Raw genomic sequence first — 48,151 nt, 5'->3', positions numbered from 1 at the left:
TATTTCTACTGTTGAATTTTCAATTTTTATACCAGTTTCGAAGCCTGAAATTGCATTGCAGTCAAGCCTTACGTTGCCGCTGTTTTTGATGAATATCCCTGCAGAACCTGATTTGTTTTCCTTCTTGCTCAATGGAGCATTCCTTCTCGCCTGAGGCACTGGACTAAAACCTTATTGTTCAAGATTTGAAAACTAAGTTCTGGCTGGCAACTCGTTCTTTTCGAGTGCACATTTAATCGAAGATACTTAGGCTTGAATTAAATGGTTCTAGGTTGATAACGAATTCTAGTTTATCGCAATTAGCAGCGCGACACAACGCGCAGGAAAGTTCTGAATTCAAAAACCTCATACCCCAGCCCACATTCACCCGTTAGAATTCCAAATTTGGTGTGTCAAAGGTAGCGTCAATCTGTGTCAAACGTAGCGGCGCGCCACAGCATTACCCATATATATCAGAAAGTTTTATGGTGCCCGGGGGCGGATTTGAACCACCGACACGAGGATTTTCAGTCCACTGCTCTACCCCTGAGCTACCCGGGCACGGGTGAACGCAAATTCACGTTCGGGTCGCGGTGTTCTAGACGCGGGTCGCGCGGGTGTCCAGAGGGATTTCATGAAAAAGATCAGTGTGGCCCATGTGGTAACTTTTCCAGCGCAGTCTCGGCCTCGTCTATGTCCTCGGCTGTGTCAGCGGGAACCGCGTAGGAGCCGTTAAACCAGCGGCCCAAATCCACATCTGCGCAGTGTTTGGAGCAAAACGGGCGATACGCCGTCACGGTTTGTTTTTTACAGATCGGGCAGGTCATTTTGGCAACCCATCGCGCACAGGTAGGCGTTCGCGTTTGCGTTGCAATTCATAATGCCCCAGCGGGGTCCAGCCAACCAGTGAAGTGTCAATCGTATCGGCACGAAAGGCGTTGCGCAGGGCGTTTTCAAACTGCTTGCGGTCTTTCTTGGCCATCGGGGCCAGATCCAGCGTGATCTGCCCGCCCAAGCCCCGCAGGCGCAACTGGCGGGGCAGTTCACGCGCACAGGCCAGATTGGCCTTTAGCCCTGCGGCGGGCGATGTATCGCCGCCCGTGTTCACATCCACCGCCACCAACGCGCGGGTCGGCTCGACATAGATCGACGCCCCACCGCTCAAGGTCACATGGGTGGTTTCCAGCTCCACCAGCGCGTCCAGCACGCCGTGGTCCTCGAATGACCCCTCATTGCTGGCCACAACATCCGGCGCATCCCAGTCCCGCCAACCCAGATGATGCGCATCAGGGCCGTCCATCAACAGTTCGGGCGCGTTGCCCTCGGCCCCTGCCATCACCTCAGTGGCAGCGCCCCGCATATCGGCGATGTCTTCTTCAATATCATCAGCATCTGCGCCGTCACAGGACGACCGCAAGATCATCCCGTAATCCGAACCATCCATACCGATATTAGCGATTTCCAACAAACGGTCGCGTTCATCCTCGTCACGGATGGCGCGCGAGATATTCAAGCCGGGTGCATCCGGCGTCACAATGGCATAGCGGCTTTTGAACAGCACTTTGTGGGTGACCGGCACCGCCTTTCCGCCCTCGGCATAACCCGTAACCTGCACCAACAATGCTTGCCCCGGACGCAAGCCCTTGCCTTGACGCAAAAACGCCGTTGCACCATCGGGCAGGCGCAGCATCATGCCGCCCTGTCCCTTTAGCGGGCGATCCGCAATCGCGCGGTATATCGCACCGGGGGTCGGGGCCGATCCATCAGGTGCAGACAACAGCAAATCTTGCAACCGCCCCTCGACCATCAAAGCCGCCGCCGCGCGCCCGTTGATATGATCCAGTGCAACCAATGTGCCCTTCATGACCAGCCTTTCAGCAGCGGATAACCCGCCGCGCGTAACAATTGTGCGGTTTCCACCGCGGGCAAACCGCGCACCGCGCTAAATGACCCGCTGATCCACGGAATAAACGCGCCCGCTGGCCCCTGAATGTCATAACCACCCGCCTTGCCGCACCAATCATCGCTGGCCAGAAACGCGTTCAGTTCATCGTCTGACAGACGTTTCATCTGAACTGTGGTCACCACATCGCGTTCCCACACCTTGTCACCACGTTTTACCGCAATCGCGGTAATCACCTTGTGACGTCGCCCCGCCAGCGCCAGTAGAAATTCCGCCGCCTGCCCCGCATCATCGGGTTTGCCCAATATGCGGCGGCCCAGCGCCACAGTGGTATCGGCGCATAGCACGATTTCGTCAGCCGTGGCGGTCACCGCCAACAGCTTCTCTCGCGCCATCCGGACACAATAGGGACGTGGGAGTTCGCCCGAAATGGGGGTTTCATCAATATCGGGCGGGCGAACGTCATCCGCCACCACCCCGATTTTTGCCAGCAGTTCCACCCGTCGCGGACTACCAGAGCCCAGAACAAGCCGAACAGTCATAGCTTACTTAAAGCGGTAATTGATGCGGCCCTTGGTCAGGTCATAAGGCGTCATTTCGACTTGCACCTTATCCCCCGCCAGAACGCGGATCCGGTTCTTGCGCATTTTACCTGCCGTATGCGCGATGATCTCATGGCCGTTTTCCAACTCGACCCGAAATGTCGCATTTGGCAGGAGTTCCTTTACGACGCCGGGAAATTCGAGCAGTTCTTCCTTAGCCATGGTCTATCCTTGTGTTATCCGCCCACCATAGTGTGAGCGAGGCTTAGATGCGCCTAAATCGCTAGGTTTTCAAGAGGCATTCGCCCCCATCGCCATAATAGTGACCGTAGCGACACGGGCAGATTGTTCCTTCCAATGGGCAACATTGCGCACACGCCCCTCTTTGCGGACAATGCGGACTGCCCCAAGTGACACATTGCCGTAAATCCAACCGGGCACATTCATCGCACCCTCGGCAATGACTCCGGCATCGGGAAACCCTGTATCAGGTGGGCCATAAATTGCCGCAGCACCCGTATTCATTGGCACAACCGGATTCCACGGCGCCTCCCCCGTGGTTGGTGAATGAACCACCACGCACTGGCTCTCCAGCGCCCGTGCCATCGCCCCGATCCGCACCCGCCAGATCCTGACACCTGTTCAGTATTTGACGGCACCAGCAAGATTTCAACGCCTGCCTGAACCAGCGCGCGCGCCAGATCAGGGAATTCGCAATCATAGCAGATGATCACTCCGATTTTGCCCAGCGCCGTGTCAAAAACGGTCAGTGGGCCACCCGTGCGCACATCCATCGGGTCTCGCTCGCCGCAGGTCATGATTTGTTTGTCCTGATGCCCCAAAATGCCTGTTGGCGCATAGAACGTCGCCCGATTACTTGGTCTGCTATCACCTTCATAACACGGGCCACTGGCCCCGAGGATATGGACATTGTGTTTGGCCGCAAGGCGTACATGCAGCCGGTCAACCTGATCGGAATACCCGTCAACCGCACGCATGCTGGCTTCCATATCGCCTGCAACTTGCACACCGGCAATCGAGGCAAGCTCCATCGCTCCGTATTCGGGAAACACCAGCAATTCGGCACCTTCTACTGCTGCCTCGGCCACCCATTCGGTTATTTTTGCCTCGTAAGACTCCCAGTTGTCGTGCCAGTCGATTGGATAGGTTGCCGTTGCGATTTTCATTCCTTGCTCTCCTCACCGTCCTCAACCGGCGGACCAAACCGCGCCAACAGCTTGGTTTTGATCTGATCGCGAGTCTGGCGGTACGACATCAATTTGGCCTCGCGCCCCTCGCCCAATCCGGTCGGGTCCAGAACGGGCCAGTATTCCACCTCCAGATGATAATACCGCGTCAAATCAAGCGCGCGGCGCTGGCTGGCGGGCGACAGGCACACCACCAGATCAAAACCAGACAAATCATCGCCCCACTCTTGCATCTGATCAAAGGATCGCGCCCTATGGCGGGATAATTCCACCCCTAACTCCTGACACACGGCTATCGCAAACCCGTCGATTTCCAGATCACTTTTCACCCCCGCCGATTGCACGTAAATCGACTGGCCATACAATTGTTTCATCATCCCTTCGGCCATTGGTGAGCGCACTGAGTTATGGTCACAACAAAACAACACTGAGGTGATGGGGGGGGGGGGAGTGCTGTTGCTCATCCGCTACCCACCAAAATGCAGAACGCAAATCAGGGTGAACAGGCGGCGCGCGGTGGCGATGTCAACAACCGCTTTGCCCTCCAGCCGTTCTTGCAACACCCGCCCGCCCTCATCGTGGATACCGCGCCGTGCCATATCGATGGTCTCGATCTGGCTGGGGGGCAGTTTTTTCACCGCATCAAAGTAGCTTTCACAGATCAGGAAATAATCTTTCACCACTTGGCGAAACGGGCCCAGTGACAGATGGAATTCACCGGCCTGATCCGCAGCCTCGGTTGCCACCTCGATCACCAGACGCCGCTCGCGGATTGCCAGTGTCAACCGATACGGGCCTTGGGGCGGCACCAGATCGCCACGGGTGGGCAGCGCAAAGCTGTTCTCTTCCAGCAGATCGAACACCGCAACCTTGCGCTCTTGCTCAATCTCGGGCGTAGGCGCCGGTAGGCCGCTGTCGTCAATCTCGATATGGCTGATGCGGTCAGTCATTGTTCAGCCGATCCAGGCGCGCCCGAACAGACAAGCCGTGCGCCTCTAAACTCTCGGAAATTGCCAGCCGTTCGGCCGCAGGGCCGATGGCGGCAAGCGCTTCGGGTGTCATTTTAGACAGCGTGGTGCGTTTCAGGAAATCCATCACCGACAGGCCGGATGAGAACCGTGCGGACCGCGCCGTGGGCAGCACATGGTTCGGCCCGCCAACGTAATCGCCAATCGCTTCGGGCGTCCATGCGCCGATGAATATCGCACCGGCGTGTTTCACCTTGGCGGCCATCGCGTCCGCATCCGCGACACACAGCTCCAGATGCTCGGGCGCAATCCGGTCGGACAAAACCACCGCCTCGTCCATATCCTGCACCGTAATCACCGCGCCAAAGTCACGCCAGCTGGGTCCGGCAATTTCGCGCCGCTCGAGCGTTTCCAGCCGCGCCTCAACGGCAGCCGCCACCTGCTGGCCAAACCCCGCATCATCCGTGATCAGGATCGATTGCGCGCTTTCATCGTGCTCGGCCTGTGACAGTAGATCAACCGCGATCCAGTCCGGCTCGTTATTGCGATCCGCAATCACCAGAATTTCGCTGGGCCCCGCGATCATATCAATGCCGACCTTGCCAAACACCCGCCGTTTCGCTGCGGCGACAAAGGCATTGCCCGGCCCTGTAATCTTATCGACCGCCGCGATGGTTTCGGTGCCATACGCCAGCGCCGCTATCGCTTGCGCGCCGCCAATCCGGTAGATGGTATCAACACCCGCAATACGCGCTGCCAGCAACACCAGCGGGTTGCAAATGCCGTCCGGCGAGGGCACGGTAATCGCCAGCCGCTCCACCCCTGCCACCTTGGCCGGAATGGCGTTCATCAAGACTGACGATGGATATGACGCCAACCCACCGGGCACATACAGCCCCGCCGCCGATACCGGCCCCCAGCGCCAACCCAGTGTGGCACCAACCTCGTCGGTCCAGCTGGCATCTTCCGGCATCTGGCGGATGTGATAGGCGCGAATACGCTCCGCTGCCAGTTCCAGCGCCGCACGATCCTCGTCGGAGACCTTGGCGCATTCCGCCTTGATTTCCTCAGGCGTGAACGCCAAAGTTTCGGGCGTCAGTTCAAACCGGTCAAACTTGGTGGTCAACTCGATCACCGCCGCATCACCGCGCGTCCGCACATCGGCAATGATGTCCGCAACCACGGCGTCCACATCAGGCGAATCCTCGCGTTTGGTGGTCAGAAAGGCGGCAAAACCAGCCTCGAAATCGGCGTCGGTGGTGTTCAGAAATAGTGGCATAGCCTACTCCGGATGGTGTGGTGCGTGTTTTGATGGGGCAACATAGGGGCGCGTTACATCTTTTAGTGCCACATCCAGACATTCCACATCCAGCGCGATCACGCCATCGCCCGCAAGGGTCATAGTGATACGGCCTGTGCCGTCTTTGCCCGCCTCGAATGTGATCGACAGCAGCGACATCACCGTATCAGCATCGCCGCGCTCGACCCCTTGGGACTGAACCTTGACCACATCGTTGATCACCAGCACTGATTGCACCCGTTCAAAGGCACGTTTGCGCGCATCAGCTTTGGCGCGGTCCTCCCAACGAAACCGGTTCAACAGGATGGCAAACCGGCGCTGCCCAGCCTGCCACGTCATTTCGTTGGCCGGAAACACCGCGTCCTGCACCAGTGCGGCCAGAACCTCCAGATCACCTGTATCTTCGGCCCGCAGACGCAGCGGCTCTTCCCTACCATCCTCGAATTTAGCATCTTCAGCCATTTGACTTGATCCGTTCAATCTGTGCGCCAACCCCGCGCAATTTCGCCACCACATGTTCGTATCCGCGGTCCAGATGGTAAACGCGACTGACCACGGTTTCCCCTTCTGCCGCCAGCCCTGCCAAAATCAACGAAACCGAAGCCCGTAGGTCGGTCGCCATCACCGGCGCCCCTTTTAGCTTTTGCACACCGGTCACCGTAGCGTGACCACCGTGGACCTCGATATTAGCCCCCATGCGGACCAATTCAGGCGCGTGCATGAAACGGTTCTCGAAAATCTTTTCTTCCAACACGCTGGTGCCCTCGGCGGTGCAAAGCAACGCCATCATCTGCGCCTGCAAATCGGTTGGAAAACCGGGGAAAGGCTCGGTCACAATATCAACCGCCTTTAGGATGTCGCTGCGCCGCTTCACTTTCAGGCCGCGTTTGGTCTCGGTCACATCCACACCGATCTGGTCCAGTTTTTCAACAAAGGCGCTTAGCAGATTGATACGCCCGCCCAGCAGTTCAACCTCGCCACCCGCAAAGGCAGGCGCCAGCATATAGGTGCCCAGTTCGATCCGGTCGGAGACCACGGGGTGGGTCGCGCCGTGCAAGCGGTCCACACCCTGAATGGTGATACTGGATGTGCCATCGCCCTCGATCTGCGCCCCCATGCGGCGCAGACAATCGGCAAGGTCAACAATCTCGGGCTCGCGTGCCGCATTATTGATCACGGTGGTGCCTTTGGCCAAAGTCGCGGCCATCATCACGTTTTCAGTCGCGCCAACAGATGCAAAATGGAAATCAATCTCGGCGCCCTTTAGGCCGCCTTTAGCTTCGGCATGAAGATAGCCGTCTTTCAATTCAATCACCGCTCCCATCGCCTCAAGCGCTGTGACGTGGATATCCATCGGACGTGCACCAATGGCGCACCCGCCGGGCAGCGAAACAATCGCCTTGCCGTGGCGCGCCAACAATGGGCCCAGCACAAGGTTCGAGGCCCGCATCTTGCGCACAATATCATAATGGGCCAGCGGGTTGTCGGCCCCGTGGCTCGACAGCACCAGAACGCGGCCCTCGTCCAGGCTGGACACTTCGGCCCCCAGCGATTGCAACAATTCGGTCATGGTTTTGATGTCCGACAGGCGCGGCGCGTTGGTCAGCGTCAGCGGTTCTTCTGACAGCAATGTGGCCGGCATCAGCGCCAGACAGGCGTTTTTCGCCCCCGCAATCGGAATTTCCCCATTCAGCGGCCCGCCACCTGTTACAACTATTGAATCCATATTTTACCCTACTCTGCCTTACCTTGCGCCGCGGCGGATGCTTTTCGCCCCCGCGTTTGCGCCTTACGCCTCGCCATATTCGCCTTCAACGCTGCTTTCAATCGCTCATCACGACGGCTGCGCGCTGTGGCCTTGCTTTCTTTGGTAGATTTTCTTTCCATAGGACACTCTCTATAGAAGGCATCGCGGTGGGTCCAGATTGCGCTTGCGTCAAATGCAGATTACGCCTATTGACCCGCCAAACAGCACGCTGCTGTAGCTCAGTGGTAGAGCGCGTCATTGGTAATGACGAGGTCGGGAGTTCAATTCTCCCCAGCAGCACCATTTCCCGCAAACAATGTTCGATTTTGATAATTTCACGATTCAGTCCGTGGCCAATCATCAAAAACAACACTCTATATAGAGTTGAATTCCCGTTTTGCCCCCAGAACTAGCGCAGTGTTGCGACTTATCCACATAAAAAGCACCGACCAAGCGTTTGATTCTTGCAATAAAAACCGGATTCCGGCATGATCACCGGTAATTGGGCGAATATAGACCCGCAATCGAGCTAGTGATCAGAGAGGCAGATCACAATGAAAATGAACAAATTTATCAAGGCAGCCCTATTGGGTTTCGCCGTAAGTGTAACCGCTGTTCCAACAACTGTTGAAGCTGAAACCTTGCGCGTTATGCGCGGGGCGGCATCAAGTGCGCTAAAGGTTCCGATGAACCGCGCAGTTGTGGTCGAAAGCGACGTTCCTTTTGCGGAACTCTCTATCGCCAATCCCGGGATCGCGGATATTTCCACCCTTTCAGACCGCACTATATATGTGTTGGGCAAATTGCCCGGGCGCACAACACTGACCCTTTTGGGCGGTGACGGTCGGCTGATCACCAATGTCGAGGTGCAAGTCACCCCCGATATAACCGAATTCAAGGAACGCCTGCGTCAAATCTTGCCAGGCGAGCAAATCGAAGTGCGCACAGCAAATGACGGCATCGTTCTTTCGGGAACAGTTTCCAGCATTGCCCGTCTGGATCGCGCGCTTGATCTGGCTGAACGCTATGCGCCCGAACGTGTTTCCAACCTGATGAGCGTCGGCGGCACCCAGCAAGTAATGCTAAAGGTGCGGTTTGCTGAAATGCAACGCACAGTCAGCAAACAGCTATCAGCTGGTTTAATGGTTAACGGTATTGGCTCCACCCTGTCCGGCTCTATCGGGGCTGGCGCTGGTGCGCTTATTCCCAATACGGCCATTGGTTCAGCGGCATCGACGCAGTTGAACCTGAACAGCGCAGCAGTTGGTCAAGCGGCCATCGGCTTTAGCGTTGGGTCTACCCAATTCGGCGTGTTGCTGGAAGCCCTTGAGAGCAAAGGTGTTGTCCGCACATTGGCGGAACCGAACCTGATTGCCCTATCCGGCCAAGAGGCTACATTCTTGGCAGGTGGCGAATATCCGGTGCCTGTTTCACAGGATAACGGCACCATCTCGGTTGAATATAAACCCTTCGGTGTCGCGCTTAACTTTACTCCGCGCGTGGTTGATGGTGATAAGATCAACCTGTCGCTCACGGCTTCGGTCAGCTCGATCGACCCGACCAATAGCTTCACTTCGGGCAGTTTCAAGATTGACGCCTTTCGCAAGCGCGAAACCTCGACCACAGTTGAAATGCGTGACGGCGAAAGTTTTGCCATCGCAGGCCTGCTTCAGGATGATTTCCGTGATCTAAACAGTCAGGTGCCGTGGTTAGGTGACCTTCCCATCCTGGGTGCCCTGTTTCGCAGCACGGAATACAAGCGTGAACAGTCCGAGTTGGTGATTATCATTACGGCGCATCTGGTGACCCCCACACGGGGCGAGGCACTTGCACTACCAACGGATCGTATCCGCGTGCCAACTGAATCCGAACTGTTCCTATTTGGCAAAGTTGCCGGCAAAACACCAAAAGGTGCTGCCGGAGAAGTTGCACGGCAGGATTTCAGCGGTTCCTACGGCTATGTGATGGAGTAAGACAATGAGCACTTATCTAAAACAAGTCCTGATCGTCGCAGCAATGACCTCTTTGGCAGCTTGCGCATCAAATACCGACTCTATGCGGGCATTTAACTCCGGAGCGGGGAGCCAGCTTGATGAAGGTGGGTTTGGCAACCCGACGATGAACAATATGCTGATCCAGACCGGCCAGAGATCATATGCTATCAATCTGGCGAACAAGTTTGCATCCCAAGTGCCCGCGACAGTGAACTTCCCCTTCAACAGCTCGCGGCTTGATGCCTCGGCACAGGCCTCGCTTCGCAAACAGGCCAACTGGATCAAACAATTCCCCGAAGTTCGCTTCCGCGTTTACGGCCATACCGATCTTGTTGGTGGCAACGCTTTTAACAAACGCCTGGGTTTGCGCCGCGCCCGTGCTGTTGTCAGCTACCTGACATCTCAGGGAATTAGCCGCAGCCGGCTTGAGGCGGTTGCCTCATTCGGTGAAACACAGCCCTTGGTCGTAACTTCCGGCAGGGAGAGACGCAACAGGCGCACCGTTACCGAGGTTTCCGGTTTTGTTCAGAACCACCCGATGGTTTTGAACGGGAAATACGCCCAAGTTATCTACCGTGAATATGTTGAAAGTGCCACTGAGCCAACAACAGTGCCTGAAATCATTGGCGCGGAAGTTGCTACCAACAACTAACGCGCTCCTGTTATAAATGGCTATGAAACTGGCCCGCCCGCCCCTCGACCAGGGGAAACAGGGCGGGCCTTTTCATTTCAGCCGTCCCCACACTTAGTGCGTGTCGCATTTATCCGGATTCAGACATTCATCCGGTAGGTCGAGGCAGCCCTTGCAAGGCAAAACGCGTTCGCCCTGCCGGTGAATACGTTTTAATGCGACATGCTATTAACCAACATGTGTAGAAACCCGACTACGCGCATTGTAGCTTAATCAGAGACAATTCATCATTTGTTAATAACAATGAATCCGCAGAATTTCGGGAAAACCCCCTGCCCGATACCGATCAGAGCCATATTTTACAGGCATATCCTAATCAAACCTTAATAAAGTGACTACCAAACGAATTATTCTATTTGCCGAACAATTACGGCTTTTTAGCCCTAATGTTGCCAAGATTGTAAGTCACTTTCCATTCAAAGGAAAAAAACCGTGCGCGAATGAGTCGTGGGCATGGGCGATAGTGGAAGAGACCAGGTGAGCAGTAACCAACTGGTTTTATTGTAAAAACCACCGTCGCTTAGTATAAGAAGGAAAGAGGCAAATGGAGAACAGCGCTATGCTACAGCCAGAATCGGCACCAATAGTAGCCTGCACGGTTTCGCGTGACGTATCTAATTTTGATCTGTTGATCGAGGATATGGAAGCAGAACTGGGCGAAAGCTGGGGGGATCTAACATTCGAGGATGCAAAAGCATTTTTGAAGCAGCCCGATGCGGATTCACTGGAATTTATTGCAATCGCAGTTGATGATCAGGACGAAGAAGACCTGACATTGATTGGAAGCCTGATTACAACGGCCAGTGACAAAGGCATCAAGGTTATTCTGATCGCCGAAGAAGTCAGCCCGATTGCCCTGCACCAGTTATTGCGCCTTGGGGCCAATGATTTCATCCCCTACCCGCTTCCGGATGGTGAATTGCACGAAGCAATCGAACGGATGCAGGCCCCCGAAGTTGTCGCCGAAGCCCCCGTGCCCGACGAAATGAAAACAACAATCAAAGCAACAGGCGACCGTAACGGGGTTGTTTTGCCGGTTCACGGTTTGGCAGGCGGCACTGGTGCCTCCACTCTGGCCGTTAATCTGGCTTGGGAATTGGCCACTATCGATAAAGATAACGCCCCGCGCGTGTGTTTGCTGGATTTTGATCTGCAATTTGGCTCGGTCTCGACATTTCTAGACCTGCCGCGCCGTGAGATCATTTATGAACTGCTGTCGGACACCGAAGCGATGGACAGCGAAAGCTTCATGCAGGCTTTGCTGACTTATAACGAAAAATTGCACGTTCTGACGGCTCCCTCCGATATGTTGCCGCTGGATTTGGTTAGCTCAGAGGACATCAACCGCATCATCGACATGGCGCGGGCGAACTTTGATTATGTCGTCATCGACATGCCATCCACGCTGGTTGCCTGGACCGAAGCGGTGCTTAATCAGGCTCACGTCTATTTTGCAACGCTGGAACTGGACATGCGCAGCGCCCAAAACGCATTGCGTCTGATCAGGGCGCTCAAGGCTGAAGAACTCCCTTATAAAAAACTGCGTTTCGTGCTGAACCGCGCGCCAAAGTTCACCGATCTGAACGGTAAATCCCGTGTCAAACGTCTGGCCGAAAGCCTGGACATTGATATCGAATTGCAAATGCCCGATGGCGGCAAGCAGACTGTCCAGGCCGGCGATCATGGCCTGCCAATGGCCGAAAGCGCCGCAAAAAACCCGCTTCGCAAGGAATTCACAAAGCTTGCAAAATCGGTTCACGACCTAAACCAATCTGCCGACACCGGTAAGTAATATAGAAAAGGGAAGCCAGTATGTTCTCGCGATATAAGAAATCTGAAGGCAACGCCTCCTCGGCCAAGCCCGTTGCGGCGGCCAAAGCTGCGACTATGCCCGCGACCCAGCCAGTCGAGAAGATAAAAAGCCTGCGCAAGGCCCCTATGGCTCAAACATCAATTGCGCCTGCGGACAAAGAGGTAAAGCGCAAAGAGCGTCTGGCCGAAGTCCGGCTGGAACTACACAAGGAACTGCTGGACAACCTGAACCTGTCGGCGCTGGAAAACGCATCCGAGAAGGATCTGCGCGCCGAAATCAACGCCATCGCATCAGAAGCGCTGGAAGAAATGAGCGTGGTTCTAACCCGCGACGAGCGTGCCCACCTTTATCAGGAACTGTTTGACGAAGTAACGGGCCTTGGCCCGATCGAGCCGCTTTTGAAAGACGAAACTGTCAATGATATTCTGATCAACGGCCCGCAACAGATTTTCGTCGAGCGTGAGGGCAAGCTGGAACTGAGCACCATCACCTTCAAGGATGAAAAGCACTTGATGCGGATCATCGACAAGATTGTATCGGCCGTTGGCCGTCGCGTGGATGAATCCAACCCCTATGTGGATGCCCGTCTGGCCGATGGATCGCGTTTCAACGCGATGGTGCCGCCGATTGCTGTGGATGGATCACTGGTTTCCATTCGTAAGTTTAAGAAAGATAAGCTGGGCATTGATGATCTGGTATCCTTTGGCGCCTTTTCCGAGGAAATGGCCGCATACCTGCAGGCCGCAGTTGCGTGCCGCTTGAATATCATCGTATCGGGCGGGACGGGTTCTGGTAAAACGACCACCCTGAACGCGCTGTCCTCATTTATTGACAACGCCGAACGCATCCTGACGATCGAGGATACGGCCGAGCTTCAACTCCAACAAACCCACGTTGGCCGGATGGAGAGCCGCCCGCCAAACGTTGAAGGCAAAGGCGAGGTTTCGCCGCGGGATTGTATGAAAAACGCCCTGCGGATGCGTCCTGACCGGATTATCGTGGGGGAGACGCGTGGCGAAGAAGTTATCGACATGCTGCAAGCCATGAACACCGGCCACGACGGGTCAATGACCACAATCCACGCCAACTCGGCACGCGATGGTGTGTCGCGGATGGAAAACATGATTGCGATGGCGGGCATCGAAATGCCGCTCAAGGCCGTTCGCAGCCAGATTTCATCGGCTGTGAACCTGATCGTTCAGGCCAGTCGTTTGCAGGATGGTTCGCGCCGGATGACATCCATCACCGAAATCACCGGCATGGAGGGCGACGTTATTTCCATGCAGGAAGTTTTCAAATTCCAGCGCGTCGGCCTGACACCGGAAAACAAAATCCTTGGGCATTTCACCGCCACAGGCGTTCGTTCGCATTATTCCGAACGGTTCCGCATGTGGGGCTATGATTTGCCTGCATCCCTATTTGAACCCTTTGCGGCGGAGTAAACACAATGTCCATTAACGCAGAATTCATCATCTACGGCCTGATCTTTATTGCCGTGCTGTTGCTCGTCGAGGGAATATACCTGACAGTCTTTGGCAAATCTATCAGCCTGAACAGCAAAGTGAACCGCCGGTTGGAAATGCTGGAAAAGGGCGGGCAACGAGAGCAGGTTCTGGACAAGCTGCGCAAAGAGATGGGCCAGCACCTAAAGGCCAACTCGATCCCGTTATATTCGATCCTGGCCCGAAAGGCACAAAGGGCCAACATCGCTTTCTCGCCAATGCAGCTGATTATGCTGATGGTCGGGCTTGGGGTGCTTGCCTTTATTGGCATGGCCGTCGGCACCAGCACCTCACCACCGGTCCGCGCGGCCCTTTCGGTTGCGATGGGTATTGGTTCGGTCTTTGTCTGGGTCAACAACAAGGCCAAAAAACGTATTGCCATGCTGGAAGAACAACTGCCTGATGCAATTGAACTGATGGTGCGCTCATTGCGTGTTGGTCATCCGTTCACCGCGACCTTGGCCATTGTCGCCAAAGAAATCCCCGATCCATTGGGCACCGAAATGGGCGTGATCGCCGACGAAAGCACCTATGGCCGTGATGTGGGCGAGGCCCTGAAAGACATGGCTGAACGGATCGAAATACAGGATATACGCTTCCTTGCGGTGGCGGTGACGATCCAGCAACAATCGGGCGGTAATCTGGCCGAAATCCTGCACGGGTTGTCCAAGGTGATCCGCTCGCGCTTCAAACTGTTCCGCCAAGTGAAAGCGATTACAGCCGAGGCAAAATGGTCAGGCTCGTTCCTGTCCGGATTCCCGTTGCTGGCACTGATCGGCATCAATCTAGCGAAACCGGACTATTATGACGAAGTTATGGAAACACCCTATTTTGTTCCTGCTGCTCTGGTGGTGGCCGCGTTTTTGATCGTCAATATTTTCGTTATGAAAATGCTTGTGAATATTAAAGTATAAGGGGAAACGATCATGGGTTTTCTAGAATCAATCAACACTACTCTCACCGATAACTTCGGCGAATTCGGACCACTGTTGGCTGTCGGCATATTGGGCATGTTCCTGATGCTGCTGACGCTTCCTATTCTAATGAACAAGAAAGAGGATCCGCTGGACAGGATGCGTAAAACAAACGCCGCCCGTAATGCCCAGATGGGTGCCGAAACCAAATTGCGCCAAGCGCAGGGCACAGACAAGCTCGATAAATACGCCAACTTTCTTGAGCCACAGGACGAGGAAGAGTATTCCGCGATCCGCCTGAAACTGTTGCAGGCTGGATATCCGTCAAAAACGGCTGTTCGCACCTACCACTTTATGCAATTTATCCTTGGCTTGGGTTTGTTGGCTGCAGGTACTGTTTATGCTTTGACGCTGGGCGCGACTGATGACCAAACAACAAAATCGATGGCTCTCAGCATCCTAATTCCGGGTGTAGTCGGGTATATGGCCCCGAAATTCTGGGTAAACAAGCGCAAACAAAAACGCGAAGAGGAAATCATCAACGGCTTCCCAGACGCGCTGGATATGATGCTGGTATGTGTCGAGGCTGGCCAATCGCTGGACCAGTCAATCATTCGCGTTGCCGAAGAAATCCGCGCCGGGTTTCCAGCATTGGCCGATGAATTTTCAATCGTGTCGCAGGAAATGAAGGCCGGTAAGGACCGGATCAGTGTTTTGCGCGATATGTCCGAACGCGTTGGTGTGCCTGATGTGGCCTCGTTCGTGACCGTGTTGATCCAGTCCGCCAGCTTCGGGACGTCGGTTGCCGATGCTTTGCGTGTCTTTTCTGCCGAAATGCGCGATAAACGCGTGATGCGGGCCGAAGAAAAGGCAAACAAGTTGCCAACCAAAATGACACTCGCCACAATGATGCTGACATTGCCACCGTTGCTGATCATTCTGATTGGCCCCTCGGTTTATGGCATGTCTACCATGTTGGCAGGTGCGAGTTTTTAATGGATGAAACAAAAATGGGTGGGTCTCATACTGGCGCTTAGCCTTACAGCCGCCTGCGATTCCGCGGGCGGTTTTGGCCGTTCAGATGGCAACCCTTACGCCCCCACAGGACACCCGACCCGCAAAGCATCCGTTGACGGGCTGATTGTCGGGCATCGCCTGATGGCGGCTGGCGAATACGAGCTGGCGCTCAAGGCTTACTACCGCGCGGCCGGAAAGCTGGGCCTGAATGCCGATATCTACAGCGCCCTTGGGTCGGCCAACCTGAAACTCGGGCGTCTTGGTCAAGCCGAGAAACTGTTACGCCAAGCCGTGGACGAGGACGCGAAATTTGCCCCTGCATGGAACAATCTGGGCGTTGTTATGATGGAACGTGGCAAAACTGGCGAAGCAATGCGTGTCTTTCAGACCGCATATGCACTGGATAGTGGCGAAAGTGACTCCATTCGTGACAATTTACGCTTGGCTATCGCAAAAACCAATCAAACCGAGTATGTTAACGATGATGATAATAATAATTTCTCGTTGGTGCGGCGAGGAAACGGGGAATACCTGCTTCTTTCCACACCATAAGAAGGTTCGAGCAGCAAAAAGGACGCACAAATGCGCCACCCTATTCTTGTTTCCCTGTGCCTGACAGGTGCGCTAGCACTGTCGGCATGTGAAAAACCAGGCAACGCCAATGTAAACCGCACCCTCAAGGACCTGAACGTCATTGATGAAAGCAATCTAAGCAATATCATGCTGACCGTTGCCGATCCAAACGAGGCCGTGACCTATTTTCGTAAAGCCAGCGCTGACAATCCCGACCGGATTGACCTGCAACGCGGGCTGGCCAAATCCCTGATCCGCGCCAAACACCCTACTCAGGCTGTGGCCGCGTGGACCAAGGTTGTCGCGCACAAAGACAACACAAACGAGGACCGCGTTGAACTGGCCGATGCCCTGATCCGTTCTGGGGAATGGAAAAAAGCCAAGGCTGAACTGGATCGCGTGCCGCCAACCCACGAAACATTTAAGCGCTACCGGCTCGAGGCGATGGTTGCCGACAGCAATCAGGACTGGAAAAAAGCCGACAGTTTTTATGAAACCGCTATTGGCCTGACCACTAATCCGGGCAGTGTGCTAAACAACTGGGGCTATTCCAAATTGACCCGTGGTGATTACAAGGACGCAGAACGTCTGTTTGGCGAGGCGCTGTCCTATGACAAAGACCTATTCACCGCCAAAAACAATCTGGTTCTGGCGCGGGGGGCGCAACGTAATTACACCCTGCCCGTCATCCCAATGTCCCAGGTTGAGCGGGCGCAATTGCTGCACTCGCTGGCCTTGACTGCTATCAAACAAGGTGACGTCACCACCGGCAAAGCCCTATTGAAAGACGCAATCGACACCCACCCGCAACATTTCGAGGCAGCTGTTCGTTCGCTAAGTGCGTTAGAGAACAACGTAACCAACTAATGGAAATGGCAATTACAGCATCGTCCGCCCTGTGGTTTTTGCCCTTTGCAATTCCCATTGCGATCTGGGTCGCCTGGAGCGACATGAAGTTCATGAAAATTCCCAACATGGCCGTTCTGGCCCTGTTTGCGGTGTTTATCGGTGTTGGCCTGATTGCCCTGCCCTTTGAGGTCTACACATGGCGACTGCTGCATCTGGTGGTGATACTGGCCATCGGGTTTGTGTTTAGCGCCATTGGGTCTTTGGGGGCTGGTGACGCCAAATTTGCCGCCGCAATGGCCCCTTTTGTGGCATGGGGCGATGCTGCACGAATGGCCTATCTGTTGTCGGCTGTTATCATTGCCGCACTGATCACCCACCGTTTATTCCAGCGCAGCAAGGCGATGCGCAAGCTTACGCCAAACTGGGAAAGCTGGGACAATAAGGACTTTCCAATGGGTCTTGCCCTAGGTGGCACACTGATTGCTTATCTGACGCTCGGCGTGGTTTACGGCTCGTAACCTTATTATTGGCGCTCAATATCCAGCAATACATATAATGGCGTGCGGCGAATTTCCTTCAGGGTCACATCCGTCCGTGCGGCAATCGCCTCTATCACCGTTTTGCGGATGCCTTGTTCGGCCGGACACAGCGGCACCAGCACGTAATCGGCACTACGGAACCCCGGCAGCCCGCCGTAATACCAAGGGGCACCATTGATCAGCGGTTCCAGATCGCCAAACAGCCAATGGCTCGAAAACATATCTGCTACAAACAGACGCTTGCCCTGCGCCAGACCCGCCTGCTCCAGATCTTGCACAATGCTGCCAATCCAGCCAGGCAAACCCAGTTTCAACTCGCAATCCGGCAATGGTTCCCCCAGCAGCATAACCGCATCTTCGCGCCCCGCCGCGTCAGTCAGATGTTCCAGCCCTGATCCGTCCCCGTCCAGCGCCACACGCCCGTCCAGCCGCCAGACCCGCAGCGATATCGCCTGCAAATCCCGATGCCGGTCGTCGCGCAACATGATCGATTCATAATCCGCCGTGTTCAGGCCGAAATGGCGCAACGGGCTGTAGGCCAGATTGATAAATGTCGGGGCAGACAGGGCAAAGGCCCCAACGGCTACCATCGTTAACGCACCGCGCATATCCCAGCCCGCGCTATTATCTCCAGCACTGTCTGGGCGCAGCGTTATCAGCAAAATTGCCAGCATCGGCAACCATTGCGGATCATTGCCGAAATTCTGAAAGGTGACGTAAAAGAATCCCGGCACCAGCAACAACAGCGCCACACCGCCAATGGCTTCGCCCGACCGGCGCAGTAACATAATGCCGGCAAAGGCAAGCACCGATCCGGCCAGATACGCAGGTGACGCAACAATCACACCCAGCGGCAACCCAGGTTGCGGGCGTACGTCTGAACGCGCAACCAGCATCAAATCCGCCATATAGGCCTGCCAAAACGCAAATCCGGTAAACAGGGTAACAATACCGGCAATCACCAGCCCGGTAACAACGGCAACACCCAGCGTCCGGTATGATTTTCGCATCGCCAAAGCTACAATGATCGCAGGGGTGAACGCGGCGAAATAGGTGACTTTGATCAACATCAGTGCCGCCATGCAAATGCCTAGGATCATACCGTCAACACCTTGGCGTTTCGGCCCCAGTGCTGGCAATAACGCAATCGCGATTGCTACAAATGAAATCGCCCAGGCCCAACGATTATAATGCATCGAAATCGAGATCGAACTTTCCGACAGCCCAAAGGCCAGCGCCGTGGCCAGAACAATAACCAGCATACCAAACAGATAGGGCATAGCGCCGCGCATCCGGCTAACACCAACCCACCAAGCCGCGGGCAGCAGCACCGCCCCCATAGCAATCTGCGCATAGATTACCGCATGGCCAACGCCCATGCCCTGCCCAACCAAAAAGGCAATCGGCGCATAGGCCAGCGCCCCGATCGGCGTCATAAAATCAAGGTGCGGCCACTGACCCGCGTCCATCCGGAACACGATTTGCAGCAAATGCAGCGTGTCGGCCTCGTGTTTGGCAATGTATAGACCACCCTTTAGCGCGGCCAATCCACCCATCACCCCCAGCACAATCGCTAAAAACCCGAATAATTTTGCAGGATTTGGTCTGCTCATCCCCGCCCCCGTTACCGTTTGTTAATTTTTTAGCAACATTAGCGGGCAAACGTAGCATATGTAAAAGCCAAAGGCGGTTTTTGTTGTCCAATCGCACGATCAGCGATAGAATCGCCACAAAATATAAGAAACAGCCCTTAGCAGAACAGGTATAACCATGAATATGGAAACATCAGGCGTTACCGCCCCCCCCGCCCCGCGTCGTATGAACGAGATGAACCTCTCGATGGTGATGATGCGCGACATCTTATTGAAAACCATGTTTCGCCAGAATCTGGAAATGGTCTCGGATGTTGCGGGGGCCATCTGCCTGCCCATTCCAGTGACGCAGGAATTGCTCGATCTGGCCCGTGGACAGAAATTGCTAGAGGCCACCGGCACATTGCATGCCGGTACAGGCGGTGAAATGGGTTATCAGTTGACTGAAGCTGGCAAATCCCGCACCCTGGATGCCCTGTCGCAATCCGAATATTACGGTGCGATGCCGGTGCCACTCGACGTTTACAAAGAACAGGTTGAACGCCAATCAATCAGAAACATCCAGATCACCCGCGACCAGCTGCTTGGCGCGATGGGGCATCTGATCTTGCCTGATGATCTGCTGGACCAGCTTGGCCCTGCGGTAAGTTCGGGGCGATCCGTCTTGATGTATGGACCGCCAGGCAACGGTAAATCCGCCATCTCGAACGGTATCCGCGATGCGCTGGGGGATAAAATATTCGTGCCCCGCGCGCTGGAATACGCAGGGCAAGTGATCACCGTTTATGACCCGATTGTGCACAGCGCCGCCGAGGAACAGGTGGATGACCCCAACTCCTTGCGCCGTACCGGCAACCGCTATGACACGCGTTACGTCCGTTGTGAACGGCCCACGGTTATTACCGGCGGTGAGTTGACGCTCGAGATGCTCGATCTGGTCTATAACCCGACCGCACGCACCTATCAGGCGCCTTTACAGTTAAAATCAACTGGCGGCGTATTCATCGTGGATGACCTTGGACGACAGGCCGAGCCACCACAGGCGCTGATCAACAGATGGATTGTTCCACTGGAAGAAGGCAAAGACATCCTTGCGCTGCAATCGGGTGAAAAATTCGAGGTGCCGTTTGACACATTGGTGATCTTCTCGACCAACTTCCACCCGAACAAGATTTTCGATAAAGCGGCCTTGCGCCGGATTTTCTTCAAAATCAAAATTGATGGGCCGATCCAGGAGGATTACCTGAAAATCTTTGCCATGGTCGCGCGCAAGAAAAAGATCGCGCTGGACGAGGCCACATTGGTGCATCTGCTGAAAAAGAAATATCCAACCATTGATAATGTCTATGCCAATTATCAGCCGATATTCCTGATCGACCAGATGATCGCAGTTTGCGACTTTGAAGGCATTCCGCACCAGATGCGCCCTGATCTGCTGGATCGGGCATGGGCCAATATGTTCGTGGAAGAGTCTGAAATCATTCACTAATGGGAAACCGCGCCTCCATAGAAGTGGCGGGTGGCATTGCCAACGTCACGCTGACTCGCGCCGAAAAACGCAACGCGCTCGATCTGGATATGATCACCGCGATTGTTGACGCGGGTGAAGGCCTGATGGGACGGCGCGATGTCAGGGCCGTGGTGCTGGCGGGTGATGGTCCTGCGTTTTCCGCTGGGCTGGACACAGGCACCTTTCAATTGCTGATGGCCGAGGTCGCCAAGGCGGGCGGCATCATGACCCGCACGCATGGCCAATCCAACCTGTTTCAACGCGCCGCAATGGTCTGGGCCGACCTGCCGATGCCGGTGATCGCTGCGGTGCATGGCTATGCCTATGGTGGCGCGTTCCAGATCATGCTGGGCGCTGACATCCGCGTCGCAGCCCCCGACACGCAGTTTTCCATTATGGAGGGCAAATGGGGGCTGATACCCGATATGGGCGGCATGGTTTTGATGCGCCGACTGGCCCGTGGCGATGTGATCCGCCGCCTGACCTATACCGCTGAAGTGTTTGGTGCGGCGGATGCCCTGAACTGGGGCTTTGTCACCGAACTTGCCGATGATCCGCTGAAACGTGCCCATTCACTGGCCACCGAGATCGCCAATCGCAGCCCAGACGCGGTACGCGAGGCCAAAGCAATGATCCGCGCCACAGAACTGATCCTCGAGGATGAAGTTTTACTACTGGAATCCGCCGCCCAAGGGCGTCTGATTGGCAGCCCCAACCAGATCGAGGCGCTAATGGCGGGGTTTGAAAAACGCATCCCGAATTTCAAAGACTAAACGGTCAACCCTTCAGGCTCTTCCAACCCGTTGGCGCGGCTACAGGCCGTGACCGTGTTGGCCAGCAAACAGGCAATCGTCATTGGCCCAACCCCACCTGGAACCGGCGTGATCGCGCCCGCAACCTGTGATGCGGATGCAAAATCCACATCCCCCACCAGCCGCGTTTTACCTTCGCCTTTTTCCGGTGCATCAATCCGGTTGATGCCCACATCAATCACGGTCGCGCCCTTTTTGATCCAGTCACCGGGCACCATTTCGGCCCGCCCCACAGCGGCCACCACAATATCGGCGCGGCGCACCACATCTGGCAAATCCTTGGTGCGCGAATGGGCAATCGTCACCGTGCAACTATCGCCCAATAACAGCGCCGCCATCGGTTTGCCAACAATATTGCTGCGCCCGATCACCACCGCATCCAGACCGGAAAGTGATCCGTGATGCTCGCGCAACATCATCAAACACCCAAGCGGCGTGCAAGGCACCATGCTTTTTTGTCCCGTGGCCAGTTTCCCAACATTGGCAATGCAAAACCCGTCAACATCCTTAGCCGGATCAATCGAATTGATCACCAAATCCTCGTTCAGATGCTTTGGCAGCGGCAATTGCACCAAAATCCCGTGCACAGCCGAGTCATTGTTCAACTGCTCGATCAGCGCCAGCAACTCTGCCTCGCCTGTATCGACATCCAGCTTATGCTCATAGGAATTCATCCCGACCTCGACGGTCATTTTCCCCTTGGAGCGCACGTAAACCTGCGACGCAGGGTCCTCCCCAACCAGCACCACCGCCAACCCTGGCTGAATGTTGTGATCCGCTTTCAGACGCGCAACATGCACCGCTACCTTTTCCCGAACCTTGGCGGCGAATGCCTTGCCGTCGATAATCTCTGCTGTCATTTCATTCTCCATCTAAGGTTACCCTGCGGGTATGGCGTAGGTCTCTCGGTAATGATCCATCTGCATCTTTGTTGCAAGAACCGCGTTTTTCATTAATGTGGCAACGGTCACCGGCCCAACCCCGCTAGGCACAGGCGTGATCCAGCCCGCCACTTCGGCGCAGCTGTCAAAATCTGCGTCGCCAACAGTGCGCAGCCCATCCGGCGTTTCAATCCGGTTGATGCCGATGTCGATCAGCGCAGCCCCCGGTTTCAGCATATCGCCGGTCACCAGACCCGGCTTGCCCACAGCCACAAAAACCGCGTCCGCCCCGCGACTGTGCATCGCCACAGAACGGGTCATGTGGTGGCACACCGTCACCGTCGCCCCCAGCCCCATCAGCAGGAACGCAATCGGTTTACCAACGATTTCGGAATGGCCAATGACAGTCACATCCAGCCCCTCCATTTTCAGCGGCAGGGATTTCAAAATCTCAACCGAAGCCACTGCGGTGCACGGCCCCAGCGCCAGATCGTTGTAAACGATATTGCCGATCGAGGCGGGGTGCATTCCCTCGACATCCTTCAACGGATGCACCGCCTTTTGTAGCGTTTTTTACCGGAATATGTGCCGGTAACGGGCGCTGGATGATGATGCCGTTCACGTTGGGATCAGCATTCAGCCCCTGAATGACGCCAACCAATTGCTCCAGCGAAATTTCCGCGGGGTAGTTGCACGATTCAAAGGAAACTCCAGCAGATTCCGCCTGTTTCCTTTGGTTGCGCACATAGATTTCGGCGGCAGCAGCATCACCAACCGAAATCGACATCAGGCTGGGCTTCCAGCCTGCTGCCACCAGTTCTTTGGCCTCGGCCGCCACTTCTGCACGCAGTTTCGCAGCGATGCCCTTGCCGTCAATGACGGCCGCGCGTGGAGCGTTCATTGACCTAGAACAGCCCCTCGATTTCGCCTGCATCATTCAGATGAATGCCCTCGGCGGCAGGTCGGCTGGGCAGCCCCGGCATGGTCATGATGTCGCCGCAAACCACCACCACAAATCCGGCACCCGCCGACAGGCGCACTTCACGGATCGGGATGGTGTGGCCCGTCGGTGCCCCGCGCAAGGTCGGGTCGGTGCTGAACGAATACTGGGTTTTTGCCATGCAAACCGGCAAGTGGCCATATCCGGCCTCTTCCCAGGCGCGCAGCTGGTCGCGGATTTTCTTGTCGGCGATCACCTCGTCAGCGCGGTAAATGCTTTTGGCAATGCGCTCTATTTTCTCAAACAGGGGCAATTCATCGCGGTAAAGCGGCGCGAATTGCGACACACCGCTGTCGGCAATCTCGGCGACACGCTCGGCCAAATGCTCGGCCCCTTCACTGCCCAACTCCCAGTGCCGCGACAGGATCGCCTCGGCCCCTTGCGACGCCACATAGTCCTGCACCGCCTGCACTTCGGCATCCGTATCGGTGACGAAATGGTTGATCGCCACCACCACAGGCACCCCGAATGATTTCATGTTGCCGATGTGGCGGCCAAGGTTCGGACAACCCGCCTCAACGGCTTCCACATTTTCCGGACCCAGATCCTTGCGGGCCACACCGCCGTTCATTTTCATCGCACGAACCGTGGCTACCAAAACGATGCAATCAGGCGATAGCCCTGCTTTGCGGCATTTGATGTTCATAAATTTCTCGGCGCCCAGATCAGCGCCAAAGCCAGCCTCGGTCACCACATAATCCGCCAGACGCAGGGCGGTGTTGGTGGCAATGACCGAGTTACAGCCGTGCGCGATATTGGCAAACGGGCCGCCATGCACAAAGGCCGGATTATTTTCCAGCGTTTGCACCAGATTGGGCTGCATCGCATCCTTCAGCAGCACGGTCATCGCCCCATCCGCCTGAATATCACGGCAATAGATCGGCTCGCGCTTGCGGGTGTAGGCCACAATGATATCGCCCAGACGCTTTTGCAAATCTTTCAGATTATTGGACAGACACAGAATGGCCATCACCTCCGAGGCCACCGTAATGTCAAACCCGGTCTGGCGCGGGAACCCGTTGGCAACACCACCCAAGCTGGTCACCGTGTCACGCAGGGCGCGGTCATTCATATCCAGAACCCGTTTCCAAACCACACGGCGTTCATCAATTGCCAGATCGTTGCCCCAGTAAATGTGGTTATCGATCATCGCACTCAATAGGTTATGCGCAGACGTGATCGCATGGAAATCTCCGGTGAAATGCAGGTTCATTTCCTCCATCGGCACCACTTGGGCATAGCCACCACCAGCGGCCCCGCCTTTCATGCCGAAACACGGCCCCAATGACGCCTCGCGAATACAAACGGCGGCCTTTTTACCGATCCGGTTCAACCCGTCAGCCAGACCCACAGTCGTTGTCGTCTTGCCCTCGCCCGCAGGCGTCGGGTTGATCGCGGTCACAAGGATCAGCTTGCCTTTGCGGTTGCCTTTGACGCTCTCGATGAATTCCTGACTGACTTTGGCTTTGTCATGGCCATAGGGCAGCAGATGTTCGTTGGGGATGCCCAGTTTCTCGCCAATTTCCTGAATCGGTTTTTTATCGGCTTCGCGGGCAATTTCAATATCGGACTTAAAGCTCATATCTGCGTATCCTTTGAGAGATCATGGCGTCTGTAATTCGACAACCTTACAAGATGCGCATTTGACCGACAGGGTGAATCCGACATTTTCAGCAATAGAATCGTCGCTTTAGTATACCATTATATACCGCGCGCCTGATCCAGATGCGGCCACACAGGTTGGTCCGGAATATGTAGTCTGATTTCGTCGCCCACACGCAACAATCCTTCGCGCTCAACCCAGCCAGTCACGCCTCGCAACCCCTTGGCTGCCTGCTTAAAGGCCCGTCCCTTGTCCGGCATATCCTCGTTAATCACAGGGGCCGGCAGGTTACAGGGGCGGTTTTCCATGTCCACGGTGATCGCGGTGCCGTTATGAGTGATCAGGCGCGAGGCGGGCGGGATCAATGTGAAATCAGGGATGCCCTCAATCACGATCGAAGAGCTGAGCCACGCCGGATCAATCGCATCAATTCCCATGTTCGCGGCAATTACAGCCAGTTCTTCGACCGATACAATGCATATCTGGCGGGTGTTGCGGATTTCAGTGCCGCGCGGATATTGCCCGACCACACGCGAGCATGACGGGCGCGTCAGCCCTGCACGGCTCTCGCCCGCAAAACCCGCGAACGTCAGGGTCATTTCATCCACAGAAATATTGCGCAGCGTATCTTTGCGATCCCTGTTCACCCCGAGCCATGTAATACGACCGGTGAATGCGGTGGGGAGAAGTGCGGGCATCTGCATTGTCCTGTGATTTGAAGTTCAGATCACCAGCGTAAAGAACACCCGCTTGAAAGGAAACAGGACTGATCCATCATTTTCGGGCGGGTAATGGCCCGCTAACGCCGCTTCATACGCCGCGATGAAACATTCCTGCTCCGCCTCGTCCAGTTTTTCTACAATCGGGCGCATCGCGGTGGACTGGGTGAAGTGGCGCACGGGGTGACCCACATCTACAGGGGCAAGGCGCTGGGTATAGTCAGTTTCCCACACATTGACCTCTCCCAAGGGGGCAAGCATCTGTGCATAGACCTGAGGCAGCGCGACAGGGGCCTGCCAGCCGGTGAAATCAAACCTGTCAGGGAACAGGGACCCGGCCACATCACGCAGCGCCAGATGCGATCGCGCCGCAAACTGGCGCGGCATTTGAACCGCCAAAACCCCGTCTTTGGTTAGCATACCGGCAAGACGGACAAACAGCGCGGCGTGATCGGGCAACCAATGGCACAGCGCATTGGAAAAGATCAGCGCAGGTGGCGTATCGGGCAGCCATGTTTCGGCATCCGCTTCAATCAAGGCGCTATAGGCCTCGGTCTCTTGTGCCTTAGCCAGCATCGCGGGCGAGTTATCAACCCCGATCACCCGCCGTCCCTTAAGCCGCAGCGCCAGCGCCGCACCCACGGGCCCGTTACCGCAGCCCAGATCAACCACATCGCCCGCAGGCAGCTCCGGCACCTGCGCCAGTAAATCCATCGCGGGCCGCAAGCGAAAACCCCGAAACTTGGTGTAAGCTTCGGGGTTCCAGTCTTGTTTGTTATCTGCCGCTAGGATGGTTCCGGTTCCATGCCATCATCCTTTGGCTTGCGCTTGACCTTCGGTTTTGGCTTGGTCTTGGGAATGGCCGTGATGCTGGGCGCGTTGCCCTTGTCGGATTCATCATCCTCGTCATCGTCCAGCTGAGGCGGCTCACCCCGCATCACCCGCTTGATTTCTTCGCCCGTCAGGGTTTCATATTCCAGCAACCCCTGCGCAAGGCGCTCAAATTCAACCTTGTTCTTTTTGAGAATCGCCAGCGCATTATCATAGCCGTCATCAATAAACCGCTTCACCTCTTGCTCGATGGTCTCCTTGGTGGTCGCCGACACCGAAAACCCCATAGTGTTACCGGTATAGCCATCGTGGGCTTCAGAATAGTCAATGTTGCCGACCTTGTCGGACATACCCCAACGCATAACCATCGCGCGTGCCAGACTGCTGGCCTGCTGGATATCGCCCGCCGGACCACTGGAAACGCTTTCGGCACCATATTTGAAAATCTCGGCAGCTTTGCCAGCCATTGTCATGGTGATTTTCTCGAGCGCCTCATCGCGGAACATCGAAACCTTGTCCATCTCAGGCAAAGACACAACCATGCCCAAAGCCCCGCCACGCGGAATGATTGTGGCCTTATAGACCGGATCGGTTTTGGTCAGTTTCAGACCGACAATAGCATGCCCCGCCTCGTGATAGGCCGTTTTTTCCTTCTGCTCGTCCGTCAGCACCATAGAGCGGCGCTCGGCCCCCATCATCACCTTGTCTTTGGCGGCCTCGAAATCTTCCATCGTTAAGAACCGGCGACCAAGGCGCGCGGCCATCAGTGCAGCCTCGTTGACCAGATTGGCAAGGTCCGCACCGGAAAACCCGGGGGTGCCGCGGGCAATGATGCGCAAATCTACGTCAGGGCCCAGCGGGGTTTTACGGGCATGCACCTGCAAAATCTTGTCGCGGCCCTTGATATCAGGATTTGGCACCTGAACCTGACGGTCAAAACGGCCTGGACGCAACAAGGCCGGGTCCAGAACATCAGCACGGTTGGTGGCGGCTAGAATGATCACACCCTCGTTGGCGTCAAAGCCGTCCATTTCAACCAGCAACTGGTTCAGCGTCTGTTCACGCTCGTCATTGCCACCGCCATAACCGGCACCGCGCGAGCGGCCCACAGCGTCAATCTCGTCAATAAACACAATGCAAGGCGCATTTTTCTTGGCCTGCTCGAACATATCGCGCACACGGCTGGCACCAACACCAACAAACATTTCCACGAAATCGGACCCCGAGATGGTGAAAAACGGAACGCCAGCCTCGCCAGCAACGGACCGCGCCAGCAGCGTCTTACCTGTGCCGGGAGGACCGATCAGCAACGCCCCCTTGGGGATTTTACCGCCAAGGCGCGAATATTTCTGCGGGTTGCGCAAAAATTCGACGATCTCTTCCAGCTCTTCTTTGGCTTCATCAATGCCCGCAACATCATCAAAGGTGACGCGGCCCTGCTTTTCGGTCAGCATCTTGGCTTTGGATTTACCAAAACCCATTGCCCCGCCTTTGCCGCCACCCTGCATCCGGTTCATCATAAAGAACCAGAACCCGATCAACAGCAGCACTGGCAACAACATCCCGATCAGCGATACAAAGCCGGATTGCTCTTGGCGCTCGGCCTGAACCTCCACACCATTTGCAATCAGCATGTCGGTGACTTTCGCATCCGCTGGCCGGATGGTGGCGTAATCTTTGCCATCGGTGCCGTGGAACAGAACCTTTTCGCCATCCAGCGTCACAGATTCCACATTGCCATCATTCACAGACTGCACAAATTCCGAATAGCTCAGGGCACGGGATTGCAATGCACCCTCGCCGCTGCTGAACAGGTTGAACAAAGCGAGGATCAATATAAACAGCACGACCCAGAAAGCCAGATTTCTAGCGTTGCCCACAGGCATTCTCCTTAAACCGATTTGGCGCGCGAGAATCTTTCTCGCAGCCACCTGTCTAAAATAGGGATTAGGCCAGTTAGTTCAATGCGATAAAATGGTAGAAATGAAATGATCTGCCCCAAATAGCGCAGATGTGGCCCATCCGTTGGACAATCCGGCCAATGGTGCGGCGATTAGCGCCTGATTTTGCCACACCGCCGGACTTGCAAGCAATGAGGCGCGCGGGATACCCGTTTCGCGCCAATCCGGACATTGCGCCAATCCCGCCTCGCCCAACGCCCGCAGCTCTAACCCTTTGGCATGTGGGCCGCAAATCTGCCAGCGGTTGTCCCAGATGACATCCGTCGGGCAAATCACATCCTTCACCGCCTGATGTTCGCGCATGATGCGGATTTCGGATTTATTCGGGGCAATCAGGCAGCCGTGCAAGGTCGAAACTTTGTTTGAATGAATGGCACGCCCGACATCCACTAACGCCATTCGGCGCGGGCGGTATTCAGCGCATGACACCCAGCACAAGGCATGTGACAGCAATCTGGCGCCAATCTCCTGTGGCAATAAATGGAATTTCTTGCGGTCAAGAACAACATCCCCACAATCTATGCTGGCAATCTCAAGGGCCGCATTTTGGGTTTGGAGTTCCAGTGCCTGCCTTGCCGATTGCAAATCTTGCGCTGTGCCTGCTAACCGCGCGGCATCGATCCCCAACGGAGCCAGCGCCTTCATGACTTTGCGCGCCTTTACCCGTTCAAACCGCTCATCTTCATTTGAGGGGTCATCAATCCACTTGATGTCTTGACCCTGTAAATGATCCCGCAACTCCTGACGCAGTTGCAACAATAACGGGCGCACCCATGTCACACCGTCGGCATTGCGCATTTTCTGCATCCCCGACAACCCATCCACCCCCGACCCGCGCGCAAGGCGCATCAGGAATGTTTCCGCCTGATCATCCGCCGTATGACCCAGCGCAATCGTTTCAATGCCCCGTTCCTTGGCCCACGCTGCCATCAACCGATACCGCGCCCGTCGCGCCTGATCTTGCAAATTGCCTTTGCCGTCCCAATCCGTCCAGTTCAGTGTGGTGTGAGCAATACCGAGCCCCGCACAAAATTCTGCCACGTCTTTGGCCTCATCCGCTGCCGCCTTGCGCAAGCCGTGATCTACCGTCACCGCGTGCAAGGTAATATTCTGATCAGCCGCCCACATATGCATAAGGTGCAACAAAGCCGTTGAATCGCTGCCGCCGGATACGGCGACGCCAATCACATCAGGCGGGCAGTGACCAAAGGCTGTGGCGATATAGTGGAGTAGATATTCGTCCAGAATACTCAACTGCAACCTAGATTGCGCATGCTTGATTGCGCCTCGAGCACCATTTCCGAGCTTGGGAACCGGCTGCCAACCTCGCCCAACGTCACGCAAGCCTCGCTTTGTTGGCCAAGTGCGCCCAGCGACGTGCCCAGTTTATACAAGGCCTCAGGCGCCTTGGGCCCGTCCGGTGCGCCGGAAAAACTGTCCAGATAAGCGCGAGCCGCGCTGGTCATTTCACCCATGTTTTCAAACGCTTGCCCGCGCATGAAATGTGCGTCAGCACTCATTGGCCCACCGGGGTAGGTCTGGGTAAAGGTCGCAAACTGCTCAGCGGCGCTGCGAAAGTCACCGGATGCGAGCGCCTCCTGCGCCCGCTCAAAGTCGCTCCGTTCACCGACAGCTAACTCGGTTGTGTCAATCGTGCTGGGGGGCGGGGTTGCTGGGCCGCTGGGGGCGTCGCCACCACCCAAAGTGCTGGTTTCACCCAGATTGCTAACGTCGCCGCCTTCCAGTTCAACCAAACGGAATTCCAGATCACCGATCCGGTTGGTGCCATCCGTGACCACACGATTGATCCGGTTCTCCAACTGTTCGGATTTCGCCGTCAGCTTTTGCAACGCAGCTTCGATCGCATCAATGCGTTCCAGCGGCGTGTTGCCACCCACGTTGGTGCCGGGCGCACCCGTGGTGGACAACTCGCGCTTTAGCCGCTGCACTTCGACAAACAGCACCGACAGTTCCTGGCGAATATCAGCCAACGTCTGATCATCGGCCTGGGCCATCACAGGGGCAACCCCACAGATCGACAATCCAATAAGTAGCGCGAGTATCCGTGTCATTTAGTCGTCCTTCAGTTACGCGCCCGCACCTGCCGAAATAACGGTGACTGCGCGACGGTTCTTGGCATAACATGCCTCGGCCGAGCAAACCTCGATCGGGCGTTCCTTGCCATATGTTAACGTGCGCAAGCGGCTGCCTGCAATCCCTTGTGAAATCAGGAACTCGGAAACCGCATTGGCGCGGCGAGCGCCCAGTGCAAGGTTATATTCACGCGTGCCCTGTTCATCCGCGTGGCCCTCGATGATGGCGGCATATTCGGGGTTGGCTTGCAACCATCCGGCCTGTGCCGTCAATGTTGCGCGTCCAGCGGGTGTCAGGGTGCTGGTGTCTACCGCAAACAGCACCCGATCCCCGATGGTTTGGTTGAAATAGGCGGGTGAACGCGGGTCCGACGCCGGATCGACCGGTGTCACTTGGCCTGTGCCAGTTCCTGTGCCTGAACCGTTTCCGGCCAGATTTCCCGGATTGGTGCAGGCCCCAAGGCCCAGTGCCGCAACGATGAGGATCGCTTTGTAAAGATGTGTCATGGGTTATCCCTTGCTCTGTTTTTGTTGGCTCGATTGCCGATTACATATCATCAAGCGCTCCGTTTGGGAACGCTGCTTCATTTCCCACATTCTGAAGGGTGCAAAACATATCTACTAAACTAGTTTAGTAGTTCTATTTTCCGCCCCCCACCCGCGTTTATTTCAACAATGGCGACCATGCCGGATCCGACGCGCCGCCGTCTGTTTTCACCCGACGCAAATTACGCCCGCTGATGTCGACTGAATATAGCCCAACCGCCCCGCCCTCGCCTGCGGTTTCGCGCATGAACATAATCACCCGACCATTCGGCGACCAGCTTGGCCCTTCATCCAGAAAGGATGCCGTCAGCAGGCGTTCTTCCGATCCATCCACCCGCATCACCCCGATGTGAAACCGGCCCTTGTTCTGCTTGGTGAAGGCCACCAGATCGCCACGCGGCGACCAAACCGGCGTGCCATAGCGCCCCGACCCAAAACTGATCCGGCGGGCATCCCCACCGTTTGCGGGCATGATGTATAGCTGTTGATTGCCCGACCGGTCACTTTCAAACACGATCTGTTTGCCATCGGGCGAAAAACTGGGCGCGGTTTCAATTGACGGCTCAGACGTCAGGCGCACAGGGGTGCCGCCACCGATGTTCATGCGGTAAATATCGGTATTGCCGCCCGAAGACAGTGAATAAACCACCGTTTGGCCGTTCGGCGAGAACCGTGGCGCAAAGGTCATGGTTCCCTCCTGATCCGCCAATGCACGGCGGCCAACGGACGCTACATCCAGCACGTAAATTTTGGGGAACCCCGTTTCATAGGACGTATACAGCACGCGGTCTCCCGTGGGTGAAAACCGCGGCGCCAGAACCAGCGATCGGCTGTCGGTCAAAAACTGCACATTCGCCCCGTCATAATCCATGATTGCCAAACGCTTCTTGCGGTCGTTCTTGGGGCCGGTTTCCGAAACGAACACCACGCGGCTGTCAAAATAGGCCCCCTCGCCAGTGATCCGGCTATAGGCTGCATCGGCCACCTTATGCGCCATGCGCCGCCAGCTGGTGGTGGTGCCGCCAAATTGCAGCCCCTCGCCCAATGGTGCGCCGGAAAACACGTCAAACAGACGGAACTTTACCGTCACCTTGTTGCCTGACACACTCACCGCCCCGACAATCAACGCCTGCGCATTGATCGCCTTCCAGTCGGCGTATTGCACGGGGCTGTCAAAATTGGTGACAGTGGAAATAAACGCATCCTTGGGGATTTCGCGGAACAAACCCGTGCCTGTCAAATCCGCCGCAACCACGCGGGCAATCTGGTTGGCAAATTCACTGCCTGCCGCATTTTCCGCGACAAAATCCGGCACCGCAAAGGGCAATGGCTCGATCACCCCGTCGGTGATTTCGATGCGTAAAGGTTCGGCTTGCGATTGTGTGGCCGCAACAAACGGCAACACGAAAAGCGCCGCCACTAGGGCCAATGCAGTCGTCATACGGTGTTTCATGTTCATTTGATCCTCATTTTTTCTGGATTAAACGTCATTTCGATCTCGCGCCAATGGGAATATTTTTCAATCGGCAACTTATAGCCACCTTTGGTGCAGCGGATTATTGCCCGTCGTGCTGCCTCAAACGCCTGTTTTGCGGCAGCGGATGATCCGCCCGATGACGAAAGCATACGGATTGATCCATTATCGGGTTTACCGTCTTTGCCCATAGTCATGGTCACAACGACAGTTGTTTGCAGCGCGTCGGTAGATAGCGATCCGACATTCCAGCAACTGGAAACAGCGACCCGCAATGCGTCCTTATCGCCCCCCGTCAGCGGCGGGCCGGTCGGGGCTGAGCTTTCCGCCTGTAGCGCCCGCAATGTATCGTCAATTGCTATATCCGCTGGCGCATCCTCCCTGCTACTGGTGGCGGGTTCTGCGGTTTCAACCGGCGGCGTTGGCCGTTTGGGGCGGGCCGAGGGGCGGGACGAACTGGTCGGAGCCGAGCTTGGCGGCTCGTCCGCTTCGGTCACGATCCGGTCGTTGGCCTCTTCGGGCGCGGTTGCTTCTGCGGGCTCAGTCTGGGGTTGGGCATCGCTGCTATCGATGGTTTGCTCGCGGGTCTCGTCCGCCACCTCGGTATCGGGCGGCGGTGCCTCGACAGGGGTCGGTGCCACACGCGGGGCCGGACGGGGCGATGCGGTTGTTGCGGGCGGGGCCAGCACGACGGGATTATCCTGCGCCGGAGGAGACACCACATCAGGCGGCGTTTCAACCACATCGGGCAAAGGCGATGGGGCTTCGACCACATCGGGGGCGACATCAGCGGGGGGCGGTGTTTCCTCGACCGGCGGCTTTGGCACCTCGGGCGGGCTTTCGACAACGGGTTGTTCGGGCGGTGTATCTGTGACTTCCGGCGCGGGCGGTGTCGGGATGGTCTGCGTAGCCTCGGGCGCCGGTTGCGGCGCACTTAGGGCGGCGAATTCTTCGGTGGAAATAATCGACACAGCAGATACCTCAATCGGATCATCTGGCGCACGCACAAACAGCCCGCCAATCATGGCCCAAGCCAACAAGGCCGCATGCCCGATACCAGATATATAGTGGCCCGTTGCCATCAGATTAGCCGCCACTGCCGTCTAATGTGGGCCCACCGGAATCCGTGACCAGACCGATATTGCTAAACCCACCCGCATTCAGCGCGCCCATAACCTTGGCAAAACTGTCATAGGGCAAAGCCCCGTCCGCCCGCAGATAGATCATCTTGCTGTCACGCTCCGCCGAAATCGCCCGCAGTTTCGGGATCAACTGATCCATACCGATTTCGGTTTCCTGCACCATGATCAACCCGTCCGCCGTTAGCGTAATGGTCAGCGGCTCTTCCTGTTCTGTGGGCAAGGCACTGGCCGCGGTTTCAGGCAATTCCACCGGAACCCCCACCGTCACCAACGGGGCCGCTACCATAAAGATGATCAACAACACCAGCATCACATCCACAAACGGCGTGATGTTGATCTCGCTCATCGCAGCCGCATTGCCACCGCGACGACGCCGACGTCGCCGCCCGCTCTGGTTTTTCTGGATGACGTTCGCCATATCAGCTGTCCAACTGACGGCTAAGGATCGTGGCAAACTCGTCGGCAAAGGCCTCGTAGCCCGAAATGATCCGGTCACTGTCTGACGACAGCTTGTTATAGAAAACCACCGCAGGGATCGCGGCCAACAGACCCAGCCCCGTGGCCAGCAACGCCTCGGCAATACCGGGCGCGACCACGGCCAGATTGGTGCTTTGTTGTTGGGCGATTTCGATAAAGGCATTCATGATGCCCCACACCGTGCCAAACAGCCCGACAAACGGTGCGGTGGAACCTACGGTGGCGATAAACGACATGCCGGTGTTCAACTTTTCCGCCTCTTTGGCGATCGCCACATCCATAGACCGGTCGATGCGCGACTGCGCGCCAGCAATCAGCCCGCCATCTTCGCGGTGCGATCTGCGCCACTCCATCATCCCAGCCGCAAATACCTTTTCGGCAGGGCCATCGGGGGAGGCACCGATTTTGTCAAACAATTCGTCCAGCGGCTCGCCGGACCAGAACGCCTGATCAAACACATCCGCCTCGGCCCGTGATTTACGGTAAGCGATCGTTTTGGTGATGATGATCGACCATGACCAGAACGAGGCCACCATCAACAAAAGCATCACTAATTTTACAGTAAGGGTTGCGCGCAAAAAAAGCGCCAAAAAGGAGAAATCAATCTCCTGCGCCATCGCAAGGGTCTCAGTTTCCATATGCCTGCTCTTTTTTGGTTGGCCACTCTAACGGCAGCTCTGATTAAAAGCAGATATAGGGGGTATTTCTTTGGAATGCTATCAAATGCACGTCATAACCCCGCGCTTGCAGGCGGGTTTGGGCGATTAATGCAACAATTGGCGGATATTTGCCGGCATTCTGGCCACTTGGCCGCCCTCCGACACCACAACAACCGTCACAACCGCATGAAAAATCGTTTGCGCGCCGCGTTTCACCACCTGATCCATGATCAGCCGCGCCCCCGTGACCTGTGTGACCTCGGTTTCCACCACCAGTTCATCGTCCAGATGCGCCGAGGCCAGATAATCCGCCTCTATGCGCCGCACGACGAAAACCTGCCCCTCGGCCTTCATCGCCCGCTGATCAATCCCCAAGCCCCGCACCCAGTCGGAACGTGCGCGTTCGATATACTTCAGGTAATTGGCGTAATAGACGATACCGGCCATGTCCGTATCCTCGTAATAGACGCGTATATCTAACCTATGTGTCATTCACTCGCCCCCATCCTCGCAAACAATCGCAACGCGTGGGATTTATCGCGTGCGGCCACCGGCATCACCGGATCATAGGCCGCAGTGATCAAGGCCGCAATCTCGGGGCGCAATATAACCGCGCCCCCATCTGGCAGCACCGCCAAAGGCGACTTTGTGGCAAACGCCGCCTCGCCCCACATCAAAATCGCCTGCACCGCTTGGCCCAGCGCCAATATGTCGGCCTGCATTTCCGCCATCACACCCGCCATCCGGATAAACACGAAACACGCCTGAATGCCGCCGTCATCCTCGAACCGGAAGGCGCGGTATTGGTTCGCATCCGCTGCCTTCAAACGCGCCACAACCCCATCCAGATCAGGGATCATCTCGCCCAGTTTGGGCACCTCCAGCAACTCGTCCCAATCCCGAAAAAAGAACATCATCAGGTTCGCACCCAATTCCATATCGGTCTCGGCCATCTTATGCGCGGCCAATGTCACCACCGCCTCGACCGCGCCCTTGACCACCGACAGGGTTTCCTCGTCCACACCAAACACCACCGGCACGATCGGGCGCCCCCAACGGGCAAAGGCATACTCCCCATCCGCACGCATAAAGTGCCGCTCAATTTCTTCCGGAATCATCTCATTTTCGTTCCACAAATATCCGCGCCGCAGGCATAGAATTTCTATCGCCCAACCTCAACCAAACAAATCCGTATTTGATTTCGGCGCTGCCATCCCCAAATGCGTCCACGCCTTGGCCGCCAGCATCCGCCCGCGCGGGGTGCGCTGGATCAGGCCTTGCTGCAACAGATAAGGCTCGATCACCTCTTCCAGCGCATCGCGGCTTTCCGACAGCGCCGCACACATGGTTTCAATCCCCACAGGCCCGCCTGCGTAATTTTCAGCAATCAACGTCAAATAGCGCCGGTCCGCCCCGTCCAGCCCCAAATGATCGACCCCCAACCGTGTTAACGCATTATCGGCCAAACCTTGCGACACCTTGCCACCAGCCTCGACCACCGCAAAATCCACCACGCGACGTAACAACCGCCCCGCAATCCGTGGCGTGCCACGGGCCCGTTTGGCGATCTCGCGGGCGCCCGCATCCTCGCATTGAACCCCCAGCAGACGCGCCCCGCGCACCACGATCTCGTGCAACTCGTCCTCGGTATAAAATTGCAACCGCACCGGAATACCAAACCGGTCCCGCAGTGGCGTGGTCAACAGACCCAGCCGCGTCGTCGCCCCGACCAACGTAAAGGGCTGCAATTCTATCCGAACCGTGCGCGCTGCTGGCCCCTCGCCGATCACCAGATCCAGCTCGAAATCCTCAAGTGCGGGATACAAAACTTCCTCGACCACAGGGTTCAACCGATGAATTTCATCAATGAACAACACATCATTGGCCTCAAGATTGGTCAATATCGCCGCCAAATCCCCCGCCTTGGCCAGCACCGGCCCAGAGGTCATACGAAAATTCACCCCCAGCTCGCGGGCCATGATCTGTGCCAACGTGGTTTTGCCCAAACCGGGCGGGCCATGAAACAACACATGATCCATCGCTTCCTTGCGCATCCGCGCGCTCTCGATAAACACTCGCAAATTGGCCCGCGCGTCGGCCTGTCCAATAAAATCGTCCAACACCTGCGGACGCAAGGCGCGGTCACGGTCCTCGGGTTGCGGATCGGGGCGCAATGTGGGGTCTGGTTCAGTCATGCGTTCAATCCATGTTCGCGTGTATGAAGGCGGTCCATCCAACTGTGTTCCCATTGTATCACCTCTTCAGGTTCGGCATCAGGGGTCAGCAGTTGCAATATGGAAAACCGAAAATGGATTGGGTCGCGCTCGGCAAGCCCGAGCGTAACACCCTGATCCCTTGCCACATGCTCCTGCCAGCGCCCCAACAGGTTGTCCACCCCGTAAGCAGAGCCGACATACCGCGCGCCATCGCTTTCATCAACAATCAGATAAATCCCCCGCCACTCGCGCAATCGCGCAGCCCAACTTGCAGGTAGCGATCTGATCATTGGGCCGGAGACGATGAAATCGTCCCAGTCAGCCGCAGGGGGGATCAGCAGGCTTTCCTCACTCAGCGCAATAATCTCAGCATCCAGGTTTTCTGCAATCCGCACATAGGCGCGCCCTGCTGGAACAGCAATCTGAATGCGCCCTTTGAAGCGCTGCAATGCATCCATCGGTGTCATTGTAAATTTGGTCTGGGTGCCGCCTCTTGGAATGTGGCGTCGTGGCGAAGTGTCCGTCGCCCCAAATGCATATTCTAATTCATCAAACCGCGGGTCCGCGTAAATTTCCTCGACAGGGCGTTCCTCACTACTCAGCTCACGTAGGCCAACAAACAACAGCTTACGGTCTCCTGTATGAACGAAAGTCGCGGCTAGAGGGCGCTTTATCAATGTTGCCGTCGCTTGCGGGCTATGGACGCTATTATATGCCTCAAACAGATCGGGGCGTTCACCCGCCAAATAGGGCAACATACGGCGAAGTTTTTGAATACTGGTCGTGTGTAAAATCATCGACACATCTTTGGGCGAAATCCCCTCCGCCTCCAGTAACGCATTGAACCCAAACGCCGTCATCACATCACCCCTTCGGTGCCAACAGTTTCAACGCCGCACGGATCAGCCCAGCCGTGTCCGCCTCTGGCATCTCACCCGCCGCCTGCGCCACCGCCCCTGCCGCGTCGCCTGGCCCATAGCCAAGGTTGGCCAGCGCCGATAACGCATCGGATTGAGCCGCCGCCGATGTAGGTTCCATCACTGGCGTAACCGCCTCAATCACCTCGACGTCTGCCGCCACGTCGCCCTGCGCCGCCACCAATGTGCCGCCTAACGCCATCGCCGCTGGCGCTTTGTCCTTCAACTCCAACACCACCCGTTGTGCGGTTTTCGGCCCCACGCCCTTGGCCACCTTGATCGCATTCACATCGCCCAGCGCCACCGCACGGCTGACCCCTTCGGCCCCCAATGCGCCCAAAATCGCCATCGACGCCTTGGCCCCGATGCCCTGAACCGACATCAGCAAGCGATGCCATTCCTTTTCCAACAATGTGGTAAACCCGAACAGTTGCAGATTATCCTCGCGCACCAGCAGCTCGGTGAACAGCCCCACCGCCTCGCCCACACTGGGCAGTGCCGCCATGGTGCGGTCCGACAGGTAAACGATATACCCGACCCCGCGCACATCAATCAGCACATGGTCGCTTGCGCGGTATTCCAACCGCCCTGAAATCTTGCCAATCATGCATTTGCCTTTCGTAACGCGGCCTCATATTGCCCCGCCGTCTGCACATGATGCGCATGACAAATCGCAATTGCCAACGCATCCGCCGCATCCGATCCGGCCAGATCAACCCCGGGCAGTTGCAAACGCACCATATGCGCCACCTGCCCTTTGTCGGCATGGCCCACACCCACAACCGTTTTCTTGACCTTGTTGGGCGCATATTCCCCGACGCTCAACCCCGCCTGCGCCGGCACCAGCATCGCAATGCCCCGCGCCTGACCCAGTTTCAGGGTGCCCGCCCCGTCCTTGTTCACAAATGTCTGCTCGACCGCCGCTGTTTCAGGGGCGAACCGCGCCATAACCTCGCTTAACTGCACATGCAGGGATAATAGGCGTGTCGCCAGATCATCGCCAGTTGAATGGCAAACCCCGTTGCCCACATGCGTCAGCCGCGATCCCGCCACGTCAATCACACCCCAACCAAGGTTTCTTAGCCCCGGATCAATCCCGATAACACGCATACTGCTCCTCACCACTTTCGGCTTTTGTTGCCTTTGCGCCACGATTAGCACGAAACGCGAACATTTGCCAAACAGAAACCAATAGGGGCCAAAATTAGGTGCGGATGTCGCTAAAGCCACTTTTGGGCGGAATTCGACATTAAGAACGTCAAAACCGACAGCCATATGTCGCAATTTTGACAAAGATTACAAAGTATTAACCGTGAGTTCGAGCTATGCGTAAAATGCATATTAGATATGCAATATCTTTATCTTGCTAGACGTTTCGCCACCCCCTAAGTGGCCTTTTAGAAACAACAGCATATCGCTGCATCAACAAAAGGATGACTATCATGGCTACTTATGAAAACACCCGTCTGCTGGTCGACGGTGCACGCGGTTCCGACCTCGGCATTTCGCGCGGCGTCTATCGCGTCACAACCTTTGTGACTGATCTGGCCCAAACATTCACCAAATGGAACAGTGCCCGCAAAACCCGCAAGGTACTGTCCAAATTGTCGGATTATGTGCTGGAAGACATCGGCCTGACCCGTGGCGACATCAGCTCGTTTTCGGCTGGACACACATTCCACTAACCGAAAGCAAACTGCATTTAACCTGAATCGGAATTCACCCTAAAAGTGGGCGGATTCCGATACTTTTTTTGCCTCGCATTAAATGCAAAGCGCTATAAACGAACAGACACAAACGAAAAACCGCGCCCAAACAGGCGCGGTTTTTTACGTTTGAAAAGAGCGCGTTTTCTTAACGTAGAACTGAATTGATTTGTGAGGCGACCCACTGCGTTACCGGATCGGCAGACATCCCGTAGGCGCCGACTTTTTCGATCGCGGTGCCCGCCTGCAGGCTTGCCACACGATTGTTGTATGTTGCCTCGCCCAGCTGGGCCAGCAGAAACCCTTTGAAAGCAAAGAACGCAACAAAGCAAAGAGCAATGCCTTTCCAGGGAAAGCGCGGCCCACTACGGCGCACTTTTGCGATGATCAAACCGTCATGGTTTACTGAGGTAACGTACCCACTGGCCAATTTACGGTGGCGCTTGTTGATGCGCTTCACACGTTTGCCAAAATCTTTCATATTCAAATCAATAGCCATGATATTCTCTTGCAGCTAGGCCCCCGCCATGTAGACAATATCGTGTCCAAATGTGGCGGAACTAAGGCGATTATGACAACATTGAGGTATTTCAGGCTGGTTACGTTGGGTCTTTTTGCAGCATTAGCGTCGTCCACTCAACAATCGCATCCCGTTGCACCAGATTAAATCCATTCCGTGCATAAACCTCGATTACCTCATCTGCTTGCTCGTTCAGAATGCCCGATAGAATCGCATAGCCCGCAGGCGCTATAGAATCGGCCATATCAGGGGCCAATCCAATCAACGGGCCTTTCAGGATGTTGGCGAATACCAGATCAAACGGCGCGGCGGCTTGCAACACAGGCGCGTCAAACCCCGCAGCCTCGACGCAAATCACCCGCCCCTCCAGATCATTGCACGCCACATTGGCCCGCGCCACATCCACGGCTTGGGCGTCAATATCGCTGGCCAGAACCGGATTTGGCCATATCCGCGCCGCCGCCATCGCCAAAACGGCGGTGCCACAACCAATGTCGGCCACGTTTTTACCAATAAATCCGCCGCGGGCCAAACTGTCCAAGGCCCGCAAACAGCCCAACGTGGTGCCATGATGCCCAGTGCCGAACGCCATCGCCGCCTCGATCAGCAACGCCACCGCCCCATCTGGCACGCGGTCCGCGTCGTGGCTGCCATAAACAAAGAACCGCCCCGCCTGCACCGGAGACAGCTCGCGCTTCACATGCGCCACCCAGTCCACTTCGGGCAGTTCCGACACCACAAAGGGTTTCGCGTCATACATTACCGCAAACAGCGCCAACCCCGCCTCGTCCGGTGGCTCGACAAAATACGCGCCAACCTCCCAAAGACCGGATCCATCCTCGACCTCGAACACCCCGACACCTGTGGGTTCCGGCATCAACCGCTCCAGCGCCTCGCCCAGCGCTTCGGCCGGTTTTTGTCCGGTTAGGGTGGTCAGGGCTGTGAATGTGGGCATGTCGTTCTCCGATATAACATTACTGGCGGCTTAGGCACGCAGATCAAGAGGGTCAAGCCTTACCCATTTTTGTTCCCTGGGATTCGCCGGTTCTCGCCTGAAACGATCTCCCAGATCGTTTCCAAGACGGCTGCAACTCCGCGCCGGAGGCATCAGGTCTTTAGCCTAGTCGGCTCCAATCACACAACTCACCCCCGTGCCGCCAATCCCGCAATAGCCTTGCGGATTTTTAGCCAGATACTGCTGATGATAGCCTTCTGCGTAATAAAACGTGGGCGCGGCCTCTATCTCGGTCGATATAGCCCCATACCCCGCCGCCGCCAAAATAGGCGTGAATTTGTCACGGCTCGCCTTGGCCAACGCCGCCTGTTCATCCGAATAGGTATATATCCCCGACCGGTATTGCGTGCCACGATCATTGCCTTGGCGCATGCCTTGGGTCGGGTCATGCCCCTCCCAGAACACCCGCAGCAAATCCTCATAGGACACGACTGCGGGATCATAAATCACCCGCACCACCTCGTTATGCCCAGTCTGCCCGCCGCAGACCTCTTGATAGGTCGCGTTCGGGGTAAACCCGCCCGCGTAGCCAACCATCGTCAGCCAAACCCCGTCAATCTGCCAGAAAATCCGCTCCACACCCCAAAAACAGCCCATGCCGAACATCGCCTGCTCCATGCCATCGGGCACAGGGGCTTTTAGCGAGCGCGCCGTTAGAAAATGCGCCTCTGCCGTCGGGATTGCATCTGTGCGCCCTTGCAGGGCGTTTTCGGCTGTAACAGTCTTGGCCTTAAACATTCTGAATTCCTTTTATTCCGCCGCGACATATCCGCGTGAAAACCGTGTCTCGTTGCCCTTTTCGGGATGACGCGGGATCATCAGCGCCAACATCAGCGACACCAGCGCCATCCCCGCCGCCAGCCCAAACACAGCCCCCGGTGATGTAACCCACAAATACCCCAATAGCGCCGGTAAAAATACCGCCGAAATGTGGTTGATAGTAAACGCCACGGCGGCAGTGGGCGCAATATCCTGCGGGTCGGCGATTTTCTGAAAATAGGTCTTTAACGCGAACGCCAGTGCGAAAAACATATGGTCAATCACATAAAGCGTCGCCGCCAGCACCACCCCCCAGCCAAAATAGAATATCCCGCCATATAATGAAAACACCACCACCAGCCCGACATATTCAAATATCAGCGTGTTACGCTCGCCAAATCGCCCAACCGCACGGCCCATCATTGGCGCGAACACCATGTTGGCGATCAGATTAATCAGGTATAACGCCGTGATCTCATGCACCTTGAAGCCGAACTTCTCGACCATCATGAAACCAGCGAACACCACGAAAATCTGGCGGCGTGCCCCGGCCATGAATTGCAGCGCATAGTATAGCCAATAGCGCTTGCGCAGGATCATCTTTTTGACTTGCGGATGCGGCGCCTCGAACTGCGGGTAAGCCACCAGCGCGAATATTGCCACAAGGGCGGTAAACCCGCCCGACACCATGTAAACAAAGTTATAACCCAGATCGAACCGCTGCCAAGTCAACACGATCAGCACATAGGCGATCAGTGTCGCGGCTGATCCCGCCGCCACGATCCAGCCCAGCGTTTGCGGGGCTGTTGCCTTGTCGATCCATTGCAATTGCAGCGACTGGTTCACGGTTTCATAATAGTGGAACCCGATGGACGACAGCATAGTGATGGTCAAAATCCCGCCCAATGACGGGAATTGCGCGGTCATCGCTGTGGCCACCCCCAACAGCACCAGCATCACCAAGCCCAACACCTGTTCGCGGATAAATACGATCAACGCAATCACCCCGATTGCCAAAAACCCCGGGATTTCACGGATCGAATGCAGCCAGCCGATTTCGACACCGGTAAATCCAGCCTCTTCAATGACAAAGTTGTTCAAAAGCGCCGACCATGTTGAAAACGCCACCGGCATCGCCGCCGACATTAAAAACAACAGGAAAATCGGGCGTCGCCAAAACGGCAATGCGTCGGCCTGCGCCAGTGTTACTCGGGTGGGGTGCGTTTCCATGTCCCACCCTTAGGCGGATTATTTACATTTCACCAGTATTGCTTTTGTGATCTATATCAAGGAACATAATCACAAATCAGAATATGTCGCGTGCAACAGTAAACACCCCGAGGCCCAAATGGATATTCTGCCCCTTGTAGAACGAATTGGTGAAAATCCGACAGGCGCGCTGTTCGGGCTGATCACGGGCGTGATCTTCGGCGTCGCGGCGCAACGCTCGCGGTTCTGTCTGCGCGCCGCCACCATCGAATTTGCCCGTGGCCGGATGGGGCCGTCGATGACGGTGTGGTTGCTGACCTTTTCAACGGCGCTGGTCTGGGTGCAGGGCGCTAATCTTTTGGGCATGATGCGGGTCGAAGAAGCCCGCATCATGGCGATCACCGGCTCTTGGTCCGGTGCAATCATTGGCGGGTTGGTGTTTGGCGTCGGCATGGTGCTGGCGCGGGGCTGTTCGGGCCGCTTGCTGGTGCTGGCCGCCACGGGAAACCTGCGCGCCGTTGTGTCGGGGCTGGTGTTCGCCGTTGTGGCACAGATGAGCCTGCACGGCTGGATCACCCCGTTTCGCAACTGGCTGGCCTCATTGTGGATCACCGCCGATGGCCACAACATGAACCTTTTGACCGAATTGCGCCTGCCCGACTGGGGCGGCTTTGCCTTGGGCGTCGCGTTAGCGGGCGTCGCCCTTTATGAGGCGCGGCGCAACCAGATGAGCATCATGCGTCTGGTCTTTGCCTCGGGCGTCGGCTTTGCGGTCGCGGTTGGCTACCTGCTGACCTTTGCGCTGTCCGAAGTCAGCTTTGAGCCGGTCACAGTTGCCAGCGCCACTTTCACCGGACCATCGGCCAGAACACTTATGTTCCTGCTTGATAATACCGCGGTCCTTGAATTCGATGTCGGCCTTGTGCCCGGTGTGTTCTTGGGGTCGTTCATCGCCTCGATGTTGGCCCGCGAATTCCGCTTTCAGGGGTTCGAGAACGAGGCCAACATGCGCCGCTCGATGACGGGGGCCGTTATGATGGGCTTTGGCGGCATGCTGGCGGGCGGCTGTGCGATTGGCAACGGCGTCACGGGGGCATCCATTCTGGCAGGCACCGCATGGCTGGCGCTATTTTGCATGTGGATCGGCGCGATGGTGACCGATTATCTGGTCGACCAGCGGCGGGTGGGCCTGCCTGCCTAGACGTTGGCCTGTTATTTCAACTTTCGAAGGAAGACAAAGAAAAGTGCCGGCAACAAAATACCACCAACGAGTCCGCCGTAAATATGCGCGTCAAATTGAGTGGACGCACCCGGGATAAACAAAGATATTCCAAAAATAATCGAAATGACCGAGCCCAAAAACCCCCATGCAGCCACAAGGAAGCAGGCTGCTGACAACACTTGTGTTATGGCTAATATCCATACCCTTTTCTTGGAATTGCCGGATTTATCCAGTGGTCTGTCGTTCAAAATTTTACCTCTACAATTGGAACACTTAAGCTACAAAAAACTCTGCGGATCAATGTCTATCGCCACCCGCACGCTATTAGGCACCCTGAACTGCGCCACCCATGCCTTGATCGCCGCTTGCAACGCCACCCCCTTGTCGGCCTTGATCAACAGGCGCACCCGATGACGCCCCCTGATCCGCGCAATCGGCGCTGGCGCTGGCCCGAACACTTGCGCTGACACGGCCCGCAACGGTCCATCGCGGCGCGCCATATCTGCCGCCAGATCAAACACCACGGCGGCATCCTCGCATGATAAAATGATCCCCGCCATCCGCCCATAGGGCGGCACGCCAGCCGCCTCGCGTTCCCGCGCCTCGGCCTGCCAGAACGACTCCTCGTCACCTGACAAAATAGCGCGGATCACGGGGTGGTCAGGCTGCGTGGTCTGCAACAGCGCCAGCCCCTTTTTCTCGACGCGCCCCGCCCGCCCTGAAACCTGCCGCATCAGCTGGAACGTGCGCTCGGCCGCCCGCATGTCGGACCCTTGCAGGCCCAGATCAGCATCCACCACCCCGACCAAGGTCAACAACGGGAAGTTATGCCCCTTGGCCACCATCTGGGTGCCAATAATAATATCACAGCCCCCCGCCGCTATTCTTTCAATCTGCTCTTTCAGCGCCCGTGCGGATCCGAACAAATCGGACGACAACACCGCCACGCGCGCGTCAGGAAACAGCGCCGCCACCTCTTCGGCCAACCGCTCCACCCCGGGGCCAACCGCCGCCAGCTTGCCCGCGACTTCGCAGGACGGGCACACTTCTGGCATCGGTTTGGTCTCGCCACACTGATGGCACATCAGCCGCTTTTGAAACCGGTGCTCTACCATCCGCGCATCGCAATGATCACAGCCAATCTGGTGCCCGCACGCCCGACACACCGTAGTCGGCGCATAGCCCCGCCGGTTGATGAACAGCATCGCCTGCTCGCCCTGCGCCACCCTTGCGGCCACCGCATCGCGCAAGGTCGGCGATATCCAACGCCCCATCGGAATATCCTCAACCCGCAGATCAATCGCCCGCAACTCCGGCATCACCGCCGCCCCGTATCGCGCCGTCAATTCCAGCCGCTTATACTTGCCCGCCTCGGCATTGGCCCATGTTTCCAGCGACGGCGTGGCCGAGGCCAGCACCACTTGGGCTGAACACAGGGATGCGCGCAAAACCACCATATCGCGGGCGTTATACAGCACACCCTCTTCCTGCTTGTAGGAAGTGTCATGCTCCTCATCGACCACTACCAACCCCAAATCGCGGAACGGTAAAAACAGCGCTGATCGTGCCCCGACCACCAGTTGCACCGCGCCTTCACCCGCCATTTTCCACAAACGACGACGCTCGGTCATGGTCACGCCCGAATGCCACTCGCCGGGCTTGGACCCGAACCGCGCCTCGACCCGTTTCAAAAACTCCGCCGTCAGCGCGATCTCGGGCAACAGCACCAGCGCCTGCCTGCCCTGCTTCAAACACTCGGCCACCGCCTCCAGATAAACCTCGGTTTTGCCCGACCCGGTGACCCCCTTTAGCAAGGTGGTGCCATAGACACCGCGGGCGACATCGCGGCGCATCACCTCCGCCACCTCGGCCTGATCCGGCGTCAATTCCACCCCGCTAAAATCCGCGTCCAGCGGCGCATAGGGCAAATCGCGCGGGCTGTCTTCTTCCCGAACCACACCTTGCTTGACCAACCCCTTGATCACGCTTGATGATACCCCCGCCACCTCGGCCAACTCACCCAAGGTAAACGACAAACCGTCGTAATCCCCCAGCGCCTTGATCACCCGTCGCCGTGCGTCCGTCGCCCGATCCGGCTCGCCCACGCCCAGCCGGTAAACCTTGCGCATCATCGGTGAGTCCCCCAACCCCGGCGCACGGGTGGCAAGGCGCAACATCATCGACATCGGCGTCATGGTGTAGGCGGCAGCGCGGGTTAAAAACCCCTGCAATTCATCCCGCATCGGCGCCACATCCAGCACGCGGATCACCGAACGCGCCTTTTTCAGATCAAACCCGCCACGCCCCTTGCCCCAAACCACGCCAATCACCTTGCGCGGCCCCAGCGGCACCTCGACAAACGCGCCCGCCATGCAGCCACCTTCGGGCGCTTTATAGTCCAGCAGCCGATCAATAGGTTGTGAAGTTAGAACAGCAACCAGTATACCTTCGTCAAAAAACCCGTTATCAGACATTTGTTACCTCGTCATTTTGGGCTTTTCCGCCCCAAATGTTTGCGCTAACAGTAGTGGAACATCGCAAAGCACATGCAAGGAATTCGTAAATGCAATTTTTCATAGACACCGCCGAAGTCGAAGACATCAAAGAACTAAACGATCTGGGCATGGCCGACGGCGTCACCACCAACCCGTCCCTGATCATGAAATCGGGCCGTGACATTCTGGAAGTCACCAAGGAAATCTGTGGCATCATTGACGGACCGGTATCCGCCGAAGTCGTGGCGATGGACGCTGAAAATATGCTCAAAGAAGGCCGCAAACTGGCCAAAATCGCCGATAACATCGCGGTTAAGGTCCCGCTGACATGGGCCGGCCTGAAAACCTGCAAGGCGCTGTCATCGGACGGCATCATGGTCAACGTCACCCTGTGCTTTTCGGCCAACCAGGCGTTGCTGGCTGCCAAGGCAGGGGCGACATTCATTTCGCCGTTTATCGGGCGTCTGGACGACATAAACATTGATGGCATGGACCTGATCGCCGACATTCGCACGATCTATGATAATTACGGTTTCGAGACCCGCATTCTGGCCGCCTCGATCCGCTCCGTCAACCACATGACGCAAGCCGCCCTGATCGGCGCCGATGTCTGCACCGCCCCGCCCGCTGTGATTAAGAAAATGGCGGACCATGTGCTGACCGACAAGGGGCTGGAAGGCTTCATGAAGGATTGGGCCAAGACGGGGCAGAAAATTCTGTAAACTCTCAGCTTGCTTTTAAAGCACCATGAATATTCACCCGTCTACCAATGCAGCAATCGCCAGAGGTAGACGGGACTTTCTTTCCAATGGCAATGGCTGCTTTGGGCCGGTCGAAGTTTTTACCCCACTAGAAAGCTAGCCTCTGACAAGAGTGTCTTCACTTGCTGAATAATCGCTTGGACTTTCTGGGCCTCATCTTGGGCGGTTCGAAAGGTTTCTTGGTCGAAGTATGCCTTCTCGTGCAGCAAATCACGACGCAGGTTTCGAAACTCTTTCAATGAATTGAAGAGATCAACGTCATCAACGCCTAGAACCACTAACTTCTTCTCGTAGGTGCCTCTATCGACTTTTTTGTACGCTGCGGCCCCACGATGCTTAACGATTAAAAGATGCAAAATTGCCTCCAGCCACATGCCTGAGAAGGTAATGTACACCAAGGCGCTCTTGAAGCTTGTCTGATCTGGATCCAGCGTTTTTATCCAGCCTTCCCCATCCGGCCGGGGCTGAAGCCCTTTCTCTAGGTGCTCCTCC

At 56.4% G+C, this 48,151-nt stretch carries 53 protein-coding genes and 2 tRNA genes; 15 read left to right on the top strand and 40 right to left on the bottom strand.

From position 1 onward, the window contains the following. Positions 1-465 precede the first annotated feature (465 nt). From ACWB12_RS17180 to murA, 12 genes are all read right to left on the bottom strand, one after another. A tRNA-Phe gene (locus tag ACWB12_RS17180) sits at positions 466-540 on the bottom strand. A gap of 83 nt (positions 541-623) precedes the next feature. After that, complete coding sequence (locus ACWB12_RS17175) at positions 624-806, bottom strand: DNA gyrase inhibitor YacG (protein WP_479531325.1); 183 nt, start codon at positions 804-806, stop codon at positions 624-626. After that, positions 803-1,843, bottom strand: a complete 1,041-nt coding sequence (locus tag ACWB12_RS17170) for a ribonuclease E/G (RefSeq protein ID WP_479531324.1) — start codon at positions 1,841-1,843, stop codon at positions 803-805. The genes ACWB12_RS17175 and ACWB12_RS17170 overlap by 4 nt, the downstream gene beginning before the upstream one ends. Continuing rightward, positions 1,840-2,424 carry a Maf family protein gene (locus ACWB12_RS17165; RefSeq protein WP_479531323.1) on the bottom strand — a complete coding sequence of 195 codons (585 nt, stop codon included), beginning with the start codon at positions 2,422-2,424 and terminating at the stop codon, positions 1,840-1,842. The genes ACWB12_RS17170 and ACWB12_RS17165 overlap by 4 nt, the downstream gene beginning before the upstream one ends. Positions 2,425-2,427: 3 nt before the next feature. Next, on the bottom strand, positions 2,428-2,646 hold the full coding sequence (gene infA / locus ACWB12_RS17160) for a translation initiation factor IF-1 (protein ID WP_007205486.1): 219 nt from the start codon (positions 2,644-2,646) through the stop codon (positions 2,428-2,430). A 69-nt stretch (positions 2,647-2,715) separates the two neighbouring features. Continuing rightward, on the bottom strand, positions 2,716-2,955 hold the full coding sequence (locus tag ACWB12_RS17155) for a hypothetical protein (RefSeq protein WP_479531322.1): 240 nt from the start codon (positions 2,953-2,955) through the stop codon (positions 2,716-2,718). Then, positions 2,946-3,611: a nitrilase-related carbon-nitrogen hydrolase gene (locus ACWB12_RS17150; RefSeq protein ID WP_479531321.1), complete on the bottom strand. Its 666-nt coding sequence runs from the start codon at positions 3,609-3,611 to the stop codon at positions 2,946-2,948. Before ACWB12_RS17150 ends, ACWB12_RS17155 begins: the two co-directional genes overlap by 10 nt. Further along, the gene (locus ACWB12_RS17145; RefSeq protein ID WP_479531320.1) at positions 3,608-4,096 is read right to left on the bottom strand and encodes an arsenate-mycothiol transferase ArsC; all 489 of its coding nucleotides are present in this window, start codon (positions 4,094-4,096) and stop codon (positions 3,608-3,610) included. The genes ACWB12_RS17150 and ACWB12_RS17145 overlap by 4 nt, the downstream gene beginning before the upstream one ends. Positions 4,097-4,099: 3 nt before the next feature. Then, complete coding sequence (locus ACWB12_RS17140) at positions 4,100-4,582, bottom strand: UPF0262 family protein (RefSeq protein WP_479531319.1); 483 nt, start codon at positions 4,580-4,582, stop codon at positions 4,100-4,102. Next, positions 4,575-5,879 carry a histidinol dehydrogenase gene (gene hisD, locus ACWB12_RS17135; protein WP_479531318.1) on the bottom strand — a complete coding sequence of 435 codons (1,305 nt, stop codon included), beginning with the start codon at positions 5,877-5,879 and terminating at the stop codon, positions 4,575-4,577. Before hisD ends, ACWB12_RS17140 begins: the two co-directional genes overlap by 8 nt. A 3-nt stretch (positions 5,880-5,882) precedes the next feature. Continuing rightward, entirely contained in the window at positions 5,883-6,362 is a 480-nt protein-coding gene (locus tag ACWB12_RS17130; protein WP_479531317.1) for a DUF2948 family protein, read from the bottom strand. Continuing rightward, complete coding sequence (murA, locus tag ACWB12_RS17125) at positions 6,355-7,626, bottom strand: UDP-N-acetylglucosamine 1-carboxyvinyltransferase (RefSeq protein ID WP_479531316.1); 1,272 nt, start codon at positions 7,624-7,626, stop codon at positions 6,355-6,357. The genes ACWB12_RS17130 and murA overlap by 8 nt, the downstream gene beginning before the upstream one ends. Before the next feature lie 249 nt (positions 7,627-7,875). Here murA and ACWB12_RS17120 point away from each other — a divergent pair. The 10 genes from ACWB12_RS17120 to ACWB12_RS17075 all read left to right on the top strand — a co-directional run bounded on the left by ACWB12_RS17120 (position 7,876) and on the right by ACWB12_RS17075 (position 17,518). Continuing rightward, positions 7,876-7,950: transfer RNA gene (locus tag ACWB12_RS17120), tRNA-Thr, on the top strand. Between the two features lie 251 nt (positions 7,951-8,201). Next, positions 8,202-9,620 (top strand): type II and III secretion system protein family protein, encoded by a 1,419-nt coding sequence (locus ACWB12_RS17115; RefSeq protein ID WP_479531315.1) that lies wholly within the window; start codon positions 8,202-8,204, stop codon positions 9,618-9,620. 4 nt (positions 9,621-9,624) lie between these two features. Beyond that, positions 9,625-10,293 (top strand): OmpA family protein, encoded by a 669-nt coding sequence (locus tag ACWB12_RS17110; RefSeq protein WP_479531314.1) that lies wholly within the window; start codon positions 9,625-9,627, stop codon positions 10,291-10,293. A 583-nt stretch (positions 10,294-10,876) separates the two neighbouring features. Continuing rightward, the gene (locus ACWB12_RS17105) at positions 10,877-12,124 is read left to right on the top strand and encodes a CpaE/TadZ family protein (protein ID WP_479531313.1); all 1,248 of its coding nucleotides are present in this window, start codon (positions 10,877-10,879) and stop codon (positions 12,122-12,124) included. A gap of 20 nt (positions 12,125-12,144) precedes the next feature. After that, a complete protein-coding gene (locus ACWB12_RS17100; RefSeq protein ID WP_479531312.1) occupies positions 12,145-13,587 on the top strand; it encodes a CpaF family protein in 1,443 nt (480 codons plus the stop codon). A gap of 5 nt (positions 13,588-13,592) precedes the next feature. After that, positions 13,593-14,561 carry a type II secretion system F family protein gene (locus ACWB12_RS17095; RefSeq protein ID WP_479531311.1) on the top strand — a complete coding sequence of 323 codons (969 nt, stop codon included), beginning with the start codon at positions 13,593-13,595 and terminating at the stop codon, positions 14,559-14,561. A gap of 12 nt (positions 14,562-14,573) precedes the next feature. After that, complete coding sequence (locus ACWB12_RS17090; protein ID WP_479531310.1) at positions 14,574-15,557, top strand: type II secretion system F family protein; 984 nt, start codon at positions 14,574-14,576, stop codon at positions 15,555-15,557. 3 nt (positions 15,558-15,560) lie between these two features. Further along, on the top strand, positions 15,561-16,130 hold the full coding sequence (locus ACWB12_RS17085; protein WP_479531309.1) for a tetratricopeptide repeat protein: 570 nt from the start codon (positions 15,561-15,563) through the stop codon (positions 16,128-16,130). Between the two features lie 30 nt (positions 16,131-16,160). Beyond that, positions 16,161-17,018, top strand: coding sequence for a tetratricopeptide repeat protein (locus ACWB12_RS17080; RefSeq protein ID WP_479531308.1), 858 nt, complete (start codon positions 16,161-16,163; stop codon positions 17,016-17,018). Continuing rightward, the gene (locus ACWB12_RS17075) at positions 17,018-17,518 is read left to right on the top strand and encodes a prepilin peptidase (RefSeq protein WP_479531307.1); all 501 of its coding nucleotides are present in this window, start codon (positions 17,018-17,020) and stop codon (positions 17,516-17,518) included. The genes ACWB12_RS17080 and ACWB12_RS17075 overlap by 1 nt, the downstream gene beginning before the upstream one ends. A 5-nt stretch (positions 17,519-17,523) precedes the next feature. Here ACWB12_RS17075 and ACWB12_RS17070 read toward each other — a convergent pair whose 3' ends face one another. Continuing rightward, complete coding sequence (locus ACWB12_RS17070) at positions 17,524-19,152, bottom strand: hypothetical protein (RefSeq protein ID WP_479531306.1); 1,629 nt, start codon at positions 19,150-19,152, stop codon at positions 17,524-17,526. Between the two features lie 157 nt (positions 19,153-19,309). Between ACWB12_RS17070 and ACWB12_RS17065 the strand changes: the two genes are divergently transcribed. Continuing rightward, positions 19,310-20,620 carry an ATPase gene (locus tag ACWB12_RS17065; protein WP_479531305.1) on the top strand — a complete coding sequence of 437 codons (1,311 nt, stop codon included), beginning with the start codon at positions 19,310-19,312 and terminating at the stop codon, positions 20,618-20,620. Next, entirely contained in the window at positions 20,620-21,414 is a 795-nt protein-coding gene (locus ACWB12_RS17060; protein ID WP_479531304.1) for a crotonase/enoyl-CoA hydratase family protein, read from the top strand. The genes ACWB12_RS17065 and ACWB12_RS17060 overlap by 1 nt, the downstream gene beginning before the upstream one ends. On the opposite strand, the gene folD is transcribed toward ACWB12_RS17060, so the two are convergent. The 20 genes from folD to ruvC all read right to left on the bottom strand — a co-directional run bounded on the left by folD (position 21,411) and on the right by ruvC (position 39,082). Continuing rightward, complete coding sequence (gene folD / locus ACWB12_RS17055) at positions 21,411-22,313, bottom strand: bifunctional methylenetetrahydrofolate dehydrogenase/methenyltetrahydrofolate cyclohydrolase FolD (protein WP_479531303.1); 903 nt, start codon at positions 22,311-22,313, stop codon at positions 21,411-21,413. The genes ACWB12_RS17060 and folD overlap by 4 nt on opposite strands. 18 nt (positions 22,314-22,331) lie before the next feature. Further along, positions 22,332-22,862 carry a hypothetical protein gene (locus ACWB12_RS17050; RefSeq protein ID WP_479531302.1) on the bottom strand — a complete coding sequence of 177 codons (531 nt, stop codon included), beginning with the start codon at positions 22,860-22,862 and terminating at the stop codon, positions 22,332-22,334. Then, on the bottom strand, positions 22,786-23,235 hold the full coding sequence (locus ACWB12_RS17045; protein WP_479531301.1) for a tetrahydrofolate dehydrogenase/cyclohydrolase catalytic domain-containing protein: 450 nt from the start codon (positions 23,233-23,235) through the stop codon (positions 22,786-22,788). The genes ACWB12_RS17050 and ACWB12_RS17045 overlap by 77 nt, the downstream gene beginning before the upstream one ends. A 4-nt stretch (positions 23,236-23,239) precedes the next feature. Beyond that, positions 23,240-24,916 carry a formate--tetrahydrofolate ligase gene (locus ACWB12_RS17040; protein WP_479531300.1) on the bottom strand — a complete coding sequence of 559 codons (1,677 nt, stop codon included), beginning with the start codon at positions 24,914-24,916 and terminating at the stop codon, positions 23,240-23,242. Positions 24,917-25,035: 119 nt separating this feature from the next. Beyond that, positions 25,036-25,635, bottom strand: coding sequence for an MOSC domain-containing protein (locus tag ACWB12_RS17035; protein ID WP_479531299.1), 600 nt, complete (start codon positions 25,633-25,635; stop codon positions 25,036-25,038). A gap of 24 nt (positions 25,636-25,659) precedes the next feature. Further along, positions 25,660-26,382: a methyltransferase domain-containing protein gene (locus ACWB12_RS17030; protein WP_479531298.1), complete on the bottom strand. Its 723-nt coding sequence runs from the start codon at positions 26,380-26,382 to the stop codon at positions 25,660-25,662. Between the two features lie 59 nt (positions 26,383-26,441). Beyond that, on the bottom strand, positions 26,442-28,367 hold the full coding sequence (gene ftsH / locus ACWB12_RS17025) for an ATP-dependent zinc metalloprotease FtsH (protein ID WP_479531297.1): 1,926 nt from the start codon (positions 28,365-28,367) through the stop codon (positions 26,442-26,444). A gap of 81 nt (positions 28,368-28,448) precedes the next feature. Then, positions 28,449-29,702, bottom strand: a complete 1,254-nt coding sequence (gene tilS / locus ACWB12_RS17020; protein WP_479531296.1) for a tRNA lysidine(34) synthetase TilS — start codon at positions 29,700-29,702, stop codon at positions 28,449-28,451. Further along, on the bottom strand, positions 29,699-30,520 hold the full coding sequence (gene ybgF / locus ACWB12_RS17015; protein WP_479531295.1) for a tol-pal system protein YbgF: 822 nt from the start codon (positions 30,518-30,520) through the stop codon (positions 29,699-29,701). The genes tilS and ybgF overlap by 4 nt, the downstream gene beginning before the upstream one ends. 15 nt (positions 30,521-30,535) lie before the next feature. Further along, positions 30,536-31,048 (bottom strand): peptidoglycan-associated lipoprotein Pal, encoded by a 513-nt coding sequence (gene pal / locus ACWB12_RS17010; protein WP_479531294.1) that lies wholly within the window; start codon positions 31,046-31,048, stop codon positions 30,536-30,538. Positions 31,049-31,205: 157 nt separating this feature from the next. After that, positions 31,206-32,546 carry a Tol-Pal system beta propeller repeat protein TolB gene (gene tolB / locus ACWB12_RS17005; protein ID WP_479531293.1) on the bottom strand — a complete coding sequence of 447 codons (1,341 nt, stop codon included), beginning with the start codon at positions 32,544-32,546 and terminating at the stop codon, positions 31,206-31,208. Further along, on the bottom strand, positions 32,543-33,643 hold the full coding sequence (locus ACWB12_RS17000; RefSeq protein ID WP_479531292.1) for an energy transducer TonB: 1,101 nt from the start codon (positions 33,641-33,643) through the stop codon (positions 32,543-32,545). Before ACWB12_RS17000 ends, tolB begins: the two co-directional genes overlap by 4 nt. Positions 33,644-33,647: 4 nt before the next feature. After that, a complete protein-coding gene (locus ACWB12_RS16995) occupies positions 33,648-34,121 on the bottom strand; it encodes an ExbD/TolR family protein (RefSeq protein ID WP_479531291.1) in 474 nt (157 codons plus the stop codon). 1 nt (position 34,122) lies between these two features. Beyond that, positions 34,123-34,818, bottom strand: a complete 696-nt coding sequence (gene tolQ / locus ACWB12_RS16990; protein ID WP_479531290.1) for a protein TolQ — start codon at positions 34,816-34,818, stop codon at positions 34,123-34,125. 126 nt (positions 34,819-34,944) lie between these two features. After that, positions 34,945-35,331: a tol-pal system-associated acyl-CoA thioesterase gene (ybgC, locus tag ACWB12_RS16985; protein WP_479531289.1), complete on the bottom strand. Its 387-nt coding sequence runs from the start codon at positions 35,329-35,331 to the stop codon at positions 34,945-34,947. Further along, positions 35,328-35,957, bottom strand: coding sequence for a hypothetical protein (locus ACWB12_RS16980; RefSeq protein WP_479531288.1), 630 nt, complete (start codon positions 35,955-35,957; stop codon positions 35,328-35,330). Before ACWB12_RS16980 ends, ybgC begins: the two co-directional genes overlap by 4 nt. Positions 35,958-36,014: 57 nt before the next feature. After that, positions 36,015-37,034 (bottom strand): Holliday junction branch migration DNA helicase RuvB, encoded by a 1,020-nt coding sequence (gene ruvB, locus ACWB12_RS16975; RefSeq protein WP_479531287.1) that lies wholly within the window; start codon positions 37,032-37,034, stop codon positions 36,015-36,017. Then, a complete protein-coding gene (locus ACWB12_RS16970; RefSeq protein ID WP_479531286.1) occupies positions 37,031-37,915 on the bottom strand; it encodes a GIY-YIG nuclease family protein in 885 nt (294 codons plus the stop codon). Before ACWB12_RS16970 ends, ruvB begins: the two co-directional genes overlap by 4 nt. 4 nt (positions 37,916-37,919) lie before the next feature. Further along, entirely contained in the window at positions 37,920-38,579 is a 660-nt protein-coding gene (gene ruvA / locus ACWB12_RS16965) for a Holliday junction branch migration protein RuvA (protein ID WP_479531285.1), read from the bottom strand. Beyond that, positions 38,576-39,082 (bottom strand): crossover junction endodeoxyribonuclease RuvC, encoded by a 507-nt coding sequence (gene ruvC, locus ACWB12_RS16960; protein ID WP_479531284.1) that lies wholly within the window; start codon positions 39,080-39,082, stop codon positions 38,576-38,578. The genes ruvA and ruvC overlap by 4 nt, the downstream gene beginning before the upstream one ends. Before the next feature lie 332 nt (positions 39,083-39,414). Between ruvC and ACWB12_RS16955 the strand changes: the two genes are divergently transcribed. Then, positions 39,415-39,657, top strand: coding sequence for a DUF1127 domain-containing protein (locus ACWB12_RS16955; RefSeq protein ID WP_479531283.1), 243 nt, complete (start codon positions 39,415-39,417; stop codon positions 39,655-39,657). Between the two features lie 169 nt (positions 39,658-39,826). Here the strand turns inward: ACWB12_RS16955 and ACWB12_RS16950 are convergent, their stop codons facing one another. The 4 genes from ACWB12_RS16950 to ACWB12_RS16935 form a co-directional block, all read right to left on the bottom strand. Then, positions 39,827-40,177 carry a hypothetical protein gene (locus ACWB12_RS16950; protein WP_479531282.1) on the bottom strand — a complete coding sequence of 117 codons (351 nt, stop codon included), beginning with the start codon at positions 40,175-40,177 and terminating at the stop codon, positions 39,827-39,829. Positions 40,178-40,277: 100 nt separating this feature from the next. After that, positions 40,278-41,153 carry a 50S ribosomal protein L11 methyltransferase gene (locus ACWB12_RS16945; protein ID WP_479531281.1) on the bottom strand — a complete coding sequence of 292 codons (876 nt, stop codon included), beginning with the start codon at positions 41,151-41,153 and terminating at the stop codon, positions 40,278-40,280. A 165-nt stretch (positions 41,154-41,318) separates the two neighbouring features. Further along, positions 41,319-41,951 carry a peptide-methionine (S)-S-oxide reductase MsrA gene (gene msrA, locus ACWB12_RS16940; RefSeq protein ID WP_479531280.1) on the bottom strand — a complete coding sequence of 211 codons (633 nt, stop codon included), beginning with the start codon at positions 41,949-41,951 and terminating at the stop codon, positions 41,319-41,321. Positions 41,952-41,963: 12 nt separating this feature from the next. Next, on the bottom strand, positions 41,964-43,202 hold the full coding sequence (locus ACWB12_RS16935) for an MFS transporter (protein WP_479531279.1): 1,239 nt from the start codon (positions 43,200-43,202) through the stop codon (positions 41,964-41,966). Positions 43,203-43,320: 118 nt separating this feature from the next. Between ACWB12_RS16935 and ACWB12_RS16930 the strand changes: the two genes are divergently transcribed. Further along, positions 43,321-44,382: a YeeE/YedE family protein gene (locus ACWB12_RS16930; protein WP_479531278.1), complete on the top strand. Its 1,062-nt coding sequence runs from the start codon at positions 43,321-43,323 to the stop codon at positions 44,380-44,382. An 11-nt stretch (positions 44,383-44,393) separates the two neighbouring features. Here ACWB12_RS16930 and ACWB12_RS16925 read toward each other — a convergent pair whose 3' ends face one another. Beyond that, complete coding sequence (locus ACWB12_RS16925) at positions 44,394-44,651, bottom strand: hypothetical protein (protein WP_479531277.1); 258 nt, start codon at positions 44,649-44,651, stop codon at positions 44,394-44,396. 30 nt (positions 44,652-44,681) lie between these two features. Continuing rightward, positions 44,682-46,877 (bottom strand): primosomal protein N', encoded by a 2,196-nt coding sequence (locus ACWB12_RS16920; RefSeq protein WP_479531276.1) that lies wholly within the window; start codon positions 46,875-46,877, stop codon positions 44,682-44,684. 89 nt (positions 46,878-46,966) lie between these two features. Between ACWB12_RS16920 and fsa the strand changes: the two genes are divergently transcribed. Next, positions 46,967-47,620: a fructose-6-phosphate aldolase gene (gene fsa, locus ACWB12_RS16915; RefSeq protein WP_479531275.1), complete on the top strand. Its 654-nt coding sequence runs from the start codon at positions 46,967-46,969 to the stop codon at positions 47,618-47,620. Between the two features lie 119 nt (positions 47,621-47,739). Here the strand turns inward: fsa and ACWB12_RS16910 are convergent. After that, a partial coding sequence (locus ACWB12_RS16910) for a hypothetical protein (RefSeq protein ID WP_479531274.1) occupies positions 47,740-48,151 on the bottom strand: 412 nt, incomplete at its 5' end.

This window comes from Profundibacter sp. (genome assembly GCF_056498605.1).
This window is presented reverse-complemented; position numbering and strand designations above follow the sequence as displayed.

Bases quoted from the DNA above. Each gene is read 5' to 3' on its own strand.
- pal (WP_479531294.1), bottom strand. From the start codon at position 31,048: ATGACACATCTTTACAAAGCGATCCTCATCGTTGCGGCACTGGGCCTT.
- murA (WP_479531316.1), bottom strand. From the start codon at position 7,626: ATGGATTCAATAGTTGTAACAGGTGGCGGGCCGCTGAATGGGGAAATT.
- ACWB12_RS17045 (WP_479531301.1), bottom strand. From the start codon at position 23,235: ATGAACGCTCCACGCGCGGCCGTCATTGACGGCAAGGGCATCGCTGCG.
- ACWB12_RS16930 (WP_479531278.1), top strand. From the start codon at position 43,321: ATGGATATTCTGCCCCTTGTAGAACGAATTGGTGAAAATCCGACAGGC.
- folD (WP_479531303.1), bottom strand. From the start codon at position 22,313: ATGACAGCAGAGATTATCGACGGCAAGGCATTCGCCGCCAAGGTTCGG.
- ACWB12_RS16950 (WP_479531282.1), bottom strand. From the start codon at position 40,177: ATGGCTATTGATTTGAATATGAAAGATTTTGGCAAACGTGTGAAGCGC.
- fsa (WP_479531275.1), top strand. From the start codon at position 46,967: ATGCAATTTTTCATAGACACCGCCGAAGTCGAAGACATCAAAGAACTA.
- ACWB12_RS17115 (WP_479531315.1), top strand. From the start codon at position 8,202: ATGAAAATGAACAAATTTATCAAGGCAGCCCTATTGGGTTTCGCCGTA.
- tolQ (WP_479531290.1), bottom strand. From the start codon at position 34,818: ATGGAAACTGAGACCCTTGCGATGGCGCAGGAGATTGATTTCTCCTTT.
- ACWB12_RS17100 (WP_479531312.1), top strand. From the start codon at position 12,145: ATGTTCTCGCGATATAAGAAATCTGAAGGCAACGCCTCCTCGGCCAAG.
- ACWB12_RS17050 (WP_479531302.1), bottom strand. From the start codon at position 22,862: ATGCACCCCGCCTCGATCGGCAATATCGTTTACAACGATCTGGCGCTG.
- ACWB12_RS17165 (WP_479531323.1), bottom strand. From the start codon at position 2,424: ATGACTGTTCGGCTTGTTCTGGGCTCTGGTAGTCCGCGACGGGTGGAA.
- ACWB12_RS17140 (WP_479531319.1), bottom strand. From the start codon at position 4,582: ATGACTGACCGCATCAGCCATATCGAGATTGACGACAGCGGCCTACCG.
- ACWB12_RS17040 (WP_479531300.1), bottom strand. From the start codon at position 24,916: ATGAGCTTTAAGTCCGATATTGAAATTGCCCGCGAAGCCGATAAAAAA.
- ybgF (WP_479531295.1), bottom strand. From the start codon at position 30,520: ATGACACGGATACTCGCGCTACTTATTGGATTGTCGATCTGTGGGGTT.
- ACWB12_RS16945 (WP_479531281.1), bottom strand. From the start codon at position 41,153: ATGCCCACATTCACAGCCCTGACCACCCTAACCGGACAAAAACCGGCC.
- ACWB12_RS17090 (WP_479531310.1), top strand. From the start codon at position 14,574: ATGGGTTTTCTAGAATCAATCAACACTACTCTCACCGATAACTTCGGC.
- ruvA (WP_479531285.1), bottom strand. From the start codon at position 38,579: ATGATTGGCAAGATTTCAGGGCGGTTGGAATACCGCGCAAGCGACCAT.
- ACWB12_RS16955 (WP_479531283.1), top strand. From the start codon at position 39,415: ATGGCTACTTATGAAAACACCCGTCTGCTGGTCGACGGTGCACGCGGT.
- ACWB12_RS17060 (WP_479531304.1), top strand. From the start codon at position 20,620: ATGGGAAACCGCGCCTCCATAGAAGTGGCGGGTGGCATTGCCAACGTC.
- ACWB12_RS16970 (WP_479531286.1), bottom strand. From the start codon at position 37,915: ATGACGGCGTTTGGGTTCAATGCGTTACTGGAGGCGGAGGGGATTTCG.
- ACWB12_RS17110 (WP_479531314.1), top strand. From the start codon at position 9,625: ATGAGCACTTATCTAAAACAAGTCCTGATCGTCGCAGCAATGACCTCT.
- ACWB12_RS17150 (WP_479531321.1), bottom strand. From the start codon at position 3,611: ATGAAAATCGCAACGGCAACCTATCCAATCGACTGGCACGACAACTGG.
- ACWB12_RS16995 (WP_479531291.1), bottom strand. From the start codon at position 34,121: ATGGCGAACGTCATCCAGAAAAACCAGAGCGGGCGGCGACGTCGGCGT.
- ACWB12_RS16980 (WP_479531288.1), bottom strand. From the start codon at position 35,957: ATGATTCCGGAAGAAATTGAGCGGCACTTTATGCGTGCGGATGGGGAG.
- ACWB12_RS17000 (WP_479531292.1), bottom strand. From the start codon at position 33,643: ATGGCAACGGGCCACTATATATCTGGTATCGGGCATGCGGCCTTGTTG.
- ACWB12_RS17085 (WP_479531309.1), top strand. From the start codon at position 15,561: ATGAAACAAAAATGGGTGGGTCTCATACTGGCGCTTAGCCTTACAGCC.
- ACWB12_RS17075 (WP_479531307.1), top strand. From the start codon at position 17,018: ATGGAAATGGCAATTACAGCATCGTCCGCCCTGTGGTTTTTGCCCTTT.
- ACWB12_RS17065 (WP_479531305.1), top strand. From the start codon at position 19,310: ATGAATATGGAAACATCAGGCGTTACCGCCCCCCCCGCCCCGCGTCGT.
- ACWB12_RS17175 (WP_479531325.1), bottom strand. From the start codon at position 806: ATGACCTGCCCGATCTGTAAAAAACAAACCGTGACGGCGTATCGCCCG.
- ACWB12_RS17145 (WP_479531320.1), bottom strand. From the start codon at position 4,096: ATGAGCAACAGCACTCCCCCCCCCCCCATCACCTCAGTGTTGTTTTGT.
- ACWB12_RS17070 (WP_479531306.1), bottom strand. From the start codon at position 19,152: ATGAGCAGACCAAATCCTGCAAAATTATTCGGGTTTTTAGCGATTGTG.
- ybgC (WP_479531289.1), bottom strand. From the start codon at position 35,331: ATGACACATAGGTTAGATATACGCGTCTATTACGAGGATACGGACATG.
- ACWB12_RS17035 (WP_479531299.1), bottom strand. From the start codon at position 25,635: ATGCCCGCACTTCTCCCCACCGCATTCACCGGTCGTATTACATGGCTC.
- tolB (WP_479531293.1), bottom strand. From the start codon at position 32,546: ATGAACATGAAACACCGTATGACGACTGCATTGGCCCTAGTGGCGGCG.
- ACWB12_RS16935 (WP_479531279.1), bottom strand. From the start codon at position 43,202: ATGGAAACGCACCCCACCCGAGTAACACTGGCGCAGGCCGACGCATTG.
- infA (WP_007205486.1), bottom strand. From the start codon at position 2,646: ATGGCTAAGGAAGAACTGCTCGAATTTCCCGGCGTCGTAAAGGAACTC.
- ACWB12_RS16920 (WP_479531276.1), bottom strand. From the start codon at position 46,877: ATGTCTGATAACGGGTTTTTTGACGAAGGTATACTGGTTGCTGTTCTA.
- ACWB12_RS17170 (WP_479531324.1), bottom strand. From the start codon at position 1,843: ATGAAGGGCACATTGGTTGCACTGGATCATATCAACGGGCGCGCGGCG.
- ruvC (WP_479531284.1), bottom strand. From the start codon at position 39,082: ATGCGTGTTATCGGGATTGATCCGGGGCTAAGAAACCTTGGTTGGGGT.
- ACWB12_RS17095 (WP_479531311.1), top strand. From the start codon at position 13,593: ATGTCCATTAACGCAGAATTCATCATCTACGGCCTGATCTTTATTGCC.
- ACWB12_RS17080 (WP_479531308.1), top strand. From the start codon at position 16,161: ATGCGCCACCCTATTCTTGTTTCCCTGTGCCTGACAGGTGCGCTAGCA.
- ACWB12_RS17105 (WP_479531313.1), top strand. From the start codon at position 10,877: ATGGAGAACAGCGCTATGCTACAGCCAGAATCGGCACCAATAGTAGCC.
- ruvB (WP_479531287.1), bottom strand. From the start codon at position 37,034: ATGACTGAACCAGACCCCACATTGCGCCCCGATCCGCAACCCGAGGAC.
- hisD (WP_479531318.1), bottom strand. From the start codon at position 5,879: ATGCCACTATTTCTGAACACCACCGACGCCGATTTCGAGGCTGGTTTT.
- msrA (WP_479531280.1), bottom strand. From the start codon at position 41,951: ATGTTTAAGGCCAAGACTGTTACAGCCGAAAACGCCCTGCAAGGGCGC.
- ACWB12_RS17130 (WP_479531317.1), bottom strand. From the start codon at position 6,362: ATGGCTGAAGATGCTAAATTCGAGGATGGTAGGGAAGAGCCGCTGCGT.